We start from the raw sequence: 55176 nt of genomic DNA, 5'->3' as shown, positions 1-55176 counted from the left end.
GCGTTGAACGCGCGGTTCGCGAGCGCCTGTCGCTGGCCGAATCCGAGGGCCTGACCCCGCAGGAACTGATCAACGCCAAGCCGGTTGCGGCGGCGGTGAAGGAGTTCTTCGGCTCGTCGCAGCTCTCGCAGTTCATGGACCAGAACAACCCGCTGTCCGAAGTGACCCACAAGCGCCGTGTTTCGGCGCTCGGACCGGGTGGCCTTACCCGTGAGCGCGCCGGCTTCGAAGTGCGCGACGTGCACCCGACCCATTACGGCCGCGTCTGCACCATCGAAACGCCTGAAGGCCCGAACATCGGCCTGATCAACTCGCTGGCCGTGTACGCCCGCACCAACGCCTACGGCTTCCTCGAGACGCCGTACCGCAAGGTTGAGAACGGCAAGGTCACCGACAAGGTCGATTACCTCTCCGCGATCGAGGAGGGCGACCACGTCATCGCGCAGGCGAACTCGCCGCTGTCGAAGGAAGGCAAGTTCCTCGAAGACTTCGTCTCCTGCCGCTTCCGCGGTGAGTCGGAGCTGCGTCCGTCGGCCGAGATCAACTACATGGACGTTTCGCCCATGCAGACGGTATCGGTGGCAGCAGCGCTCGTGCCGTTCCTCGAGCACGATGACGCGAACCGCGCACTCATGGGCGCGAACATGCAGCGCCAGGCCGTTCCGACCCTGCGCAGCCAGAAGCCGCTCGTCGGCACGGGCATCGAGCGCGCCGTGGCGCGTGACTCGGGCGTTACCGTGGCCGCCAAGCGTGGTGGTGTCATCGACCAGGTCGATGCCGCCCGTATCGTCGTGCGCGTCAACGAAGCCGAAGTGGGCGACGATGATGCCGGCGTCGATATCTACACGCTGACCAAGTACACCCGCTCCAACCAGAACACCAACCTCAACCAGCGCCCGCTGGTGAACGTGGGTGACGTGGTGGCTGTGGGCGATACGCTGGCCGACGGTTCGTCGACCGACCTGGGCGAGCTCGCGCTCGGCCAGAACATGCTCGTCGCCTTCATGCCGTGGAACGGCTACAACTTCGAAGACTCGATCCTCATCTCCGAGCGCGTCGTGCAGGAAGATCGCTACACCTCGATCCACATCGAGGAGCTGACCTGCATCGCCCGTGACACGAAGCTGGGCGCCGAGGAAATCACCGCGGACATCCCGAACGTCGGCGAGCAGGCCCTGGCCCGCCTCGACGAAAGCGGCATCGTCTACATCGGTGCGGAAGTGAAGGCTGGCGACATCCTGGTGGGTAAGGTCACGCCGAAGGGCGAAAGCCAGCTCACCCCGGAAGAAAAGCTCCTGCGCGCCATCTTCGGCGAGAAGGCCTCGGACGTTAAGGACAGCTCGCTGCGCGTGCCCCCGGGCATGGACGGCAACGTCATCGACGTGCAGGTCTTCACCCGCGACGGCATCGAGAAGGACAAGCGCGCCAAGCAGATCGAAGAGACCGAACTGAAGCGTATCCGCAAGGATCTTGACGACCAGTTCCGCATCCTCGAAGGCGCGATCTACGCCCGTATGCGTTCGCAGCTCGTTGGCAAGACCGCGATGAGCGGCCCGGCCGGCCTGAAGCGTGGCGCCGTCATCGACGACGCGTACCTCGATGGCCTGAAGAAGGACGACTGGTTCAAGATCAACGTCAAGGAAGAGGAAGTCTCCGAGTTCCTCGAGCGCGCGGCCGAGCAGGTCAAGCGCCACAAGGAGAACTTCGACAAGCGCTTCAAGGAGAAGCAGGGCAAGATCACCCAGGGCGACGACCTCGCACCGGGCGTGCTCAAGATGGTCAAGGTTTACCTTGCCGTTAAGCGCCGCATCCAGCCGGGTGACAAGATGGCAGGCCGCCACGGCAACAAGGGTGTCGTGTCGATGATCGTGCCGGTTGAGGACATGCCGTTCTCCGCCGATGGTCGTCCGGTCGACATCTGCCTGAACCCGCTGGGCGTGCCTTCGCGTATGAACATCGGTCAGATTCTCGAGGTTCACCTGGGCTGGGCCGCCAAGGGCCTGGGCCACAAGATCTCGGCCATGATCGAGGCCAACGAGAAGCCGGCCAAGCTGCGTTCGTTCCTGGATGAGGTTTACAACCACGGCAATGCCGGTGCGGAAGGTGCGGTGCGCCACGTCGACCTCGAGTCGATGTCGGATGCCGAAATCATCCAGCTCGCCGACAACCTGCGCGATGGTGTTCCGATGGCGACGCCGGTGTTCGACGGTGCCGAGGAAACCGAAATCAAGCACATGCTGAAGCTTGCCGATCTGCCGGAATCCGGCCAGACGGTGCTGTTCGACGGCCGTACCGGCGAGGCGTTTGATCGCCCGGTTACCGTTGGCTACATGCACATGCTGAAGCTGAACCACCTCGTCGACGACAAGATGCACGCGCGTTCGACCGGTCCGTACTCGCTCGTTACCCAGCAGCCGCTGGGCGGCAAGGCGCAGTTCGGCGGCCAGCGCTTCGGCGAAATGGAAGTCTGGGCGCTGGAAGCTTACGGCGCGGCGTACACCCTGCAGGAAATGCTCACCGTCAAGTCGGACGACGTGCAGGGCCGCAACCAGATGTACAAGAACATCGTCGACGGCAACCACGAAATGGCTGCGGGCATGCCGGAATCCTTCAACGTGCTCGTGAAGGAAATCCGCTCGCTCGGTATCGACATCGAGCTCGAAGAGCTCCACAAGTGATCGTCGCGGCTATCGGAGATTACGCATGAAAGACCTGCTCAATCTGTTCAACCAGCAGCGACAGACGCTGGACTTCGACGCGATCAAGATCGCTCTGGCTTCGCCGGAGCTGATCCGCTCGTGGTCGTATGGCGAAGTAAAGAAGCCGGAAACGATCAACTACCGCACGTTCAAGCCTGAGCGTGATGGTCTGTTCTGCGCGGCTATCTTTGGCCCGATCAAGGACTACGAGTGTCTGTGCGGCAAGTACAAGCGCATGAAGCACCGTGGTGTCGTGTGCGAAAAGTGCGGCACCGAGGTCACCCTGGCCAAGGTCCGTCGTGAGCGCATGGGCCACATCGAGCTGGCCAGCCCCACCGCGCACATCTGGTTCCTGAAGTCGCTGCCGTCGCGCATCGGCCTCATGCTGGACATGACCCTGCGTGACATCGAACGCATCCTGTACTTCGAAGCGTTCGTCGTTATCGATCCGGGCCTGACCGCGCTCGAGCGCGGCCAGCTGCTCAGCGAAGACCAGTACCTGGAAGCGACCGAAGAGCACGGCGACGAGTTCGATGCCCGCATGGGTGCCGAGGCCGTCTACGAGCTGCTGAAGAGCCTCGACCTGCCGGGCGAAGTCATCCGCCTCAAGGAAGAGATCTCCTCGACCAATTCGGAAACCAAGCTGAAGCGCCTCACCAAGCGCGTCAAGCTGATCGAAGCGTTCCTGGAATCCGGCAACAAGCCGGAGTGGATGGTGCTGACCGTGCTTCCGGTGCTCCCGCCGGATCTGCGTCCGCTCGTCCCGCTGGATGGTGGCCGTTTTGCTACCTCCGATCTGAACGACCTGTACCGCCGCGTCATCAACCGTAACAACCGCCTGAAGCGCCTGCTCGAACTCGCTGCGCCGGACATCATCGTCCGCAACGAGAAGCGCATGCTGCAGGAATCGGTCGATGCGCTGCTCGATAACGGCCGCCGTGGCCGTGCCATCACTGGCACGAACAAGCGCGCGCTGAAGTCGCTGGCCGACATGATCAAGGGCAAGCAGGGCCGCTTCCGCCAGAACCTGCTCGGTAAGCGCGTCGACTACTCGGGCCGTTCGGTCATCGTGGTCGGCCCGACCCTGCGCCTGCACCAGTGCGGCCTGCCGAAGAAGATGGCGCTTGAGCTGTTCAAGCCCTTCATCTTCGCCAAGCTCCAGGCCCGCGGCGAAGCGACCACGATCAAGGCTGCCAAGAAGCTGGTCGAGCGCGAAGAGTCGCAGGTGTGGGACATCCTCGAAGAGGTGATCCGCGAACATCCGGTCATGCTGAACCGTGCGCCCACGCTGCACCGTCTCGGCATCCAGGCGTTCGAGCCGGTCCTCATCGAAGGCAAGGCGATCCAGCTGCATCCGCTCGTCTGTACGGCATTCAACGCCGACTTCGACGGTGACCAGATGGCCGTGCACGTGCCGCTCTCGATCGAGGCGCAGCTCGAAGCCCGCGCCCTGATGATGTCGTCGAACAACGTGCTGTCGCCGGCGAACGGCGAGCCGATCATCGTGCCGTCGCAGGACGTCGTGCTCGGCCTGTACTACATGACCCGCGAACTGGTTAACGCCAAGGGCGCTGGCATGGTGTTCGCGAACCTCGGTGAGGTGCGCCGCGCGTACGACAACCGTGCCGTCGAGCTCCACGCCAAGGTCAAGGTGCGCGTGCGCATCTTTGAACTGGCTGAAGATGGCACCCGTTCGGCAAGCACCCAGATCGTGGATACCACGGTCGGTCGTGCGCTGCTGGCCGAGATCATCCCGGAAGGCCTGCCGTTCGCCCTGGTGAACGTCGAGCTCACCAAGAAGAACATCTCGCGCCTGATCAACCAGAGCTACCGCCTGCTCGGCCTGAAGGAATCGGTCGTGTTCGCGGATAAGCTGATGTACACCGGCTTCCGTTTCGCGACGCGCGCCGGTATCTCGATCGGCATCGACGATATGAAGATCCCGGGCGAGAAGAAGGCGATCCTCGAGGAAGCCGAGAAGGAAGTCGTCGAGATCCAGGAGCAGTACCAGTCGGGTCTCGTGACCGCTGGTGAGCGCTACAACAAGGTCGTCGACATCTGGTCGCGTACGAACGAACTCGTCGCGAAGGCCATGATCGACGGTATCGGCACCGAGAAGGTGACCGATGCCGAAGGCAAGCAGGTCAACCAGAAGTCCATGAACTCCCTGTACATCATGGCCGACTCGGGTGCGCGTGGTAGCGCGGCCCAGATTCGCCAGCTGGCAGGTATGCGTGGCCTCATGGCTCGCCCGGATGGCTCGATCATCGAGACGCCGATTAAGGCGAACTTCCGCGAAGGCCTGAACGTGCTGCAGTACTTCAACTCCACCCACGGTGCCCGTAAGGGTCTCGCGGATACGGCGCTGAAGACCGCGAACTCGGGTTACCTCACCCGTCGTCTCGTGGACGTGGCGCAGGACGTGGTCATCACCGAGCACGATTGCGGCACGGAAGATGGCGTGATGATGTCGCCGATCGTTGAAGGCGGTGACGTGGTCGAGCCGTTGCGCGAGCGCGTGCTGGGCCGCGTGGTCGTCGAGGACGTCTACGCCCCGGGCGAAGGCGACGAGCCGATCGTCACCCGCGATACGCTGCTCGACGAAGGCCTGGTCGACAAGCTCGACAAGGCTGGCGTGCAGCTGATCAAGGTGCGTTCGCCGATCACCTGCCGTGCCAGCCACGGCGTGTGCGCCCTGTGCTACGGCCGCGACCTGGCCCGTGGTCACCTGGTCAACATGGGTGAGGCCGTGGGCGTTGTCGCCGCACAGTCCATCGGTGAGCCGGGTACCCAGCTGACGATGCGTACGTTCCATATCGGTGGTGCGGCTTCCCGTGCCGCCGCCGTGGATAACGTCACCGTCCGCACCACCGGTTCGCTGAAGTTCAACAACCTGAAGTCGGTCGAGCACTCGGCCGGTCACCTCGTGGCCGTGTCGCGTTCGGGCGAAGTCAGCGTGATCGACGTCAACGGCCGCGAGCGCGAGCGTTACAAGGTGCCTTACGGTGCGACCATCGCAGTGAAGGACGGTGACCCGGTGAAGGCCGGCCAGACCGTCGCGAACTGGGATCCGCATACCCACCCGATCGTCACGGAAGTGGCCGGTGTGGTCCGCTTCATCGACTTCATCGATGGCGTGACCGTGCAGTCGCAGACCGACGAACTGACAGGCCTCGAGTCGGCGGTGGTGACCGATCCGAAGCGTCGCGGTACGCAGGCCAAGGATCTGCGCCCGATCGTCCGCCTGGAAGACAGCAAGGGCCGTGAGCTCAAGCTGCCGGGTACGGATATCGCGGCTCAGTACTTCCTGCCGGCCGGCGCCATCGTGTCGATCCAGAACGGTGCCGAAGTGGGCGTGGGCGACGTGGTTGCCCGTATCCCGCAGGAAACCTCGAAGACCCGCGACATCACCGGTGGTCTGCCCCGCGTGGCCGATCTGTTCGAAGCTCGCAAGCCCAAGGAGCCGGCGATCCTGGCCGAGCGCTCGGGTATCGTGAGCTTCGGCAAGGACACCAAGGGCAAACAGCGTCTCATCATCAAGGATGCGGACGGCAACGAGCACGAAGAGCTGATCCCGAAGTGGCGTCAGGTCATCGTGTTCGAAGGCGAGCACGTGGAGAAGGGCGAAACCGTCGTGGACGGCGAGCCGAATCCGCACGACATCCTGCGCCTGCTGGGTGTCGAGCCGCTGGCCAGCTATCTGGTCAAGGAAATCCAGGACGTCTACCGCCTCCAGGGTGTGAAGATCAACGACAAGCACATCGAAGCGATCATTCGCCAGATGCTCCGCAAGGTCGAGATCACGGAAGCGGGCGACAGCACCTACCTGCGCGGTGAGCAGGTCGAGCGCGTCCGGATCAACGAGGAGAACGAGCGCGCTGAGAAGCGTGGCGAGCGCCCGACCGAGTTTGAATCGGTCCTGCTCGGCATCACCAAGGCCTCGCTCGCCACCGAGTCGTTCATCTCGGCGGCCTCGTTCCAGGAGACCACCCGCGTCCTCACCGAGGCGGCCGTTCGCGGCACCCGTGATACGTTGCGTGGCCTCAAGGAAAATGTTATTGTTGGGCGGCTAATCCCTGCGGGTACGGGTCTGGCTTACCACGCTTCGCGTCGTAGCCAGAGCGGCCTGACGGATGCGGACCTGCAGACCCTCCAGGGCTCGGGTGCCTCCGTCTCGTTCGAAGAGGCTCCCGCCGGGTCCAACGATAGCGCCGAGTGAGGCCCCGTACGGGCTTCGCCCGTACATACGAAATGAGGCGCATGGATGCGCCTCGTGTTCGGATTCAAGGACGATGGGTGCCGGCCGCATATAGCGGCGGCGCACGTCAAAAATCGCTTACATGGCGGGCCGATTCTTCGGTCTGCCTTTATGTTTCTCAGGAATAGCTTCGCATGACGACAGTCAACCAGTTGGTGCGCAAATCCCGCAGCCCCAAGGCGTACAAGAGCGCCTCGCCGGCTCTGCAGAGCAGCCCGCAGCGCCGCGGTGTTTGCACGCGCGTTTATACGACCACCCCGAAGAAGCCGAACTCGGCGCTGCGTAAGGTTGCCAAGGTGCGCCTCACCAACGGTTTCGAAGTCATCAGCTACATCGGTGGCGAAGGTCATAACCTCCAGGAGCACTCGGTGGTCCTGATCCGTGGCGGTCGCGTCAAGGATCTCCCCGGTGTGCGTTATCACACGGTTCGCGGCAGCCTCGACTGCGCGGGCGTGACCAAGCGTCGCAAGTCGCGCTCGAAGTACGGCGCCAAGCGCCCGAAAGGCTAAGTGAAGGACACAGAATATGTCGCGTAAAGGTTCCCATCCCGCCCGTGTGGTCCTCCCGGACCCGAAGCACGGAAGCCAGCTGATCGCCCGTTTCATCAACATGGTGATGAAATCCGGCAAGAAGTCGGTCGCTGAATCCATCGTCTATGGTGCCCTCCAGCACATTGGCGAGAAGCACGCCGAGCCGGTCCAGCTGGTCGAAAAGGCCCTGGGCAATATCGCCCCGGCGGTCGAAGTGAAGTCCCGCCGCGTCGGCGGTGCTACGTACCAGGTGCCGGTCGAAGTTCGTCCGGGCCGTCGTATGGCGCTTGCCATGCGCTGGGTCATCGATGCCGCCCGCAAGCGTGGCGAAACCTCGATGCCGCGCAAGCTGGCTGCCGAGCTGCTGGAGGCTTCCGAGTCCCGCGGCGGCGCCGTCAAGAAGCGCGAAGAAACGCACCGCATGGCAGAGGCCAACAAGGCCTTCTCGCATTACCGCTGGTAATCCCCCCAGCTTCAAAGATCTGAGGAAAGACCGTGGCACGCACCACTCCCATCGAGCGCTACCGCAACTTCGGCATCATGGCCCACATCGATGCCGGCAAGACCACCACGACGGAGCGCATCCTGTTCTACACCGGTGTCAGTCATAAGATTGGCGAGGTGCACGACGGCGCTGCGACGATGGACTGGATGGAGCAGGAGCAGGAACGCGGTATCACCATCACTTCCGCCGCCACCACGGCGTTCTGGAAGGGTATGGACCGCTCGCTGCCCGAGCACCGTTTCAACATCATCGACACCCCGGGACACGTTGACTTCACCATCGAAGTGGAGCGTTCGCTCCGCGTGCTCGACGGTGCGGTGTTCGTGCTCTGCGCGGTGGGTGGTGTGCAGCCGCAGTCGGAAACCGTGTGGCGCCAGGCTAACCGTTACAAGGTGCCGCGCCTTGCGTTCGTCAACAAGATGGACCGCACGGGTGCCAACTTCTACAAGGTTGTCGACCAGCTGAAGGCTCGCCTTGGTGCCCACCCGGTGCCGATGCAGGTGCCGATCGGCGCCGAAGACAACTTCGAAGGCGTGGTCGATCTGCTGAAGATGAAGGCCATCAAGTGGGACATGGAGTCCCAGGGCATGAAGTTCGAGTACGTCGAAATCCCGGCCGAGCTGGTCGAGAAGGCGACGGCTGATCGTAGCTTCATGGTCGAGGCCGCCGCTGAGGCGACCGAAGAAATGATGGAAAAGTACCTGGAAGAGGGCGACCTCTCCGAGGCTGAGATCATCGAAGGCCTGCGCCTGCGCACGCTGAAGAGCGAGATCATCCCGGTTCTCTGCGGTACCGCCTTCAAGAACAAGGGCGTCCAGGCCATGCTTGACGCCGTGGTCAACCTTCTCCCGTCGCCGCTCGACCGTCCGCCGGTCGAAGGCATCGACGAAGACGAGAAGCCGGCCACGCGTGAAGCGAAGGACGACGCACCGTTCTCGGCGCTCGCGTTCAAGATCATGACCGATCCGTTCGTCGGCGCGCTGACGTTCTTCCGTGTCTACTCGGGCACGCTGAACGCCGGTGACCAGGTGTACAACCCGGTCAAGTCGAAGAAGGAGCGCATCGGCCGCATCCTGCAGATGCACGCCAACGAGCGTCACGAACTGAAGGAAGTCCGCGCTGGCGATATCGCCGCTGCGGTGGGCCTGAAGGACGTTACGACCGGTGACACGCTCTGCGCGCAGGACAAGATCATCACCCTGGAGCGCATGTCGTTCCCGGAGCCGGTGATTTCGATGGCGGTTGAGCCGAAGACGAAGTCGGACCAGGAAAAGATGGGCCTCGCGCTCGGTCGCCTGGCTGCTGAGGATCCGTCGTTCCGCGTCCGTACGGATGAGGAATCGGGCCAGACGATCATCTCGGGCATGGGCGAGCTTCACCTGGACATCCTGGTGGACCGCATGCGCCGCGAGTTCAACGTCGAAGCCAACGTCGGCAAGCCGCAGGTGGCTTACCGCGAAACCATCCAGGCATCGGACGTCAAGTCGGACTACAAGCACGCCAAGCAGTCGGGTGGTAAGGGTCAGTACGGTCACGTCGTGATCGAGCTGTCGCCGATCTCCGATGCCGACCGCGCTGACGAGAAGATCGCCGCTGGTATCAAGGACGACTTCCTGTTCATCAACGACATCACGGGTGGCGTGATTCCGAAGGAATTCATCCCGTCGGTTGAAAAGGGCCTCCGCGAGACGATCACTGCCGGCCCGCTGGCTGGGTTCCCGGTCGTTAACGTCAAGGTCAAGCTGGTCTTCGGCTCGTACCATGACGTCGATTCGTCGGAAATGGCGTTCAAGCTCGCTTCGTCGATGGCGTTCAAGCAGGGCTTCGCCAAGGCGCAGCCGGTGCTGCTCGAGCCGATCATGAAGGTCGAGGTCGTGACGCCGGAAGATTACGTCGGTGACATCATGGGTGACCTCAGCCGCCGTCGTGGCATGCTGACCGGTCAGGACGATACGCCGTCGGGCAAGACCATCAACGCGATGGTTCCGCTTGGCGAGATGTTCGGCTACGCCACCACGATCCGCTCGTTGAGCCAGGGTCGCGCGATGTTCACGATGGAATTTGACCACTACGATCCGGCGCCGAAGAATGTCGCCGACGAGGTCATGAAGAAGTCCTGATAGGGGCTTCTTCTTCCACCCCATTCAACGATCTTTAGAGGTTCCAAGTCATGGCAAAGGGTAAGTTTGAGCGTAACAAGCCGCACGTCAACGTCGGCACCATCGGCCACGTCGACCACGGCAAGACCACGCTGACCGCCGCTCTCACCAAGATCGGCGCAGAGCGCTTCGGTGGCGAGTTCAAGGGCTACGACCAGATTGACGCGGCTCCGGAAGAGAAGGCTCGTGGTATCACGATCTCGACCGCCCACGTGGAATACGAATCGGCGACGCGTCACTACGCGCACGTCGATTGCCCGGGCCACGCTGACTACGTCAAGAACATGATCACCGGTGCCGCCCAGATGGACGGCGCGATCCTGGTGTGCTCGGCCGCTGACGGCCCGATGCCGCAGACCCGCGAGCACATCCTGCTCTCGCGTCAGGTCGGCGTGCCGTACATCCTGGTGTTCCTGAACAAGGCCGACATGGTCGACGACGCCGAGCTCATGGAGCTCGTCGAGATGGAAGTTCGCGAACTGCTGTCGAAGTACGACTTCCCGGGCGACGACACCCCGATCATCAAGGGTTCGGCTCGCCTGGCCCTCGACGGCGACCAGTCGGAAATCGGCGTGCCGGCGATCATCAACTTGGTTGATGCGCTCGACACCTGGATCCCGACCCCGGAGCGTGACGTCGACAAGACCTTCCTGATGCCGGTCGAAGACGTGTTCTCGATCTCGGGCCGCGGCACCGTCGTGACCGGTCGTATCGAGCGTGGCGTCATCAAGGTCGGCGAAGAAATCGAAGTCGTCGGTATCCGCGACACCCAGAAGACCACGGTCACGGGCGTCGAAATGTTCCGTAAGCTGCTCGACCAGGGCCAGGCTGGCGACAACGCCGGTCTCCTGCTCCGCGGCCTGAAGCGCGACGACGTGCAGCGCGGCCAGGTGCTGGCCAAGCCGGGCACGATCAAGCCGCACACCCAGTTCGAAGCTGAGGTGTACGTGCTGTCGAAGGACGAGGGTGGCCGTCATACCCCGTTCTTCAACAACTACCGTCCGCAGTTCTACTTCCGCACCACCGACGTGACCGGCGCGATCAAGCTGCCGGAAGGCGTCGAGATGGTGATGCCGGGCGACAACGTGAAGATGGCTGTCACGCTGATCCACCCGATCGCCATGGACGAAGGCCTGCGCTTCGCTATCCGCGAAGGCGGCCGCACCGTCGGCGCCGGCGTGGTTTCGAAGGTCACGGCCTAAGCGGTATTTCCCCCACGGGGGAGTGAAAAGGGCGGGGGCGAAAGCCTCCGCCTTTTTTTTGGCTATTTTTTAGCCAGCAGGGGTTCCCATTTCAAAACTACCTGGCTATACTCGTCGGGCTATATCCCCTGAGCGCCTCCTGGCGCCGGGACCACGCGAAATGAGGTGCATGGAATGCGCTTCGAGTTCGCAGGCAAGGAAGCCGGATGGGATGCCGCACCAGGCCGACGGAGCGCAAGCTCTGTTGACCTAATGTGTTGCGCGTTCTATACTTTTCTGTCTAGGCAGGCCGTTTTCGCGGCCTGCCTGACTATTTCGGGTCGTTCAGGGCGCTTTTCGGCGTTCCCGGGCGGCCCGTTGCAGCACCCGTAGTACGTAGTAATTGGGTTGTGCGGGGTGGCGAGAAGCTACTCCGAATCACAAGAACGTTCTTTCGATAACAGGACACGGTTTTATGGCGAACCAAAAGATTCGCATCCGGCTCAAGGCGTTCGATCATCGTCTGATCGACCGTTCGGCCAGCGAAATCGTCGAGACGGCCAAGCGCACTGGCGCTACGGTCCTCGGCCCGATCCCGCTGCCGACCAAGATTGAGCGCTACACCATTCTGGTGTCGCCGCACGTCGACAAAGATGCCCGCGACCAGTACGAGACCCGTACTCACAAGCGCGTTCTGGACATCGTCGACCCGAATGACAAGACCGTGGACGCGCTCATGAAGCTCGATCTTGCCGCCGGTGTCGACGTGCAGATCAAGCTGGGCTGAGCGGATAAAAGGATACGAAGATGAGTATCGGACTGGTTGGCCGCAAGTGCGGCATGAGCCGTCTCTTCACTGAAGATGGTCGTTCGATTCCGGTGACGCTGATTGAAGCGACCCCGAATCGTGTGACCCAGGTGAAGACGGTTGAAGTTGACGGCTACAACGCCGTCCAGGTCACGGCCGGCGCCAAGCGCGCTTCGCTGCTGACGAACCCGGAAAAGGGTCACTACGCCAAGGCCAAGGTTGAGCCGGGTCGTGGTCTGTGGGAATTCCGCCTGAACGCGGACGAAGCTGGCAAGTACGAAGTTGGCGCAGAGCTGACCGCGGAAGCGGTGTTCGCTGTGGGCCAGACCGTCGATGTCGCTGGCGTCTCGAAGGGCAAGGGCTTCCAGGGCACCATCAAGCGTCACCACTTCAAGATGGGCGACGCTACGCACGGTAACTCGCTGTCGCATCGTGCCCCGGGCTCGATCGGCCAGCGTCAGACGCCGGGCCGCGTGTTCCCTGGCAAGAAGATGGCGGGCCACATGGGCGCGGTTAACCGCACCGTGCAGGGCCTCGAAGTGGTCAAGGTCGACGCCGCACGTCACCTCATCGCGATCAAGGGCGCCGTCCCCGGCGCGACCGGTGGCGACGTCGTGATCCGTCCGACGACCAAGGGTTGAGGAGAGACGCCATGGAACTTAACGTTATTGGCGCCAAGTCGCTCACCGTTTCGGACGAAGTGTTCGGCGGCGAGTACAAGAAGGCCCTCGTGCACCAGGTCGTCACTGCCTACCAGGCTGGCGGTCGTGCAGGCACCAAAGCGCAGCTGTCGCGCGGTGAACTGTCGGGTACCACGAAGAAGTTCAAGAAGCAGAAGGGCGGCGGCGCCCGTCACGGTGATTACCGTGCACCGATCTTTGTCGGTGGTGGCCGTACGTTCGCGGCCAAGCCGCGCAGCTTCGAGCAGAAGGTCAACCGCAAGGCTTACCGCGTTGCGATCCGTTCGATCGTCGCCGAGCTGAACCGTCAGGATCGCCTGAAGGTCGTTACTGAGCTGTCGATCGAGAAGGCCAGCACCAAGGCCATGATCGCCAAGCTCGCCGAGCTCGAAGTCAAGGGTCGTGTCCTGCTGGTGTCGGAAGACGCCACCGAGGCGCTGTACCTGTCCGCCCGCAACATTCCGTACATCCACGTCGTCGACGTGCTGGCCCTGAACCCGGTCAGCCTGGTCGGTAGCGACTACGTCGTCATGACGGTGGACGCGGTCAAGAAGGTCGAGGAGTGGCTCGCATGACCACCGAACGCACGCTCAATACGCTTCGCGCGCCGCACATTTCTGAGAAAGCGGCCCGCCTCGCAGAGCACAACCAGTATGTGTTCATCGTTGCTCCGGAGGCCACCAAGGCCGACGTGGCAGCCGCGGTCGAGCAGCTCTTCGACGTCAAGGTCGTGGACGTGAACCTCGTGAACACCAAGGGCAAGGTGAAGTCGTTCCGCTTCCGCACTGGCAACCGCCAGGGCAAGCGTAAGGCTTACGTGCGCCTCGCCGATGGCCACACGATCGACGTGTCGGCCAAGGCCTGAGCCAGGAGTTGAATTGAGATGGCACTGATCACTCACAAGCCGACCTCCCCGGGCCGCCGCGACGCAGTCAGCGTGCGGACCGAAGGTCTGCACAAGGGCGCGCCGTACGCCGCCCTGACCGAATCGCAGTCGAAGACCGGCGGTCGCAACCATTTTGGTCGCATCACCACCCGTCATCGCGGCGGCGGTCACAAGCAGGCATACCGCATCATCGATTTCAAGCGTGACAAGGAAGGCATTGCCGCCGTTGTCGAGCGCCTGGAATACGATCCGAACCGCACCGCGCACATCGCGCTGCTGTGCTACGCCGATGGCGAGCGCCGCTACATCATCGCGCCGAAGGGCGTGGCGGTGGGCGACCGTCTCGTGTCGGGTTCCGACTCGCCGATCAAGCCGGGCAACTGCCTGCCGCTTCGTTCGATCCCGGTCGGTTCCACGATCCACTGCATCGAGATGAAGCCGGGCAAGGGCGCGCAGATTGCACGTTCGGCCGGCGCCTCGGTCCAGCTGGTCGCTCGCGAACAGGGTTACGCCACGCTGCGTCTTCGCTCCGGCGAAATGCGCCGCGTCCCGGTCGAATGCCGCGCCACCATCGGTGAAGTCGGCAATTCGGAGCACAGCCTCCGCAAGCTCGGCAAGGCCGGTGCGAAGCGTTGGAAGGGCATCCGTCCGACCGTCCGCGGCGTTGTCATGAACCCGGTCGACCATCCGCACGGCGGTGGTGAAGGCCGTACCTCCGGCGGCCGTCATCCGGTCAGCCCGTGGGGCACGCCGACCAAGGGTTACAAGACGCGCAATAACAAGCGCACCCAGCAGTTCATCGTGCGTCGTCGCAAGTAATTAGGAAACGATCATGCCGCGCTCTCTAAAGAAAGGTCCGTTCGTTGACCTGCACCTCGTAAAGAAGGTGGAAGCCGCCGTTTCCGCCAATAACAAGCGTCCGATCAAGACCTGGTCGCGTCGCTCGATGATCCTGCCGGAGATGGTCGGCCTGACCATCGCCATCCACAACGGCCGCCAGCACGTGCCGGTGCTTATCAACGAGAACATGGTCGGGCACAAGCTCGGCGAGTTCGCGGTGACCCGCACCTACAAGGGCCACGCCGGCGATAAGAAGGGCAAGTGATGAGCACTGAAGCCAAAGCGATCCTGCGTGGCGCCCGCATCTCGGCGCAGAAGGCACGCCTGGTGGCAGACCTGGTCCGCGGCATGCCCGTCGGCCGGGCCAGCGACACGCTTGCCTACACCAACAAGAAGGCCGCTCACCTTGTCCGCAAGGTGCTGCTCTCCGCCGTCGCCAACGCTGAGAATAATCTCGGCGCCGACGTGGACGAGCTGAAGGTCACGCGCATTTTCGTCGACGAAGGTCAGGCGATGAAGCGCATGTACGCCCGCGCCAAAGGCCGCGGTTCGCGCATCCTGAAGCGCACCAGCCACATCACTGTGGTTGTTGGTAACTGACTGGGGTAAGAGACGATGGGTCATAAAGTTCATCCCACCGGTATCCGCCTCGGCATTGCCAAGGACTGGAACTCGAAGTGGTACGCCAACAAGGGTGAGTACGCCCAGTACCTCGCTGCCGACCTCAAGGTCCGCGAGATGCTGCGCAAGAAGCTCGCCGCCGCGGGTATCTCGAAGATCCAGATCGAGCGCCCGGCCAAGACCGCCCGCGTGACGATCCACACCGCCCGTCCGGGCGTGGTGATCGGCAAGAAGGGTGAGGACATCGAGAAGCTTCGTAAGGAAGTCACCGACATGATGGGCGTCCCGACGCACATCAACGTCAGTGAAGTCCGCAAGCCGGAACTCGACGCACAGCTGGTTGCCGAGTCGATCGCGCAGCAGCTCGAGCGCCGCATCATGTTCCGTCGTGCCATGAAGCGCTCGGTCGGCAACGCCATGCGCCTCGGCGCCCTGGGCATCAAGATCAACGTCTCCGGCCGTCTGAACGGCGCCGAGATCGCGCGCTCCGAGTGGGCTCGTGAAGGTCGCGTGCCGCTCCACACCCTCCGCGCTGATATCGACTACGGCACCGCCGAAGCGAAGACCCAGTACGGCATCATCGGTGTGAAGGTGTGGGTCTACAAGGGCGAGATCTTCGACCTCGCGGCCGCCACGGCCGAGGCGTCGAAGGAAGATCAGCAGCCGCAGCAGTCGTCGCGTCGCGATGGTGGTGAAAACCGCCGCGAGCGTGGCGAGCGCTCTGCCAAGTAAGGAGCGTTGCCATGTTGCAACCAAAGCGTACCAAGTTCCGCAAGATGTTTAAGGGCCGCAACGATGGCCTGGCGTTTACCTCGAACGTTGTGAGCTTCGGCGAATACGGTCTCAAGGCGACGACGCACGGTCAGCTGACCGCGCGCCAGATCGAGGCGGCCCGTCGTTGCATCACCCGCTTCGTCAAGCGCGGTGGCAAGCTCTGGATCCGCGTGTTCCCGGACAAGCCGATCACCCGCAAGCCCATCGAAGTTCGAATGGGTGCCGGTAAGGGTGGCGTCGAGTTCTGGGTCGCCGAGATCCAGCCGGGCCGCATGCTTTATGAAATCGAAGGTGTCGACGAGGCAACCGCACGCGAGGCCATGCGCCTTGCCGCTGCCAAGCTCTCGGTCCAGACCCAGTTCGTGTCCAGGGCGGTGATGTAATGGCCATCAAAGAAATCAAAGATAAGTCGGCGGAAGAGCTGAATCAGCATCTGCTGGACCTGCGCAAAGAGCAGTTCAACCTGCGTATGCAAAAGGGCTCCGGCCAGCTCAACCAGCCGCACCAGCTGCGCCGCGTTCGGCGCGACATCGCCCGCACGAAGTTCGTGCTCGGCGAGAAGAAGTAAGGGACGGCTGATATGAGTGATAACACGAAAACGGCGCGTACCCTTGTCGGTCGCGTCACCAGCAACAAGATGGCCAACACGGTCACGGTTCTGATCGAGCGCCAGGTGCAGCACCCGCTGCTCGGCAAGATCATCCGTCGCTCCACGAAGCTCCACGCGCACGATGAAACCGGTGCGAACGAGGGCGACGTGGTCCGCATCGCGGAGTGCCGTCCGCTGTCGAAGACCAAGCATCACCGCGTGGTCGAAATCGTCACGCGCGCTGAAGTCTAAGGAGAGCTGCCATGATCCAAGTACAGAGCATGCTTTCCGCGGCTGATAACAGCGGTGCGAAGGAAATGATGTGCATCAAGGTGCTGGGCGGCTCGAAGCGCCGTTACGCCAGCGTCGGTGATGTCATCAAGGTGACCATCAAGGACGCCATTCCTCGCGGCAAGGTCAAGAAGGGTGAGGTCTACAACGCCGTGGTGGTTCGTACCGCCAAGGGTGTGCGTCGCCCCGATGGCTCGGTGATCCGTTTCGACGGTAACGCGGCCGTCATCCTCAACAACAAGCTCGAGCCGATCGGTACCCGTATCTTCGGGCCGGTTACCCGCGAGCTGCGCAGCGAGAAGTTCATGAAGATCGTCTCGCTCGCGCCCGAAGTGCTCTGAGCGGAGGCCAGAACATGAACCGTATCCGCAAAGGTGACCACGTCGTCGTGCTCACCGGCAAGAACAAGGGCCAGCGCGGCGACGTGCTGCGTGTCGACGGCGACCGTGTGGTCGTCTCGAACGTGAACCTCGTCAAGCGTCACACCAAGCCGAACCCCCAGGCCAACCAGCCTGGCGGTATCGTCGAGCGTGAGGCCTCGATCCACATTTCCAATGTCCAGCTCTTCAACTCCGCCGCAAACAAGGGCGAGCGCGTTGGCACCAAGACGCTCGAGGACGGGCGCAAGGTGCGCGTGTTCGTCTCTGGCGAAGTGGTCGACGCGTAAGGAACCGAAGTCATGACCCGTCTTGAAACGTTTTACAAAGAGTCGGTAATGCAGAAGCTCACTGAGCGCTTCGGTTACCAGAATGTCATGCAGGTCCCGCGCATCACGAAGATCACGCTCAACATGGGCGTCGGCGAAGCCGCCGGTAACAAGAAGATCCTCGAGAATGCCGTGGCCGACATGGCCAAGATCTCCGGCCAGAAGCCGGTCACCACGAAGGCTCGCGTCTCCGTCGCATCGTTCAAGATCCGCGACGGCTGGCCGATCGGTTGCAAGGTCACCCTGCGCCGTGCCCAGATGTGGGAGTTCCTTGATCGCCTGATCAACGTCTCGCTGCCGCGTACGCGCGACTTCCGTGGCGTGTCGGGCCGTGCATTTGATGGCCGTGGTAACTACAACTTCGGCATCAAGGAACAGATCATCTTCCCGGAAATCGACTTCGACCAGGTCGACGCGCTGCGCGGTATGGATATCTCCATCACCACCACTGCGAAGTCCGACGAAGAAGCCAAGGCACTGCTGGAAGCCTTCAGCTTCCCGTTCCGTAACTGATTACCAGGTAGAACATGGCCAAGACCTCGATGATCGAGCGCGACCTCAAGCGCTCCAAGCTCGCCAAGAAGTACGCCGCCAAGCGCGCCGAACTCAAGGCGATCGTCCTGAGCGCCACCGCCTCGTATGACGAGAAGATGGAAGCCCAGACCAAGCTGCAGAAGCTGCCGCGTGACGCTTCGCCGTCGCGTCAGCGCAACCGCTGCGCCCTGACCGGTCGCCCGCGTGGCGTCTACAGCAAGTTCGGCCTTGGCCGTAACAAGCTGCGCGAAGCCACCATGCGTGGCGACGTGCCGGGCCTGCGCAAGGCTAGCTGGTAATAACCTGGTCCGCCCGCAAGGGCGGGGCAGGGCCCGGGTTGGGCAGAAGTTGCCCAACCCGCTACAGCCTGATATAGTCGTTGGTCTGCGCAATGCAGACCGACGTTCTGTCGGCTTTACAATTTAAAGATCTCCGGTAATTCGGATATCGGTGCACTCTCAAGGGTTTTTTCTATGAGCATGACTGATCCCATCGCCGATCTGTTTACGCGCATCCGCAATAGCCAGGCCACTGGCAAGTCGGTTGTTCGTATGCCGTCGTCGAAGATGAAGCTGGCCCTCGCCCAGCTGCTGCAGAACGAAGGCTATGTCCTCGACGCCCGCGTCGCCGATGAAGGCGGCAAGCCGGTCCTCGAAATCAAGCTGAAGTACTTCGAAGGCCGTCCGGCCATCGAATCCATTTCCCGTGTCAGCCGTTCGGGTCTCCGCGTTTACCGCGGCAAGGACGAGCTGCCGAAGGTCCTCGGTGGCCTGGGTATTTCGATCATCTCCACCTCCGCCGGTCTCCTGACCGACGCGCAGGCCCGCGCCAAGGGTCTGGGTGGCGAAGTCATTGGCCAGGTGGCGTAAGGAGTCCCGACATGTCACGTGTAGCCAAGAAGCCCATCACCCTCCCGAAGGGCGTTGAAATCGCGATCGCCAACGGCACCGTCTCCGTCAAGGGCCCCAAGGGCACCCTGACCACCCACGAACTGCCGGGCGTTTCGTTCTCGCAGGAAAATGGCGTGGCCACGGTCGTCCTGGCCGATGGCGCTGACGACAAGTTCGGCGGCACCGCCCGCGCGATCGTCGCGAACATGGTCGCCGGCGTTGCCAACGGCTTCGAAAAGAAGCTCGAGCTGGTCGGCGTGGGTTACCGCGCGCAGATGCAGGGCAACTCGATCAACCTGTCGCTCGGTTTCTCGCACCCGGTTGTTTTCGAAGCGCCGGCAGGCATCACCATCGAAACCCCGACGCAGACGGAAGTCCTGATCAAGGGCGCCGACAAGCAGCTCGTGGGCCAGGTTGCCGCCAAGATCCGCGCTTTCCGTTCGCCGGAGCCCTACAAGGGCAAGGGCGTCCGTTACGCGGGCGAGAAGATCATCCTGAAGGAAGCCAAGAAGGCCTAATCGGCCTATCCGCTTCCTGGAGACGAGACGATGAACAAGAACGAATCCCGCCTGCGCCGCGCCAAGTCGACCCGTGCCCACATCCGTGAGCTCGCTGTCGCCCGCCTGAGCGTGCACCGCACCGGTCAGCACATTTACGCCCAGGTCTTCGCACCGAACGGCACCGTCGTGGCAGCTGCCTCGACCGTGCAGAAGTCGGTCGCCGAAGGCCTCAAGAGCAAGAAGAACGTCGAGGCCGCCACCACGGTGGGCCGCATCGTTGCCGAGCGCGCCCAGGCCGCCGGTATCGAAGCCGTCGCGTTCGATCGCTCGGGCTTCCGTTACCACGGTCGCATCAAGGCGCTTGCCGATGCGGCTCGTGAGGCCGGCCTGAAGTTCTAAGGCCTGGCATGGATGCCGGTCCCTTCGGGGGCCGGCATCTGCGATGCACCTACAACTCCAAGCGGCGACCAAGCCGTAAACAGAAGTCCCGGCTAACTATCATTCCGGGCTATCAGGAAAAGAGATGTCCTCGACAGATCGCGAAAATTCGGACGGCATGCTTGAAAAGCTTATCGCCGTCAACCGCGTGGCCAAGACCGTCAAGGGTGGCCGCCAGATGAGCTTCACCGCGCTGACGGTTGTCGGCGATGGCGAAGGCCGCGTCGGTTTTGGTTATGGCAAGGCCCGTGAAGTGCCGGTCGCCATTTCCAAGGCCATGGAGCGCGCCCGCCGCAACATGGTGAGCATTGAACTGAACAACGGTACGTTGTGGTACGCCATCAAGGCTAACCACGGCGCCGCCCGCGTCTACATGCAGCCTGCCTCGCAGGGTACCGGCGTCATCGCCGGCGGCGCCATGCGCGCTGTCCTCGAAGTGGTCGGCGTGAAGGACGTGCTGGCCAAGGCCGTCGGCTCGCGCAACCCGATCAACCTCGTCCGCGCGACGATCAAGGGTCTGCAGGCCGTCGCCTCGCCGAAGCGTATCGCCGCCAAGCGTGGCAAGACGATCGAAGAGGTGCTGGGTAATGGCTAAGAACAACGAAACCGCCGGCACCGTCCGCGTGCGCCTGGTCAAGGGCCTGCGCGGTGTGCAGGGTCGCCATCGTCTGAGCGTGAAGGCCCTGGGCCTGAACAAGCTCAACGATGTGCGCGAACTGAAGGATTCCCCGCAGGTCCGTGGCCTTATCAACACGGTCTACTACCTGGTTCGGGTCGAGGAGTAAGCAATCATGCGTCTTAACGACATCAAGCCCGGCAAGGGCGCCCGCAAGACCCGCACCCGCGTTGCTCGCGGTATCGGTTCCGGCCTCGGCAAGACCGCCGGCCGCGGCCACAAGGGTCAGCACGCCCGCGCTGGTAACACCCATCGCGTCGGTTTCGAAGGCGGCCAGATGCCGCTGCAGCGCCGCCTGCCGAAGGTTGGTTTCCGCTCGCTCAAGAAGGCGGACACCGAGCAGGTCATGCTGTACCAGCTGGCTTCGATCCAGGCCGACACCATCGATCCGATCGCTCTGCACGCCGCTGGCCTCGTGACCAGCCGCGCCAAGAAGATCAAGATCGTGCTGAAGGGCGAGATCAGCCGCGCCATCAAGCTGCAGGGTGTGCTCGTGACGGCCGGTGCCAAGGCCGCCATCGAAGCCGCCGGCGGCAGCGTGGAGTAATCCAGTGGCTGGAGCGCAGGGCAATACGCTCGGCTCGCTGGGCAAACTGACGGAACTGCGTCAGCGCATCTTTTTCCTGATTGGTGCGCTGATCGTCTTCCGCCTCGGTTCGTTCATTCCCGTTCCGGGCGTGAATCCTGAGGCGATGACGAGCCTGGTTGAGGGCGGCGGCGGCCTGCTGAACATGGTCAACATGTTCTCGGGTGGTTCGCTGTCCCGCTTCTCGGTATTCGCGCTGGGCGTGGTGCCCTACATTTCGGCGTCGATCGTGATCCAGATGATGGGTTCGGTCATTCCGTCGCTGATGGCACTGCGCAAGGAAGGCGAGTCGGGTCGCCGGAAGATGACCACGTATACCCGTTTCGGCACGGTGGGCCTTGCAGCCTTCCAGGCCTTCGGTATCGCGATCAACCTCCAGGGACAGACGGGTGCTCACGGTCCGGTGGTGTACATGCCGGGCGCGGGCTTCATCATGGCGTCGGTGGTTGGCCTTACGGCTGGCACCATGTTCCTGATGTGGCTGGGTGAGCAGATCACTGAGCGCGGCATCGGCAACGGCATTTCGATGCTGATCTTCGCCGGTATCGTGGCTGGCCTGCCCGCAGCGGTGGTGCACACGCTCTCGATGGCCGACAACGGCCAGCTGACGGTGCTGAAGCTGCTGATGGTCGTGGTGGTCATCCTGGGTGTCACGGCATTCGTGGTGTTCATGGAGCGTGCGCAGCGTCGCATCACCGTGAACTACGCGAAGCAGGGCAACCAGCGTCAGTTCCAGCGCCAGACCTCGCACCTGCCGCTCAAGATCAACATGGCGGGCGTCATTCCGCCGATCTTCGCGAGCAGCCTGCTGTTGTTCCCGGCGACCGCAGCCAACATGTTTGGCTGGACTCACCAGATGCGTTGGCTCCAGTGGCTCACCACTGCGCTGACCCCGGGTGAGCCGGTATACGACATCGTGTTCGCGGTCCTGGTCATCGGCTTCGCCTTCTTCTATACGGCGATCGTGTTCAACTCGCAGGAAACGGCCGATAACCTCAAGCGTTCGGGCGCACTGATTCCGGGCATCCGTCCGGGTCGGGCCACGGCGGACTACATCGATGGCGTCATGACTCGTCTTACGGGTGTTGGCGCGCTCTACATCGTCCTGGTCTGTCTGGTGCCGTCGTTCATGCAGAGCGCCTGGCAAGTCCCGTTCTATTTCGGCGGCACTTCGCTGCTGATCGTGGTGGTGGTGGTGATGGACTTTACGGCCCAGGTCCAGGCCCATCTTGTGAGCCACCAGTACGAGAGTCTGCTTAAAAAGTCTAATCTCCGCCGCGGCTGAGATTAGACTGGAAGTCCCCGAGTAGGGGAGGCCGCGGCGCCCAGGTGCCGCAGGACTTCCCGTTTAGGTTAAACAAGGTTAGAATTGCGCGTTTACCGCGCTCGAAGCACATTGGAGACAGTACATCATGGCGCGCATCGCGGGTGTCAATTTGCCGGTCCAGAAGCATGTCTGGGTTGGCCTGCAGAGCATTTACGGAATCGGCCGTTCGCGGGCGAAGAAGGTCTGTTCTGACGCTGGCGTGGTTCCGACCACCCAGATCAAGTCGTTGAGCGAAGGCGAGGTCGAAAAGATCCGCGCCGAAATCGCTAAGTACACGGTCGAGGGCGACCTCCGCCGTGAAATCGGCATGGCAGTCAAGCGTCTGATGGACCTGGGTTGCTACCGTGGCCTGCGCCACCGTCGCGGCCTGCCGGTGCGCGGCCAGCGCACGCGTACCAACGCCCGTACCCGTAAGGGTCCGCGTCGTCCGATCAAGAAGTAACGGATACCGATTATGGCTAAGCCGGTTAAGACCAAGAAGAAGATCAAGCGCGTTGTCACGGATGCCGTGGCCCACGTGCAGGCTTCCTTCAACAACACCATCGTCACGATCACCGATCGCCAGGGCAACGCCCTGTCGTGGGCGACCGCAGGCGGCGCGGGTTTCCGCGGCTCCCGCAAGTCGACCCCGTTCGCTGCCCAGGTTGCCGCCGAAAAGGCTGGCCGCGCTGCCGGCGACTACGGTGTGAAGACCGTGGAAGTTCGCATCAAGGGCCCCGGCCCGGGCCGCGAGTCGGCCGTGCGTTCTCTCAACGCGTTGGGCTACAAGGTGCTCAACATTATTGACGTCACGCCGATTCCGCATAACGGCTGCCGTCCCCCCAAGAAGCGTCGCGTCTAAGGAGCATACCCATGGCCCGTTATCGTGGAGCTACCTGCAAACTTGCGCGTCGTGAAGGTGCCGACCTCGGTCTGAAGAGCCCGGCCCGCGCGCTTGATTCCAAGTGCAAGCTCGAAAACAAGCCCGGTCAGCATGGCGCCAACAAGCGCGCCCGTCTGTCCGACTACGCTGTTCAGTTGCGTGAGAAGCAGAAGGTCAAGCGCATCTACGGCGTGCTTGAGCGTCAGTTCAGCAACTACTACACCAAGGCTTCGACCCAGAAGGGCAACACGGGTGAAAACCTGCTTCGCCTCCTGGAAAGCCGTCTCGACAACGTCGTATATCGCATGGGTTTCGCGGTCACCCGCGCCCAGGCCCGCCAGCTCGTCGCCCATAAGTCGGTGACGGTCAACGGCAAGAAGGTCAACGTTCCCTCGTACCACGTCCGTCCGGGCGACGAGGTTTCGCTGACTGAAAAGGCCCGCACCCAGCTGCGTGTGCAGGAAGCGGCGACGATCTACGACACGATGGATCTTCGTCCGTCGTGGGTCGAGGTCGACAGCAAGAAGTTCGCAGGCACGTTCAAGGCCGTTCCGGATCGTGGTGATCTGCCGGCCGATATCAACGAAGCCCTGATCGTCGAGCTTTACTCGAAGTAATTCACCGGAGCCTTGCATGGCAGTATCGTCAACTAGTGTGCTGCGGCCTCGTGGCCTCAGCGTCGAGCAGCTTGGCGCCAACCGCGCTAAGGTAGTGGTAGAGCCGCTCGAGCGTGGTTTTGGCCACACCCTGGGCAACGCGCTGCGCCGCGTGCTGCTCTCTTCGATTCCGGGCAGCGCCATCGTCGAAGTCGAAATCGACGGCGTGCTGCACGAGTACACCACCCTGGAAGGCCTTCAGGAAGATGTCATTGAGGTTCTCCTGAACCTCAAGGACGTTGCCATTCGCCAGCACAGCGGTGACGAAGTCACCCTGACGCTTTCGAAGAAGGGCAAGGGCGTGGTCACGGCGGGCGATATCGCCGTCGACCACACTGTTGAAATCGTCAATCCGGACCATGTGATCTGCCACCTCACCAAGGATGTGGCCCTGAACATGCGTCTTAAGGTTCGCAAGGGCGTCGGCTACCAGCCCGCCAGCGCGCGCCAGCATCCGGATGACGAAACGCGGCCCATCGGCCGTCTGCAGCTCGACGCGTCGTTCGCGCCGGTGTTGCGCGTGGCTTACGAAGTGGACGCCGCTCGTGTTGAGCAGCGCACCAACCTCGATAAGCTCGTGCTCGACATCGAGACGAACGGCACGATCGGCGCTGAAGACGCTGTCCGTAAGGCAGCGGAAATCATCAACGACCAGCTGTCGGTTTTCGGCGATTTCTCGCGCCGCGAGTCCGATTCGACCAAGGCGGAGAAGGGCGGTTTCGATCCGCTGCTGCTTCGTCCGATCGACGATCTCGAACTGACGGTCCGTTCGGCGAACTGCCTGAAGGCGGAGAGCATCTACTACATCGGCGATCTGGTTCAGAAGACCGAAGTGGAACTGCTCAAGACCCCGAACCTGGGCAAGAAGTCCCTGACCGAAATCAAGGATGTCCTTGGCGGTCGTGGTCTCGCGCTCGGCATGAAGCTCGAAAACTGGCCGCCGCCGGGTCTTTCCCACGGCATGCAGCTGGGCTGATATACCCCGGGGCGATCACTTGATCGCCCCGGTCTTTTGCACCAACCGGCGGATGCCACGCGCACTTCCACCGGGCTTCGATAGCGGTCCACAGAGGCCGTGCTCTTATAACGGGGCGTTTTGACAGCCTCGAATAGCGGGCAACCGCGGGAAGCCGGCCACCCTGGCCGCCTTTTCATAACAACAGACCTATAGAGAGTAAACGCCATGCGCCACCAGAAATCCGGTCGCAAGCTCAACCGTACGAGCAGCCACCGCGAAGCCATGTTCAAGAACATGGCCGCGTCGCTGATCAAGCACGAGCTGATCCGCACCACCCTTCCCAAGGCGAAGGAACTCCGTCGCGTCGCCGAGCCGCTCATCACGCTCGCCAAGACCGATGGCGTCGCCAACCGCCGCCTCGCTTTCTCGCGCCTGCGCGACAAGCAGGCTGTGGGCAAGCTGTTCGTCGAGCTTGGCCCGCGTTACCGCGAGCGTCCCGGCGGCTACCTGCGCATCCTCAAGTGCGGCTTCCGCCCGGGCGACAACGCTCCGATGGCGTACGTCGAACTGGTCGATCGCCCGCAGGTTGAAGCGGTCGACGCCGAGTAAGCGTCCTTCGTTTTAAGCAACACCCAAAGCCCCGGCTGAGCCATCAGCCGGGGCTTTTCTTTTGCGCCGGATCCACGCGTAGGGCCGCACGGGTGGGCGCCACGCCCCTGTAGGAGCGCGCTTGCGCGCGATCGGCGGCACCGCGACGCTAAGTCCTTGACGTGGTTACAAACGAAACTTCTTCGACCTGCTGACAAACCGGTGCACAAAGCGTTAACGTGGGCATCCCCGCACCGCACCATCCCCCAATGAACCCTCTTACCTGGTCGTACCGCTCGCGATATCTCGCTGGTTTCCTCGTCTGTGCCGGCCTCATGGGCTTCGCGCTGTACGCCCAATACCAGATGCATCTCGACCCGTGCCCGCTGTGCATCTTCCAGCGCATCGCCGTGTGCGTGATGGGCCTGTTCTTCCTGATCGGCGCCCTGCACGGCCCGCTGAAGAAGGGCGCGCGCACGGTCTACGCCGTGCTCATCACCCTCGGCGGCGCCTGGGGCATCGCCACGGCTGGCCGCCATCTCTGGCTCCAGAGTCTGCCTGCCGATCAAGTCCCCGCGTGCGGGCCCGGCCTGGGCTACCTGTTCGATGCATTCCCATTCCTGAAAATGCTGAAACTCGCATTCACCGGTTCGGGTGAGTGCGCCAAGATCGAGCCGATCCTCGGCCTGCCCATGCCGGCATGGACGCTCATCTGGTTCATCGTCCTCACCGTATGGGCCTGGCTGGCCCTGCGCAGCACCACCCGCTCCCCGTCTTCCCGCGCCGTCCAAAGCGCAACCACGTAGGTCCCGCTGTCATGCCGCACTCCCTCAAAGCCGTTCCTCCCCCGACCGCCAACTGGGCGCCGGGCACCTGGCGTTCGCGGACCGCGTTGCAGCAGCCCACGTATGAGAACCAGGCTGAGCTGAACGCGTCGCTCGCCCAGCTGGGCCAGCTGCCGCCGCTCGTCACGTCCTGGGAGATCAACACCCTCAAGCAGCGCATTGCCGAAGCCCAGGAGGGCGAACGCTTCCTGCTCCAGGGCGGCGACTGCGCCGAGAGCTTCGCCGACTGCAACAGTCCCATCATTTCGAACCGGCTCAAGGTGTTGCTGCAGATGAGCCTGGTGCTCGTCCATGGCCTGAAGAAGCCGGTGTTGCGCGTGGGCCGCTTTGCGGGCCAGTACGCCAAGCCGCGTTCGGCGGATACCGAGACACGCGACGGCGTCACGTTGCCGGCGTTCCGCGGCGATCTGGTCAACAGCCCCGAGTTCACCCCGGAAGCGCGCCGTGCGGATCCGCAGCGCCTGATCAAGGCGCACGCCCGTTCCGCGATGACGATGAACTTCGTCCGCGCGCTGATCGATGGTGGCTTCGCCGACCTGCACCACCCGGAATACTGGGACCTGGCGTGGGTGGAGCACTCGCCGCTCGCGGCGGAGTACAAGCGCATGGTCGCCAGCATCGGTGATTCGCTGCGTTTCATGGAGACGCTGGCCGGCCAGTCGATCTCGAGCTACTCGCGCGTGGATTTCTACACCTCGCACGAAGCGCTGCTGCTGCACTACGAAGAAGCGCTGACGCGCCAGGTACCGCGCCAGGACGGCTGGTTCAACCTGTCCACCCATTTCCCGTGGATCGGCATGCGCACCGCTGCGCTGGATGGCGCACACACGGAATACTTCCGTGGCATCCGCAATCCCATCGCGGTGAAAGTGGGCCCGACGGTGCAGCCGGACGACCTGCTGCGCCTGATCGATGTGCTCAACCCGAACGATGAACCGGGCCGCCTGACCCTGATCCACCGCATGGGCAACGACAAGATCGCAACCCAGCTCCAGCCGTTGCTGGAGGCGGTGAAGCGTGATGGCCGCCGGGTGTTGTGGGTGGCCGATCCGATGCACGGCAACACCGAGAGCACGAGCAACGGCTACAAGACGCGCCGCTTCGCGAATATCGCGGGCGAGCTCGACCAGGCGTTCGATATCCACGCAGCGGTAGGTACGCGCCTTGGCGGCGTGCATCTGGAGCTGACGGGTGAGAACGTGACCGAGTGCCTGGGTGGTGCGCGTGGCCTGGTGGAGCAGGATCTGGATCGCGCGTACAAGTCGATGGTGGATCCACGCCTGAACTACGAGCAGTCGCTGGAACTGGCCATGCTGATCGTGAGGAAATCGGGCGGCATGGTGTAACAAAGAAACCCCGCTTCGGCGGGGTTTCTTTTTGCCAGCGCGAGATCAGGCCAGCATCGTCCCGGTATCCAGCCACCGCTGGTGCCACGACAACGCCTCCGGCAGCAGGTGTGGCGTGTGCTTGCCGAAACTCACGCGCGAAGCCCGGTCAAAATAATCCTCAAGCTGCGCGCGGTACGACGGGTCGACACAGTGATCCAGGATCTGCCGTGCACGATGTCGCGGCGGCAGCCCGCGCAGATCCGCCAGGCCGTGCTCGGTCACGATGATCGATACATCGTGCTCGGTGTGATCCACGTGGCTCACCATCGGCACCAGTGCCGAGATGCTGCCGTTCTTCGCCGTGCTCGGGCTCAGGAAGATCGACAGGAAACTGTTGCGCGCGAAATCGCCCGAGCCGCCGATGCCATTCATGATCCGGCTGCCCATCACGTGGGTCGAATTCACGTTGCCGTACAGGTCCGCCTCGATCATGCCGTTCATCGCGATGCAGCCCAACCGGCGAACCAGCTCCGGGTGGTTCGAGATCTCCTGCGTGCGCATGATGATGCGCTCACGGTAGAAACCGATATTGCGCTTGAACTCCTCGTTTGCCGCCGGGCTCAGGGCGAAGCCCGTGCACGACGCGACGCGGAGCACGCCATCGCGCAGCATGTCGAGCATGCCGTCCTGGATCACTTCGGTGAACGCGGCCAGGTCGCGGAACCCGCTCTCGGAAAGCCCCGCCAGCACGGCGTTGGGAATATTGCCCACACCCGACTGGAGTGGCAAAAGGTTTGCCGGCAGGCGGCCCTTCTTCACTTCATGCTGCAGGAATTCGATGAGGTGCCCGGCGATGCGCTTGCTCGTGTCGTCAGCCGGCGAGAACGGGCTGTTGCGATCGGGGCCATGCGTGCGTACCACCGCGACGACCTTGTCCGGGTCCACGCGCAGCGAGGTTTCACCGATGCGATCGTCGGCGTTTACCAGCGGAATGGGCTTACGGTGCGGGGGCAGGGCGGTGCCGTAGTAGACATCGTGCATGCCATCAATCCCTTCCGGCTGCCAGTCGTTGACCTCGATGATCACTTTCTTCGCGAGGTCGAGCCAGGTCTTGTTGTTGCCCACCGACGTGGAGGGAATCAACGAGCCATCCTCGCGGATGCCGGCCACCTCAACGACGGCAGTATCGATATCGCCGTAGAAGCCAAACCACACATGCTGGGCCACGTGGCTCAGATGGATATCGATGTAATCCAGCGTGCCGGCGTTGATCCGCTGGCGTGCGTCCGGATCGGTCTGGAACGGCATGCGCAGCGCGATGCCATCGGCCTTGGCGAGGGCGCCATCGAGTTCCGGCGCGGTCGAGGCGCCGGTCATCAGGCGGATGCGGAACGCCTCGCCCGCCACGTGGGCATCTTCGATGCGCCGGGCCAGGGCCAGTGGTACAGCCTTGGGGTAGCCGGAGCCGGTGAAGCCGCTCATGGCCACGGTCTCGCCGGGCTGGATAAGGGCGGCGGCGGCCTCCGCGCTGACCACGCGGTCGCGCAGGAGGGAGGAGCGGATGCGATCGGAGGACATGGGCGAGCCGGTGCTGCGGGAGGGGACCGGCCATTTTCCCATCTGCGCTGCGGTACGGCCCATCCGACCATGGTGGTATGGCAACGTGCCGCAGGGCGTGTCCCGGGCTGAACGAACCGAGACACGGTGCCGGAATCGCGGTGGGCCTTTTGCTACGCTCGGGCGGGCCGCGACCTGGCGGCCATGGAAGGAGTCGCGATGCCCCGGCAACGCTTGCGTCACCCCGGTTTGTTCGGTCACCCCGCGCGGTTGGCCCTCGCCACCTTACTGGCCGCCTCGGCCCCGCTTACGCACGCTACCGAAGCGAAGGAGACACCCCGCATGAACGCGTCCGCCGCCCACGTCACCGCCGAGCAGGCCATGCACGGCATGCTGGAACTGATCCGTACGACGCCCTCGGTGGCGGAGCTCACGCCGGAAGCCATGGGCGAGCGCCTGGGCCTGCCGATCAAGCGCCTGAGCACGGATCATTTCGGCTACGCACAGCCACTGACCGGCGGCTGGGCCTTCAGCGTCGAGCGGCAGCAGGTCGGTACCGTGGGGCCGCGTGTCGACCTGATCTTCTCTCCGGTCGGTGAGGACCGTCCGGCCGCGACGCCGATCTGCACCCCTGATTTCGGCCACTTCACGCAGGAACTGGAGCGCATGGGCTTCACGCGCCAGAGCGCGCACGGCGAGCACGGCCGCTGGACTTACGATGCGTTCGACCGCCCGGGACAACACGTCGAGGTCTACCCGCTGGTCGCCGAAGGCGCGGATGCCGCGGGCGCCTGCGTGCACATGGTCCTCGTGCGCTAAGGGGGCCGGCCATGCCACTCAACGCGAAAGCCGAAGCAGTGCTCCAGGCGTTCGGGAAAGAGCCTGGAGTCACCCCCGATCAACTGAAGAACCTGACCGATACCATCCATGCCTCCCCGGCACTGGTGGATGAAGTGAACCGTGCCGTCGATGCAGGCCACCTGCAGCGCATCGTTGCCTTGAACAACCCGCACGCTGGCGGCGAGTACAACGCCGGTGCCCACGAGATGCGCTTGCCACTCACCAGTCTTTCCACGCCGGCAGGCGGCAAGTACGACGCGTCAGAAGCGACCTTCGTACTCGGCCACGAATTGCAGCACGGGTTCAACGCGGCCGATATCGCGAAGGCCAACACGCAGTTCACCCACGACCTGCAGGCTGTGGCGCAATCAAAAACCACGCCCCACGACTATACGAAGCCCGTGGGCGATGTGATCGCTGCGAGCCGCCGTGATGAGGCCGGTGCGGAGATCTCCGGATGGAACGCGACGGTCAGCGCCGCGCGTCTCGAAGCGCAGACGAACCACGCGCCCGCGCCCACGCTCGAAGACATCTACAAGCGCAACCCGGGGCGCATGGATGATTTCATCCACGTCGATCGCAGCCAGCTGCCCGCGACGTACAGCATGCGCTCCAACCTCACGGTGAATGCTGACCTGACGATGGCGTCCACGCCGGCCAATATCGAAGGCATGGGCAAGAATTATTTCGACCGGTCATCGACGCTCGGACACAACGGCAACTCGTCGTATGCGAACTACTACGGCGCCTGGGCCGCAGGCGTCGCGGTGCAGTACGAGCGCCACTACGGGAATGGGCAGGCGCCCATGGCGCTCGACCTGAAGTCGCTTCATCTGGATCCCGGCATCATGGCGCAGAACGGTATCGACCTTGGCGCGAACCACAACGCCATGCCTTATCTGGACACCAGCACGCAGCCGCCGACAGCGCGCCATTTCCGCGACTCGGCAACGTCGCATGTCTACCAGCCGGTCGTTCCCGGTTCGGCACCTGTCACGCTGGATAACAGCGATCACCCGGACCATGCGCTGTTCAAGCAGACGCAGGGTGCAGTGCATCGGCTCGATGCGCAGCATGGCAGGACGCCCGACCAGCAGAGCGAAAACCTGGCGGGCGCATTGACCGTCGCGGCCCGCGAGCAGGGCCTGAAATCAGTCGATCACGTGGTGCTCAACGCGGATGCGTCGAAAGCCTATGCCGTGGAAGGCCAGCTGGATTCGCCGCACAAGCGTATCGCCGAGGCGTCGACGCAGCAGGCGGTCAACACGCCGATCGAGCAAAGCAGTGTCGCGTGGCAGGCGGTCGCGGAACGCGCACAACAGGCCAGCCACCACCAGGTCGCGCAACAGCAGTCTGCATCACAGCAACATGCCACGCAGCCGCCACCGGCGCAGGCCCAGGCGATGTCGCATGCCATGCCGGGTCCCTGAGTGAACGGCGGGGCCTCCTGGCCCCGCGTCAATGGCCGTGGCGGCCTAGCGCCCACGCCACGTGCTCACGCACCACGGCCGAGTCGTTATTGGCTCGCGCAAGCAAGGCGTCCACCACCTCATCCGTGGTGGGCGCGTTTCCAAGGCCTACGGCAAGGTTGCGCAGCCAGCCTTCGTACCCCGTGCGGCGAATCGCCATCCCCTCGGTGCGAGAGAGGAATTCCTCCTCGCTCCATGCGAACAGTTCCACCAGCTTCGGTCCATCCAGGCGGTGACGCGGCGCGAAATCCGGTTCGGTCGCATCCTGGGCAAACTTGTTCCACGGGCAGATCAGCTGGCAATCGTCGCAACCGAAGACGCGGTTCCCCATGGGTGCGCGCAGTTCTTCGGGAATGCTGCCCTTGAGTTCGATGGTGAGGTACGAAATGCATTTACGGGCGTCGAGCCGGTACGGCGCCACGATGGCCTGGGTTGGGCAGATATCGATGCACTTGCGGCAACTGCCGCAGTGCGCCGTCGCGGGTTCGTCCACTGGCAGCGGCAGGTCGGTGTAGAGCTCGCCAAGGAAGAAGTACGAGCCGGCGCGCTTGTTGATGACGACGGTGTGCTTGCCGATCCAGCCTAGCCCCGCGTTGCGCGCAAGCGCCTTCTCCAGCACGGGGGCGGAATCCACGTACGCGCGGTAGGCGAACTCGCCGATGCGCTCGGTGATGCGCGACGCCAGCTTCTGCAGGCGGTTACGCATGACCTTATGGTAATCGCGGCCGAGCGCGTAACGGGCGATGTACGCCTTGTCCCCATCGTTGATGACATCCCAGGCATTGGCCGTGCCCGGCGGGATGTAATCCATGCGGACCGAGATGACGCGCAGGGTGCCCGGCTCCAGCTCGGCCGGGCGGCTACGGCGCGTACCATGGCGAGCCATGTAGTCCATCTCGCCGTGGTGGCCATCGGCCAGCCAGCGCTCGAGGTACGCCTCGTCATGGCCCAGCTCGGTGCCTGCGATACCAGCATCCGCGAAGCCGAGCTCGAGCGCCCAGCGTTTAATGTCGCTGGCCAGGGCGGCGTAGTCGATGTCGGTGGAAACGGGCATGCCTCCATTCTACTTGGCCCACCTATAATCCCTACGATGAGCGCCCCACACCGCGATACCGCCCTGTTCACCTCAGCGCAGTCGCGCGCCATCGACCGGCGTGCGATCGACGAGCTGGGCATTCCTGGCTTTGAGCTGATGTCGCGCGCCGCGGCGGCGGCGTTTGCCCAGTTACGCCGGCATTGGCCCGAGGCCAGGCGGCTGCGGATCGTGTGCGGCGCAGGCAATAACGGCGGCGATGGCTACCTCCTGGCCCGCGATGCGCTCGCGGCGGGCCTGCATGCCGATGTCATCGCCCTGGGCGAGCCGAAGGAGGGCGGTGATGCCGCTGAGGCCCGTCAGGCTTTCCTCGACGCGGGCGGGGTCCTGACCCTGCCCGAGGACGATGACGCCCTCGCCAGCCCCGACGTGATCGTGGATGCCATCTACGGCACCGGCCTGAACCGTGCGCCGGAGGGCGAGGCCAAGCGGGCCATCGAGGCAATCAACGCGGCCGGGGTGCCCGTCCTTGCGCTGGATATTCCCTCGGGCCTGTCGGCCGACACCGGGGCGTGCCCGGGCGTGGCGGTGCGTGCCACGGCCACGGCCACCTTCATCGTGCACAAGCGCGGCATGCACACCCACCTGGCCGAGATGGCCGGCCAGGTGGTGCTTCACCCGCTCGGCCTGCCCGAAGGCATCCTCGAGCCGCCCGATGCCGTGATCCTGACGCCACGTGGCCTGCCGCCGCGTCCCCGCGATTCGCACAAGGGCACGAACGGCCATGTGCTCGCCGTGGGCGGAGACCACGGTACGGGCGGGGCCGTGCGCATGGCGGCGGAGGCGGCGGCGCGGACCGGCGCTGGCCTGATCAGCGTGGCCACCCGCGAGCAGAACGTACTGGCCATGAACGCGGCGCGCCCAGAGCTTATGGCCCACGCTGTGGATGGGCCGCAGACCCTGCAGCCCATGCTGGACAAGGCGTCCGTCGTGGCACTGGGCCCAGGCCTGGGCCAGGCGGCGTGGGGGCACGCCCTGTGGACCACGGCGCTCGATGCCGGCAAGCCCACCGTGCTCGATGCCGATGGCCTCAACCTGTTGCACGCCGAGCCGCGGCTGCTCCCTGCGCGCATCGTGCTCACCCCCCATCCGGGCGAAGCGGCACGTCTCCTTGGCATCTCCACGGCCGAGATCCAGGCGGATCGTTTCGATGCCGTCCGTAAACTTGCCCGTCGCTTCGAGGCCGTGGTGGTGCTGAAAGGCAACGGCAGCCTCATCGGCTCGCCCGAGGGCGACGTTGCGGTGTGCCCCTGGGGTAACCCGGGCATGGCCAGCGGCGGTATGGGCGATACGCTGACCGGCATCATCGCGGGCCTGCTAGCGCAGGGCTGCGATCCTTTCGAAGCGGCCTGCCTCGGCGTGGGTCTGCACGCCCGTGCGGCCGACGCCGCCGCCAGGGCGGGAGAGCGTGGCCTGCTGGCCGGCGACCTGCTCGAACCGTTGCGCCGCCTCGTCAATGGCCTGGAGGCCTGATGGAACTCGTCCTGCCCGATGAAGCCGCCACCATCGCCCTGGGCCGTCGCCTCGCGGCCGCGTTGCCCGACGGCCTGGTGGCGTTCCTGCATGGTGACCTGGGCGCCGGCAAGACGACCTTCGCCCGCGCCTTCCTGCAAGCGCTAGGGGTCGGGGAGCGGGTGAAAAGCCCGACCTACAGCCTGGTTGAAGGGTACGAGCTCGGCGAGCGCCAGGCCTTTCACCTCGACCTGTACCGCATCGCCGATCCGGGCGAGCTGGAATGGCTGGGCCTCGATAGCCTCGCCGAACCCGGTGCCATCGTGCTGGTGGAGTGGCCCGAACGCGGCGCCGGCGCGCTGCCGCCCGTGGATCTGGAGCTCAGCTTCCGCCACGACGGCACCGGCCGCGCGGTGGCTTTTCTTCCTCGGACAGCCGTAGGCCGGCGGATCGTCGACTCGCTCCAGTAGGAGCGCGCTTGCGCGCGATGGGGTGTTCGGCAAGCCCGATCGCGTGCAAGCACCCTGCTACATAGGTAGAGAAATCTCATCGCTTGCAGCGCATTCCTGTACGGTCGTTGACGAAGTGTTCGCAGGTTATGGATTAGCAAGGGAAAAAATCTTGCAATCCGCGGGCGCATGGAGTTCAATCCGGGCCATATGAGGGGAATCACTAACAAACTAGGGCTCCTTGCGTGCGTGACCGCCGTCGCGACGCTGGCGCCTGCCGCCTCGAATGCGGCTGACGTGAAGGCTGCACGCGTTTGGGCTGGCCCCGAATACACGCGCGTGGTCTTCGATCTTTCCGGGCCGGCTACCTACAAGATGTCCCAGGGTGATACCCCGGGCAGCGTGGTGCTGGATATCGCCGGCAGCGCCGTGGCGCCGGATTTCTCGGCGCCGGGCGGGCAGGGCCTGTTCAAGTCCATGAGCACGGGGAAGCAGGGCGCCACCGCCCGCATGATCGCCATGGTCGATCCGAAGGCCAAGCCCAAGAGCTTCCTGCTCAAGCCGGCTGGCGATTACGGCTACCGCCTGGTGCTGGATCTGTATCCCGGCGGCCAGACCGACCCCGGTGACAATGCGCCGGGTGACGACGATGCCCCGGCTGTCGCGAAGGCCGTGGCCGATGCCCCGGCCGAAGCCCCCGTGGCCACGGCGCCGTCGAAGGGCCGCAGCGGCAAGACCATCCCGGCCGGCGTACCGCCCATGGCCGGCGGTGGCCGCAAGGTCGTGGTCGCGATCGATGCCGGCCATGGCGGCGAAGACCCCGGCGCCAAGGGCGCCACGGGCTTGCGCGAGAAGGACGTCACCCTGATGGTGGCGCGCGAGCTGGCCGACCAGATCAACCGCCAGCCGGGTATGCAGGCCGTGCTTACCCGCAACGGCGATTACTTCATCCCGCTGAAGCGCCGCTACCAGATCGCCCGCGAGCACAACGCGGACATGTTCGTGTCGATCCATGCGGATGCGTTCAAGAACAGTGATGCCAAGGGCTCGTCTGTGTGGGTGCTTTCCCCGCGCGGTAAAACGTCGGAAGCCGCACGCTGGCTGGCCGATCGCGAAAACCGCGCCGACCTGGTCGGCGGTGTGTCCCTGGATGACAAGGACGATTCGCTGGCGGCCGTGCTGCTCGACCTGCAGCAGGGCTACGCCATGCAGGCGTCGGAGCAAATCGCTGGCAACGTGCTGAAGGCGTTGGGCCGCCTTGGCCCGACCCATCGCGGCTACGTGGAACGCGCCAACTTCGTGGTGCTGCGTTCGCCCGATGTGCCGTCGATCCTGGTGGAAACCGCGTTCATCACCAATCCGTCGGAAGAAACCCGCCTGCGCAACGAAGGCCACCGCCAGGAGCTGGCCAACGCCGTGCTCGGCGGCGTGCGCAACTATTTTGAATCGATGCCCCCGCCGGGCACCTGGTTCGCCGCCCAGGCGGCGCGCCGCAACGGTACCTATGTGGCGTCCACGCCCGCGCCGGTCGAATCGGCCGATAGCGGCGACGACAGCAGCGATGCCAAGCCGTCGCCGAAGTCGGTAGCGAAGGCGCCGCCGGCGCCGGCGAAGGCCTCGAAGGTCGTAGCGAAGGCCGATACGCCGGCAAAGAAGGGCGCCAGCGGCCGTGCGGACGACAACATCCGTGATCTGCACCGCGTGGGCCGCGGCGAGACCCTGACCGGCATCGCCCAGCAGTACGGTGTTTCGGTAGGCGCGCTCAAGCTCGCCAACAAGATGAACGACAATACGGTGCGCGTCGGCTCCGTCATGGTGATCCCGTCCGGCTAAGCGGCCGGGGTCCCCGTTGGGCTATCCTTCTGGCTTGTAAGTGATCGCCAGGCCACGCCCATGCCCATCCGTCCCCTTCCGCCCGAGCTGATCAACCAGATCGCGGCGGGTGAAGTCATCGAGCGTCCTGCCTCGGTGGTGAAGGAACTCGTGGAGAACAGCATCGATGCCGGCGCCCGCCGCATCGAGGTGGATATCGAGCAGGGTGGCGTCCGGCTCATCCGCGTGCGCGACGACGGCGGCGGTATCCCGCGCGAGGAACTGCCCCTGGCCGTCGCCTCCCACGCCACCAGCAAGATCGCCAGTTTCGACGACCTTGAGCGCGTCGCCAGCATGGGCTTCCGCGGCGAGGCGCTCGCCTCCGTGTCGTCAGTCGCCCGCTTCTCGCTTACCTCGCGGCACGCCGGCCAGGATGCCGCGTGGCGCATCGAAGTGGATGGTGGCAGGTACACCGATGCGCGCCCCGCGCAACATCCGCCTGGCACCACCATCGAAGTGCGTGACCTGTTCTACAACGTACCCGCCCGGCGCAAGTTCCTCCGCGCCGAGCGGACAGAATTCGCGCACATCGATGACCTGCTCAAGTCACTCGCGCTCGCACGCGAAGGCGTCGACATCCGCCTCACGCACAACGGCAAGCCGGTACGCCTGCTGAAGCCCGCGCGCGATGAGCACGCCGCCCTGGCGCGTGTGGCCGAAGTGCTCGGGCCCGAGTTCCCTGGCCAGGCCCTGCGCGTGGAACACGAAGCCGCGGGCATGCGTCTTTCCGGATGGGTCGGCCTGCCGACTGCGTCACGCTCGCAGGCCGATCAGCAGTACTTCTACGTCAACGGCCGCCTGGTGCGCGATCGTATCGTCGCCCATGCGGTACGCCAGGCGTATGCCGATGTGCTCTTCCATGGCCGGCACCCGGTGTTCGTGCTGTTCCTTGATGTCGATCCGGCGGGTGTGGATGTGAACGTGCATCCCGCGAAGAGCGAAGTGCGTTTTCGCGAGCAGCGCCTCATCCACGACTTCCTGTTCCGCACCCTGCACGAGGCGCTATCGCAGACGCGCGCCGGTGCCGCCGCGCAGGATGCACTGACGCCGGTCGCGGCTACCGCCACCGGTGCTTACGAGATGCGCGCGTCGCAGCCCATGCCGTCGATGCCCGCATGGCCGCAACAGGCCAGCCAATCACGGCTGAACCTGGGTGTGCGCGAAGAGCCGCTGGCCGACTACGCCACGTTGATGGGTGCGGCGAACCACGGCGCGCCGACCACGTTTGCACCGCGGCCTGCCGCATCATGGTCGCCCACGCTGGCGCAGGACCCGGAGCAGGGCGATGACGTGCCGCCGCTGGGCTACGCCATTGCGCAGCTGAAGAACATCTACGTGCTCGCGGAAAATGCGCACGGCTTGGTGCTGGTCGATATGCACGCCGCCCACGAGCGCATTACCTACGAGAAACTGAAGAACGGTCGCGTCACCGCCAACCTGCGTTCGCAGATGCTGCTGGTGCCCTTGTCGATCGCGGTCAGCGCCAAGGAAGCGGCTGCCGCCGAAGAGCACGCCGAAGCGCTCGCCGAGTGGGGCCTGGAGCTGTCCCGCAGTGGTCCCTCGGGCGTGGTCGTGCGCCGCATCCCTTCGCTGCTGGAAGGCGCGGACGTGGCCCAGCTAACTCGCGATGTGCTCAGCGAACTTGCCCAGCACGGCAGTTCGCGCCGCCTGGAGGAGCTCGAGAACGAGCTCCTCTCCACGATGGCCTGCCACGGCTCGGTCCGTGCCGGCCGCCGTCTGGGCGTGCCGGAAATGAACGCGCTGCTGCGCGAGATGGAAGCCACCGAGCGCAGCGGCCAATGCAACCACGGCCGTCCGACCTGGGTGCAGCTCTCGCTCGCCGAACTCGACAAACTCTTCCTCCGCGGCAGATAAGCCGCCGCCCCTGTAGGAGCGGGGGGGGGGGGGGGGGGGGGGGGGCGCGCCGGGGGGGGGGGGGGGGGGGAAGGAGGGGGGGGTTTTTTTTGGGTTGGGTCGCGCCCGCCCCCCCGGGGGCGGGGCCGGGGGGGCGCCGGCGGCGCCGCCCGCCGGCCCCGCGCCGGCCGCACTCCTTCCTGTTCTGGCGGGGCCGGCCCCCCCCCCCCCCCCCCCCCCCCCCGGCCCGCCCCCCCCCCCCCCCCCCCCCCCCGCTCCTACAGGGGCTAAGAATCCCAGAGGTTCCTTATGATTCGCATGTTCGCCCTCGCCTCCGCCGTGGCCATGGCCACCGGCAGCGCTATCGCCGCCGACGAAACCGCTTCGGTGACGAAAGCTCGCGCGGAACGCCTCGCCGCCCTCACGGCCCCCGATGGCTGGCTAAGCCTGATCGGCCTGGAATGGCTGCAACCCGGCGCCAATCGTATCGGCAGTGCCGCCGATAACGACATCGTGCTGAAGGCCGGCCCGGCGCACCTTGGCACCATCACGCTGGATGACAACGGCAGCGCGACGATTGAACTGGCGAAGAACAGCGGTGCCCTGGTGGATGGCCGTGACGTGGAACGGGCCACGCTGGTGGACGATTCCCCGGGCCACAAACCGACCGAAGTGCGCTTCGGTTCCGCGCAGTTCTTCGTCATCGCCCGCGACGGTCGCAAGGCGTTGCGCGTGAAGGACGAGAACGCGGAGACCCGCACGCACTTCCTTGGCCTGGATTACTTCGCGATCGATCCGTCGTGGCGCGTGGTCGCCGACTGGGTACCGTTCGATCCGCCGCACGAGCTGGAAATCGGCTCTGTGCTGGGCACGATCGACAAAGAGAAGGTGCCGGGCAAGGCGGTGTTCACGCGCGATGGCCAGACCTTCGAACTCTACCCGATCCAGGAGGAACCGAATTCGCTGTTCTTCGTCTTCGCCGACCGCACGAGCGGCAAGGAAACCTACGGCGCGGCGCGTTTCCTCGATACACCGCTGGCGAAGGACGGCAAACTCGTGCTCGATTTCAACGAAGCCCGCAACCCGCCGTGTGCGTTCACGCCGTATGCGACGTGCCCGCTGGCACCGCCGGAGAACCGGTTGGACGTGCGCATTACCGCCGGTGAGAAGAATTACCGCGGGCATCCGTGAAGCGCATCGCGCGCAAGCGAGCTCCTACAAGAGCTCGCTGCCTGGCAACGGCGCCGCTTACTGGCCTTTGAACGACGCCTTGCGGCGCTCCAGGAACGCCGACGTTCCCTCGCGCATATCCTGGGTTGAGAACGCAATGGCAAAACCCTGCGTTTCAAACGCAAGGCCCTGATCGATCGCGCACTCGCCGCCTTCGATCACCGCCTCGAGGATCCCCTTCAGCGCGAGCGGCGCGGCAGCGGCCAGCTGGTCGGCCATCGCGTCTACCGCGGTATCCAGTTCCTCCGCCGGCACCACGCGGGTGACGATGCCCAGGCGCTCCGCGCGGGCCGCATCGATCTGCTGGCCCAACAGGCACAGCTCCAGCGCCACGCCACGGCCAGTGAGACGGGTGAGGCGCTGGGTCCCGCCGAAGCCGGGAATCAGCCCCAGGCCGATCTCAGGCTGGCCGAACTTCGCCTTCTCGCTGGCCACGCGCAGGTGGCAGGCCATGGCCAGCTCCATGCCGCCGCCGAGGGCGAAGCCCTGGATTTTCGCGATCACCGGCTTGCCCAGGCGCTCGACCGACGACATCAGCTCCTGGCCCGCGCGCGAGGCGGCCTGGGCCTTCACCGGCGACCATGCGGTCATCTCGGAGATATCCGCACCCGCCACGAAGGCCTTCTCGCCCGCACCGGCCAGCACCACGACGCGCACGGCATCGTCCTGCTGGGCCTGGCGGAAGGCCAGGGTCAGCTCGCCGATCGTCTCGCGATTGAGCGCGTTGAGTTTTTCGGGGCGGTTGATGGTGATGGTGCGGACGGCGCCGCGGTCGGCGGTGGCAAGGGTGCGGAAGGCCATGGTGATTCCGGCGTGAGGGGAAAACGCGGATGGTAACAGGGGAACTCTTGCCCCCCGAATGGCGTCTTACCCCTTACGGGCACCGGGCGGCGCCAATGGACTATCCTCCACGCGTGCCCGGGGATCCGGGTCCACGGAGAACGGGATGTCACCCTCGCGTCTGTTCGTTATTGCCATCGGGCTGTGCTGCGGCACGGCCTTCGCCCAATCAGCGCCCCCGGCGCCGGCTTCGGGTGCGCCGGCTATCGACAAGACGAAGCTGTCGTACGCCATCGGTTACCAGATCGGCACGCAGTTCGCGAACAGCGCGCAGCCCGATGTCGATATCGGCATCCTGGTGAAGGCCCTGCAGGATGGCTACGCCAAGCGCGCGCCGGGTGTCCCCATCGATGTCATGCAGCAGCAACTGGTGAACTTCGACGCCAAGGTGCAGCGCGATTCCATGGTGGAGTTCCGCCGCGTGGCGCTTGCCAACGCGCAGCGCAGCGCGGCTTTCCTGGCACAAAACAAGGTGAAGGCGGGTGTGGTCACGCTGCCCTCCGGCATTCAGTACAACGTGCTGGCGAAAGGGCGCGGCCCGCAGGCCCAGGTCACCAGCACGGTGGTGGTGAATTACCGTGGTGCCCTGATCGATGGCACGGAATTCGACAGCTCCTACGCGCACGGCAAGCCGGTCACGTTTACGGTCAACCGGGTGATCCCGGGCTGGCAGGATGTGATCCCGCGTATGCATGTGGGCGATAAATGGAAGGTGGTGATCCCGCCGCAGCTGGCTTACGGCGAGCGCGGCGAACTGCCGCGCATCGGGCCCAACGAGGCCCTGGTGTTCGAGATCGAACTGGTCGACATCCGCCAGTAAGCCGCCCGCGCTAGAATGGCCACAGCTATGGCCATCCTTCCCCCGCCACCCACCAGCCTGCCCCTGACGCCCTGTACCGGTGTATGCCGGCTGGATGCACGCGGCCTGTGCGAGGGCTGCCTGCGCACCGGCGGCGAGATTGCCGCGTGGCGCACCCTGAGCGATGAGCAGAAGCTGTGGATCATGGATGAAGTCCTCCCGCACCGGCAGGCTGGCTGATGGACGACCTGCTGGCGCGATTGCACGGTGCACTGCTTCCGTTGGAGGCGCCCCCGGGTCCGCACGGCTGGAACCACGACGACATGGTGCGCTTGATTGGCGACGTGCCCCGCCGGCGTGCGGCGGTGCTGATTGGCATCCGGGATGATCGCGAGCAGAACGTGCTCTTTACGCTGCGCACCGACACGCTCCAGCAGCACGCCGGGCAGGTCGCATTCCCGGGCGGGCGCGTCGAGGCCGATGATGCCGATGTGGTCGCGACGGCCCTGCGCGAAAGCTGGGAAGAAATTGGGCTGGATGAGCGCTTCGTCACGCCGCTCGGTTACCTCGAAGCCATGGAAACGATCAGCGGTTTCAGCGTGACCCCAGTGGTCGCGCGGGTGGCAGCCGATGCGCCCCTGAAGCCAGACCCCGGCGAAGTCGCCGAAGTCTTTGAAGTGCCGTTCGCATTCTTCACCGATCCGGCGAACCTGCGCCGCTACCGTATGGATTTCCGCGGGCACAACCGCGAGATGGTCGAGTTCCTGCATGCGGGCTATCGCATCTGGGGCGCCACCGCGGCCATGTTGTTCAACCTGCTTAAGCGAATGGGTCACCAGCCATGCTGATTTCGCGCACCCTGATCGATGCGGCCACGGCCGCGAACCTTCCGGCGGATGAAGTGCTCTTCGTCGATTGCCGGTTCGACCTGGTCGATGCATCGAAGGGCGATCGCGACTACGCGGAATCACACATCCCCGGTGCGGTGCGAGCCGATCTGGACCGCGAACTGGCGGATATGCCGACGCCCATGCCGGTCGATGAGCGTGGCCGGCATCCGTTGCCTCACCGCGATGCTTTCGAAGCCTTCCTCTCGCGGATTGGCTGGCGCCCCGATGTTCAGGTCGTTGCCTACGACGGGGCCGGCGGCGCGCTCGCGGCGGCACGGTTCTGGTGGCTGGCGCGCCTGGCTGGGCTGGATAACGTGGCGGTACTCGACGGTGGCTGGCCTGCGTGGCTCGCGGCGAGGCTGCCGGTGGATAGTGCCGTGCCGACGCGCGCGCCGACTAGCGTGGAAGCCTGCTTCGACTCGTCCGGGATGGTCTCGGTGGACGAGTTGACGACAGGGCTAACCAGCGGTCGTATCGTACTGCTCGACGCTCGCGCGACGCCGCGCTACCGCGGCGAGGTAGAGCCGCTGGACCCCGTCGCCGGGCATGTACCCGGCGCGCGGAACCGTCCGTTCGCCGACAACCTCGATGCCCACGGGTTCTTCCGCCGGCCTGAGGAACTGCGCAAGGCGTTCGAGGCGATCATCGGCCCGCACCACGCCGAAGAAGTGGTGCACATGTGCGGGTCAGGCGTGACCGCATGCCACAACCTGCTGGCGATGGAATACGCCGGGCTGTGCGGGTCACGCTTGTTCGCGCCGTCATGGTCGGGATGGGTGGCCGATCGGTCACACCCGGTCGCGACGGGCGATCATTGATCCTGCCTCAGAGCGATACGGTCCGGCGTTCGCGCGCTGAAATCTGCGCCGCTTCAATCACCCGGATGACATCGCGTGCTTCCTGCGCAAGCACGGGCAGTTCGTGCTCGCCGCGAATGGCCGCTGCCACGCCGTCGTAATACGCGGTGTAACGTCCGGGCAGGGTATCGATCGTGGTGCTCGTACCGTCGGCGTCGGTAAAGCGGCCGAACAGGGCCGGATCATCCTCGCCCCAGCCCGGGCCGCCCGGGCGCTTACCTTCGCGCAGCGCGGCTTCCTGGCCATCGATACCGTATTTCACGAAGCTGCCGCCATCGCCATGAACCAGGTAACGCGGGCCCGGATCGCGGACCAGCACCGAGGCGTGCAGCACCGCGCGGCGGTGGCCGTAATCCAGCACGAGGTGGAAGTAATCATCCACTTTGGCTGCGGCGCGCTGGCGGGTGACATCGGCGGTCACCGCGCGCGGCAGGCCGAACAGCACCAGGGCCTGGTCGATCAGGTGCGCACCCAGGTCATACAGCAGGCCTGAGCCCGGCACTTCGGTCTCCCGCCAGCCCTGCTTGATCTCGGGCCGGAAGCGGTCGAAATGCGCTTCGAAGTACACGACCTCGCCGAGGCGGCCGTCCTCGACCAGGCGGCGCACGGTCAGGAAATCGTTATCCCAGCGGCGGTTCTGGAACACCGAGACCAGGCGGCGCTTTTCCGCGGCCAGGGCGATCAGCGCTTCAGCTTCCGCCGCGTTGAGCGTAAACGGCTTGTCCACCACGACGTGCTTACCCGCATCGAGCGCCGCGCGGGCGAGCGAGGCATGGGTATCGTTGGGTGAGGCGATAACGACCAGTTCGATGGCGGGGTCGCTGAGCAGATCTTGAGGATTTTCGTACGCTCGCGCCTCGGGGAAGTCGCGGGAAATCTCCTCGACGCGGCGGCTGCCGATGGCGGCCAGGCGCAGGCCTTCCGCTGCCGCGATGAGCGGCGCATGGAAGAAAGCGCCTGCCGTGCCGTAGCCAATCAGGCCTGTGGGGATGGGGTGCATGGGCGTTCCAGGCGTGGACAGGCCCCAAGGGTAACGCGGCACACCTCAGCGTTTCGTTTAGGATCCTGCCCTTGTTTGAACGCCACCCGGTAAGTCCATGAGTGCCTTCGAAATCGATGCCGTCCCGCGCGCCCGGCTACCCCGCCAGGTTCCCTACATCATCGGCAACGAGGGTTGCGAACGCTTCAGCTTCTACGGCATGCGCAACATCCTCACGCCGTTCCTTGTCACGTCGCTGCTGCTTTACCTGCCCGAAGAAGCACGCGCGGGTGCCGCCAAGGATGTCTTCCACGCCTTCGTGATCGGCGTGTATTTCTTCCCGCTGCTGGGCGGCTGGCTGGCCGACCGGTTCCTGGGCAAATACCGCACCGTGCTCTGGCTGAGCCTGGTGTACTGCGTGGGCCACCTCTGCCTGGCGTTGTTTGAACACAGCGTGGCGGGCTTCTATACGGGGCTTGGCCTGATCGCGCTGGGTGCGGGCGGTATCAAGCCTTGCGTCGCCGCGTTCGTCGGCGACCAGTTCGACGAGAGCAACCGGCAGCTCGCGAAGGTGGTGTTCGATGCCTTCTACTGGATCATCAACGTCGGCTCGTTCCTGGCCTCGCTGCTCATGCCGTTCTTCCTGCGTGAGTACGGTGCCAAGGTCGCGTTCGGCCTGCCAGGCGTATTGATGTTCATCGCCACCGTCGTCTTCTGGATGGGCCGCAAGCATTACGTGATGCTGCCGCCGACCCGACACGATCCCCATGGCTTTGGTCAGGTCGTGAAGAGTGCCTTGCTGGCGCAGGCGCCGGGGCAGGGCCGCCCGGGACTCGTGGTTGCGGTCGCCTCGCTCGTACTCGCGCTGGGATCCCTGGCCCTCATGCCCACGCTGGGCATCGTCGCCACCCTGTGCGTCGCGCTGGTGCTGTTGCTGGCAGGGATGGTGGTGGGGACCCGGCTGCAACTGGAGCGCGTGCGCGGCGTGCATCCCGCCGAGGCGATCGATGGCGTGGCCGTGGTGCTGCGCGTGTTGGTGGTCTTTGCGCTGGTTACCCCGTTCTGGTCGCTGTTCGATCAGAAAGCCTCGACGTGGGTGCTACAGGCCAACACCATGCAGGCGCCCGCATGGCTGCACCCTGCGCAAATGCAGGCGGTGAATCCCGCGTTGGTACTGCTGCTCATCCCGTTCAATAACCTGGTGCTGTACCCACTGCTGCGCCGTGCAGGCATCGAACCGACCGCGCTGCGCCGGATGACCGCGGGCATCGTGTTCTCGGCCATCGCCTGGGTGGTGGTCGGTGCGCTCCAGCTTGCGCTGGATGGCGGCAGCCCCGTGCATATCGCGTGGCAGATCCTGCCCTACGTGTTCCTGACGATGGGGGAGGTGCTGGTCTCCGCCACGGGCCTGGAATTTGCCTATAGCCAGGCGCCGCCTTCCATGAAGGGCACGCTGATGAGTTTCTGGACGCTGAGCGTCACCGTCGGCAACCTGTGGGTGTTGCTGGCCAATGCCGGCGTGCGCAACGAGGCGGTGCTGGCGGGTATTGCCCACACCGGCATGGGCGCCACGGCCTTCCAGATGTTCTTCTTCGCGGCGTTCGCCGGCGTTGCGGCCCTGGCCTTCGGACTTTACGCGCGCCGCTACCCGGTCGTGGATTACTACCGCTCGACATAACCTGCATGGGGCCGGCGTTATACAGTGCCGTCCGTCCCCTTGCCCGGAGCCTCCCCATGGTCAAATCCCAGCATGCCGCGCCGTTGCCCGCTGGCGCAGCGAGTGAGTGGCCCGGCAAGGTCATCCTGGTTACCGGTGGTGCGCAGGGTGTCGGCAAGGGCATTGCCCAGGCCGTGCTGGAAGCCGGCGGCCGCGTCGTCATCGGCGACCTGGATGCGGAGGCGGGCGAGGCCTGCCTTAAGGAATGGGACGCGCGTGATCGCGCTGCGTTCTTCACGCTGGATGTATCGAAGGAAGCCAGTGTGAAGCGCTTCGTCGCTGGCGCGTTGCGCCGCTTCGGCCGCATCGATGGCCTGGTGAACAACGCCGGCATCGCCGATCCACACAATGTGCCCATCGAATCGATGGACTGGGCTGACTGGAAGCGCCGCATCGAGACCAACCTTGGCGGCGTGTTCCTTTGCTGCAAGCACGCGCTGCCTTCGTTAAAGGCCGCGAACGGAGCGATCGTCAACATCGCGTCCACCCGAGCGCATCAATCCGAACCGCATAGCGAGGCCTACGCGGCAAGCAAGGGCGGCATGCTCGCCTTCACCCACGCGCTGGCCATCAGCGCCGGGCCCGTGCGGGTGAATGCCATCAACCCCGGCTGGATCGTGGTGGATGACTGGAAGAAGCCGTCGCAGCGGAAGAAGCCGAGGCTATCCGCGGCCGATCACGCACAGCATCCGGTCGGCCGCGCGGGCGTGCCACCGGATATCGGTGCGCTGGCGGTGTTTCTGCTGTCCTCGCAAGCGGGCTTCATCACTGGCGAAAACTTCACCGTAGACGGCGGCATCTCCAGAAAAATGCAGTACCTGTAGGAGCGCGCTTGCGCGCGATGGGGGTTGCCGCGAGCACCCATCGCGCGCGAGCGCGCTCCTACAGGTAGCGATCCAGGGGAACGGTGGTCATGGGGCCGGGCTTGAACGCCAGGGCGCCTTCATCGAAATCCCACTGCTCGACAAGGCACGCCGCGCGATCGGCCGCCGGGTCGTGGCGTATGACGTACACCGAGTTGCTGATGCCCTCGCGAATGCGTGTCGATGTCGCCGTGCCGGCCTGCACCGACCACAGCTCGCTGGCGAGCTTGCGCGTTTCATTGTTCAAGGGCCGCACATAAGGCAGGTGGATGTGCCCACCGAGCACCAGGTCGGCACCGGCTGCGGCCCACGCCTTGATGGCGGCCTCATGGTTGATCAGAAGGTTGGCGATATCCTTCTCGCGGATCACGTGCACCGGCTGGTGGGTAACGACGATGCGAAGCTGTGCGTCATCGGCCTGGCGCAGCCGCGCGCAGACACGTTCAATCTGGGCGGTGGACACTTCGCCATTCTTGTGCCGACGAGCCCTTACCGTGTTGACGCCGATCACCAGGGCATCGTGGCTGGCGTGCACGGGCTCCAGTTCCTTGCCAAACACCCGCCGGTACCCGCCGAACGGATTGAACACCCGCGCGAATACGTTTAGCAGCGGCACATCGTGGTTGCCCGGAATCGCGAGGGTGGGGCGCGCATAGCTATCGACGAAGCGGCGCGCGGCATCGAATTGCGCGCGCCGCGCTCGCTGGGTCACGTCGCCGGAAAGGATCACCAGGTCCGGTGCCATGGTAGTGATCAGCGTCTTCAGCGCCTCGACCACATCGGGCCGCTCTGTACCGAAATGGGGATCTGAAATCTGTATAAACAGGCTCAACCGGGGTCCTCCCCTGGTTCGCGCGCGCCATCGGTAATCAATACGAGGGGGCGCGGGGCGGAGCGGAACACAACGGGGGGATCCAGCCAGACGATCTCGCCGTCCACGGCCACCTTGAACCGTTCGCGGCGGTGCTTTGGCGTAACGGTGATCTCGCGGAAAGGGAAACTCACGGCGTTGTCAGCATCGCCTAGCTTACCCAGTGCGCCGCGCAGGATCAGCCCCAGCATCGTCAGCCGGCCGATGGGTTTCAACATCAGCCCTGCGAGCGTCCCATCATTCCGGAAGACGTCGGCAGCCTCGGGCAGGCCGATCTTCTCCAGCTGCAACGCGTTATTGCCGACGAACAGCGTTGGCGTGCGCAGGTGCCGGGTTCGCGTGCCATCGCTGACTTCGATGCGTAGCGGACGGTATCCGCGCATCATCGTCGCAAGGCCCGACCACAGTGCCACGAGCCGGTGCCGGCCGAATCGTTGCTTCCATGCTTCGCGGTCTTCGAGCACCTGCGGATAAAGGCCGAGGCTGCCGTTCACCAGGAACAGGCGGTCGTTCACCATGCCCACCTGCACGTTGCGTGGCGTACCACGCAGCAAACCTTCCGTGGCCTCACGCGGATCGGCGGGTATGTTGTGGGTGCGGCCAAAGAAATTGAACGTGCCCTGGGGCAGCACGCCCATCGGCAACTGTTCGCGCCAGGCGGCGCCCGCCACGCAGTTGATCGTGCCATCGCCACCGGAGGCGACCAGGGCGCCGCCTTGCTGCCTGGCATGAGTCGTCGCTTTTGCGACCACCGCCTGGATGGGGTGGTCATCGTCGATCAGGAAGAACTGGTGCGGGCGGCCTGCGCCCTCCAACGTCTCGCGGATCACCCCGCGCGCGACGTCGCTATCGCCACGGCCGGAGCCGGCATTCATCACGATCGAAAGGGGCAGGTCGTTGGGCATGGCGCCAACCACAGCATTGGCCGCGTGTTGATCGCATGAAATTACTGGGTGGCGGCGCGACCTTCGCGGAGCCGGAAGTATTCAGCGCTGCCGACACACAGCGTGAGCCATGCCAGGCCGGTGGCGTACCCCGCCATCACGTCGCTGAAGTAATGCACCTGGAGCAGGATCCGGCTGATGCCGACCAGCGTGATGATGGCCGCTGCCACGACCACGATAGGGCGGTGCATGCGCGGGGGGCAGATCACCAGCAACACATAAGCGAGCATGCCGTAGAACACCATGGAGCCCGACGCGTGGCCACTGGGAAAACTGTAGCTGTGTTCCACCACGAAACCATGATCGTGCAGGGGGCGCGCGCGTTGGAACCAGGCCTTCAGCGCACCGTTGATGAGCACGGTACCGGCGAGGGTAAACAACCACGTGATAGCCAGGCGCCAGTGACGGCGAATGGCGAGCGCAGCGGCAACGAGTGCCGCGACGATAGCCAGCACGGTGGAGTTGCCCAGTTGCGTCAGCCACGCGATCGCGCGTAACGCGGGAATGGGCAGGTTGGCGCGCAGGTCGCTCGCCAGCGAGGCATCGAACACCGTCAGCCCCGCCTGTTCACGCACCTCCACGGCGATCACCGATGCAATGACCAGCATGGCCACGAACACCGCCATGGCCGTGGTGGGCCGGAGGAAGCTGCGCGCGGCGGGATCCAGCCCCTCGCGGCGGCGAACCGCGCGACGCCAGCCGACGTCCGCGCCGAGCAACGCTGCGGCAAGCAGTACGCCCCAGATCGAGATGGCGTGGCGGCTGATCCAGTCGGCATCCATGGGGTTGGGGTCCTTGAAGCGGCGGCGGGTGGCCCATGGTGCCACGGCATGCCACGCCCGCCAGCAAGGGCGGGCATGCCATCCGGCATTTCCTCCCTGCCGGCCCGCATGGCAGGATCGAACCCGTCGCCGCGCCGCGGCTGAATGAGGGGAACCTTGATGAAGCACACGCCCGTCCGCGCAGCCTTCGCGCTTGCGCTCCTCGCGTGCGGCGCCGCCGCCCATGCCGATAGTGCGCCGCTTGCGCACCGCATCGTCCGCGTCAGCCTGGATGGCGCCACCGACAAGGGTACCTCCGGCCGCCTGCTCATCTTCGCCGCACCCGCCGACAAGGCGAAAGCCGCCGCGAAGGATGGCAAGGTCGAATCCGTGGATACCAACCCGTTCCAGCCCAAGGCGGTTTCCGTAGCGGCGCGCGAGGTGAGCTGGATCGCGCCGGGCCAGTCCGTGGACGTCGATGCGGATGGCGAAGCGTTCCCGTCGGGATTCTCAAGCCTTCCGCCGGGCGAGTACCTGTTCCAGGCCGTGCTCGATGTGGGCCACGACTACAACTACAGCGGCCGCCACGGGGGCGACCTGATCAGCGACGTCACGCCCGTGAAGATCACAGCGGGCGGGAGTATCCCGACGCTGAAACTGACGAAGACGGTACCCGATCGTGATGTGTGGCAGCTCCCCCCAACGGCGCCCCAGGCGGTGCGTGATGCGCTGCCGGAAGCGCGCAAGCACGCGCACGCCGAAACGCTGGAGAGCAAGGCGCTCACCGCGTTCGCTGGCCGCCCGCAGTCGATCCGCGCCTGGGTGGTAACACCCCCCGGCTATGAACAAGGCAACGCGACGTATCCCGTGGTGTATGTCACGCATGGCTTCGGCGGCGGCTTCGATCGGTTCGCCGGCACCATCGCCACGCTGTGGGATGCCATGTCGAAGAACCAGATGCCGCCCATGATCTGGGTACTGCTTGATGAGTCTGGCCCCACCGGTACGCACGAGTTTGCCGATTCAGTGAACAACGGCCCCTGGGGCCTGGCGCTCACCACCGAGTACATTCCCTGGCTGGAGACCCGCTACCGCATGGATGGTAAGACCAGCGGCCGCTTCCTGAATGGCCATTCGTCGGGTGGCTGGGCCACCCTGTGGTTGCAGACGCGCTACCCCAAGATCTTCGGCGGCACCTGGTCGACCTCGCCGGACCCGAGCGATTTCCACGACTTCACTGGCATCGATCTCTACGCGCCGAACGCCAATGCCTACAAGCATGCGGATGGCACGGATATCCCGCTGGTACGTGACAAGGGCGAAGTGATCTCCACCTTCGAAACCTTTGCCCGGCTGGAGCGCGTGCTCGGCGCCTACGGCGGCCAGCTGGCCTCGTTCGAATGGGTGTTCTCGCCGCGTGGCGCGGATGGCCGCCCCCTGCCCATGTTCAACCGCGACACCGGCGCCGTGGATCCCCATGTCGTCGCTTACTGGCGCGATCACTTCGATATCGCCCAGCGCCTGCGCACGCAGTGGCCGACGCTCAAGCCGGATCTCGATGGCAAGATCCACCTGATCGTGGGCACCGCTGACACGTTCTATCTCGATGGCTCTGCGAAATTGCTCAAGGACACCCTGGATAAACTCGAGGCCAAGAGCGACATCGAGTTCCTGCCCGGCAAGACGCATTTCGACCTGTACACCGAGGGCGACGACCGCCAGGCGTTGTTGAAGAAAATCTCGTGGGAGATGTACGAGCAGGCACGGCCGGGGCAGGGCAAGCCCCAGGGGCGCTTGCCGAAGCATTGATACCCGCGTTCGACCAACGTAGCAGCGCACCCCCACGCCCACTCGTTTACCCTCAGGCCACCACCCGGAGGCACGCACATGGGTTACGAGGAAAGCTGGCGCCGCTCGGTCGATGAACCCGAAGCCTTCTGGGGCGAGCAGGCCCGTCTGATCGACTGGCAAACGCCGCCCCAGCGCATCCTCGATGCATCCAACCCGCCGTTCCGCCGCTGGTTCGTCGGTGGCACCACCAACCTGTGCCATAACGCCGTCGATCGCCATCTGGCCGCTCGCGGCGATCAGCTCGCCATCGTCGCGGTCTCCACGGAAACCGGACACACCCGCGAAATCACCTATCGCGAGCTGCATACGGAGGTGAACGCCTTTGCCGCCGTGCTCATGGAACTCGGCGTGGGCAAGGGCGATCGTGTCGTCATCTACCTGCCGAACATCGCCGAGGCCGTGTTCGCCATGCTGGCCTGTGCCCGTATCGGCGCCATCCATTCCGTGGTGTTCGGCGGCTTCGCCGCACATAACCTCGCGCTGCGCATTGATGATGCCGAGCCGAAGCTGCTGATTTGCGCCGATGCTGGCATGCGTGCCGGGAAGGTCATCCCCTACAAGCCGTTGGTCGATGCCGCATTGCGCGAAGCCCGTACACCACCGCCACGCGTTCTCGTGGTGAATCGCGGGCTGGACCCTGCGATGGCGTGGGTTGATGGCCGCGACGTGGACTACGCCCTGCGGCGTACCGCGCGGATGGGTGAAATCGTTCCGGTCACCTGGCTGGAATCCAACGAGCCCAGCTACCTGCTTTACACATCGGGTACCACCGGCAAACCCAAAGGCGTGCAGCGCGATGTCGGTGGCTACGCCGTGGCGCTCGCGTTATCGATGACCAGTATCTTCGACCTGCAACCGGGGCAGACCATCCTGTGCACGTCCGACGTGGGTTGGGCGGTAGGCCACTCGTACAACGTGTACGGGCCGCTGCTCGGTGGCTGCACGGCGATCCTCTACGAGGGCACGCCCATCCTTCCCGATCCCGGTATCTGGTGGAAGTTGTGCGAGCAATACGGCGTGCGCACGATGTTTTCATCGCCCACCGGCATTCGCATGCTGAAGAAGCAGGATGCGGCATGGCTGAAGCAATACGACCTTTCTGCATTGAAATGGATCTTCCTGGCCGGTGAGCCGCTCGACCAGCCGACGTATGAGTGGCTGGTGGGTGGCACGGGCAAAGCGGTGATCGATAACTACTGGCAGACCGAGACAGGCTGGCCGGCGCTATCGCTGATGCCCGGCCTGGACCTGAAGCCGGTGAAGCCAGGTTCACCTGGCTTTCCCACCTTCGGCTTTCGCATGCGCGTGATCGATGACGCTACCGGTGAAGACAAGCCGGCGGGTGAGAAGGGCGTGCTGGTGATCGAGCCGCCGTTGCCGCCCGGCTGCCTCACGACGATCTGGCATGACGATGAGCGGTACGTACGCAGTTACTTCGGTCACTTCAAGGAGCTGCTGTACAGCTCACTCGACTGGGCCGTGCGTGATGCCGATGGTTACACCTTCATCCTTGGCCGCACGGATGATGTGATCAACGTCGCCGGCCACCGGCTGGGTACGCGCGAGATCGAGGAATCCGTGGCGACCCTGGGCGCCGTGGCGGAGGTCGCGGTGGTCGGCGTGGCCGATGACTTGAAGGGGCAGCTGCCCGCGGTCTTCGCGACGCTGAAGCAGGGTGTCACCGATCATCCGGAGGATGTGGCGAAGGCCATGGAGCGCCGCGTGGTGGAGCTCCTGGGCGCGCTGGCGCGGCCCGGTTGCGTGTACGTCGTGGGGGCGCTGCCGAAGACCCGTTCGGGCAAATTGCTGCGGCGGTCGTTGCAGGCGTTGCTGCAGGGCACGGACCCGGGGGACCTTTCGACCCTGGATGACCCGAATGCGTTGGAGGAGATTCGCCGGGCTATCGCGCGGGGGCCGGATTGTGGGCGGCGGTTGGGCTAGGCCCGCCATCGCACCGCAACAATCCTTTACCGATCGCCCGCGCTAAAATGGCGGTCTTTACGCGGAGACTTTCCATGCCCTTGCCCCCTTCGGCCGGCGCCCGCTTCCGGGCCGCCCTCGCGGCTGAAAAGCCCTTGCAGGTCATCGGCGCCATCAACGCCAACCATGCCCTGCTGGCCAAGCGCGCCGGCTTCCGCGCCATCTACCTTTCCGGCGGCGGCGTGGCGGCGGGCTCCCTGGGCCTCCCCGACCTGGGCATCAACACCCTCGATGATGTGCTCACCGATGTGCGCCGGATCACCGATGTATGCGACCTGCCGCTCATGGTTGATATCGATACCGGGTTCGGCCCCAGCGCGTTCAACATCGCCCGCACGGTCAAGAGCCTGATCAAGTTCGGCGCGGCCGCCTGCCATATCGAAGACCAGGTGGGCGCCAAGCGCTGCGGTCATCGCCCGGGCAAGGAAATCGTCACGGCGGGCGAGATGGTCGATCGCGTCAAGGCGGCGGCCGATGCGAAGACCGATCCGGATTTCTTCCTGATCGCCCGCACCGATGCCATCGCCGTGGATGGCGTTGACGCCGCCATCGAGCGCGCCATTGCCTGCGCCGAAGCGGGCGCCGATGCGATCTTCGCCGAGGCCGCCTACGACCTGCCCACCTACAAGCGCTTCACCGATGCGCTCAACGTGCCGGTGCTCGCCAACATCACGGAATTCGGCCAGACCCCGCTGTTCAGCACCGAGGAACTCGGCAGCGTCGGCGTGGGCATCGTGCTGTACCCGCTTTCCGCGTTCCGCGCCATGAACAAGGCCGCCGAGAACGTGTACACCGCCATCCGCCGCGACGGTCACCAGCGCAACGTCATCGATACGATGCAGACGCGCGAAGAACTGTACGACCGCATCGGCTACCACGAATACGAGCGTCGTCTCGACGCATTGTTCTCGCAGAAGGGTTAAGGAGAGTCACGCATGAGCGACACCGCAACCACCACGACCGGTCCGAAGCCGAAGAAATCCGTCGCGCTATCCGGCGTTGCTGCTGGCAACACCGCACTGTGCACGGTCGGCCGCAGCGGCAACGATCTGCATTACCGCGGTTATGACATCCACGACCTGGCCGCGAAGGGCTCCTTCGAGGAAGTGGCCTACCTGCTCGTCCACGGCGTGCTGCCGAACTGGATGGAGCTGAACGCCTACCGCGCCAAGCTCAAGCGCTTGCGCGGCCTGCCGGCACCGGTGAAGAGCGCGCTGGAACTGCTGCCCGCCGCCACCCACCCGATGGACGTGATGCGCACGGGCGCCTCGGTGCTCGGCACGGTGCTGCCGGAGAAGGATGACCACAACGTCACCGGCGCCCGCGATATCGCCGATCGCCTGATGGCGAGCTTCGGTTCGATGCTGCTGTATTGGTACCACTTCAGCCACAACGGCAAGCGCATCGAGACGGAAACCGAAGACGAGTCCATCGCCGCGCATTTCCTGCACTTGCTGCATGGCAAGAAGCCGAGCGACCTGCATTCGCATTCGCTGGATCGCTCGCTGGTGCTGTACGCCGAGCACGAGTTCAACGCCAGCACGTTCACGGCGCGTGTTATCGCCGGCACCGGCTCGGATATCTATTCGTGCATCACCGGCGCGATCGGTGCGCTGCGTGGCCCGAAGCACGGCGGCGCGAACGAAGTGGCGATGGAAATCATCGCACGCTACCGCGATGCGGCGGAGGCGGAAGCGGATATCCGCGCACGCGTCGAGCGTAAGGAGATCATCATCGGCTTCGGCCACCCGGTGTATACCGTGTCGGATCCGCGCAACGAGATCATCAAGGAGATCGCGCGCAAGCTGTGCACGGATGGCGGCAATCCGCGCCTGTTCGAGGTGTCGGAGAAGATCGAGAAGCTGATGTGGGAGCAGAAGAAGATGTTCCCGAACCTGGATTGGTATTCGGCATCGGCATACCACATGATGGGCGTGCCGACGGCGATGTTTACGCCGCTGTTTGTGATGGCGCGTACGTCGGGGTGGAGTGCGCATGTGATCGAGCAGCGCCAGGATGGCAAGATCATCCGCCCGAGCGCGAATTACACGGGCCCGGAAGACCAGACCTACGTACCGATCGAGAAGCGCTGATCGATAATGATGAAGACGGCCCCCCGCGGGGCCGTTTTTTTATGGCTCGCCTTCGGCTTCGCGTTGGGGGGCTCGGCTTACGCCATCGCGGCTTACACTTGAGCCTTGAGGCAGCGAGCCTTCGGCGCCCACCCTCGCTGCTCAGACAGGTCTCCAGCGTTCGAAAAGGATGCCGCTCCGCGGCCATGTACCTATTAGGC

59 protein-coding genes (1 of these 59 only partly in view) are annotated in these 55176 nt (G+C 64.5%); 52 read left to right on the top strand and 7 right to left on the bottom strand.

What is annotated here, in order from left to right:
* The 35 genes from rpoB to ABIE56_RS12280 form a co-directional block, all read left to right on the top strand.
* On the top strand, positions 1 to 2678 hold the 3' portion of the coding sequence (gene rpoB, locus ABIE56_RS12450; protein WP_429244112.1) for a DNA-directed RNA polymerase subunit beta. 1495 nt of this gene lie to the left of the window's left edge; only the last 2678 of its 4173 coding nucleotides appear in the window; its start codon lies beyond the left edge, outside the window; its stop codon occupies positions 2676 to 2678.
* A 25-nt stretch (positions 2679 to 2703) separates the two neighbouring features.
* A complete protein-coding gene (gene rpoC, locus ABIE56_RS12445; RefSeq protein WP_429244111.1) occupies positions 2704 to 6918 on the top strand; it encodes a DNA-directed RNA polymerase subunit beta' in 4215 nt (1404 codons plus the stop codon).
* Positions 6919 to 7091: 173 nt separating this feature from the next.
* Entirely contained in the window at positions 7092 to 7466 is a 375-nt protein-coding gene (gene rpsL, locus ABIE56_RS12440) for a 30S ribosomal protein S12 (RefSeq protein ID WP_045829438.1), read from the top strand.
* Between the two features lie 16 nt (positions 7467 to 7482).
* Complete coding sequence (rpsG, locus tag ABIE56_RS12435) at positions 7483 to 7950, top strand: 30S ribosomal protein S7 (RefSeq protein WP_036115503.1); 468 nt, start codon at positions 7483 to 7485, stop codon at positions 7948 to 7950.
* A 32-nt stretch (positions 7951 to 7982) separates the two neighbouring features.
* Entirely contained in the window at positions 7983 to 10112 is a 2130-nt protein-coding gene (fusA, locus tag ABIE56_RS12430) for an elongation factor G (protein ID WP_429244110.1), read from the top strand.
* A gap of 50 nt (positions 10113 to 10162) precedes the next feature.
* Positions 10163 to 11353, top strand: coding sequence for an elongation factor Tu (gene tuf / locus ABIE56_RS12425; protein ID WP_429244109.1), 1191 nt, complete (start codon positions 10163 to 10165; stop codon positions 11351 to 11353).
* A 454-nt stretch (positions 11354 to 11807) separates the two neighbouring features.
* Complete coding sequence (gene rpsJ, locus ABIE56_RS12420; RefSeq protein ID WP_014402136.1) at positions 11808 to 12119, top strand: 30S ribosomal protein S10; 312 nt, start codon at positions 11808 to 11810, stop codon at positions 12117 to 12119.
* Between the two features lie 20 nt (positions 12120 to 12139).
* Positions 12140 to 12781, top strand: a complete 642-nt coding sequence (gene rplC / locus ABIE56_RS12415) for a 50S ribosomal protein L3 (RefSeq protein WP_429244108.1) — start codon at positions 12140 to 12142, stop codon at positions 12779 to 12781.
* 11 nt (positions 12782 to 12792) lie between these two features.
* Positions 12793 to 13395: a 50S ribosomal protein L4 gene (rplD, locus tag ABIE56_RS12410; protein WP_216155023.1), complete on the top strand. Its 603-nt coding sequence runs from the start codon at positions 12793 to 12795 to the stop codon at positions 13393 to 13395.
* Positions 13392 to 13685 carry a 50S ribosomal protein L23 gene (rplW, locus tag ABIE56_RS12405; protein WP_247433825.1) on the top strand — a complete coding sequence of 98 codons (294 nt, stop codon included), beginning with the start codon at positions 13392 to 13394 and terminating at the stop codon, positions 13683 to 13685. Before rplD ends, rplW begins: the two co-directional genes overlap by 4 nt.
* An 18-nt stretch (positions 13686 to 13703) precedes the next feature.
* On the top strand, positions 13704 to 14525 hold the full coding sequence (gene rplB, locus ABIE56_RS12400) for a 50S ribosomal protein L2 (protein ID WP_247433827.1): 822 nt from the start codon (positions 13704 to 13706) through the stop codon (positions 14523 to 14525).
* Positions 14526 to 14538: 13 nt separating this feature from the next.
* Positions 14539 to 14811 carry a 30S ribosomal protein S19 gene (gene rpsS / locus ABIE56_RS12395; RefSeq protein WP_029213892.1) on the top strand — a complete coding sequence of 91 codons (273 nt, stop codon included), beginning with the start codon at positions 14539 to 14541 and terminating at the stop codon, positions 14809 to 14811.
* Positions 14811 to 15146, top strand: coding sequence for a 50S ribosomal protein L22 (gene rplV / locus ABIE56_RS12390; RefSeq protein ID WP_045831128.1), 336 nt, complete (start codon positions 14811 to 14813; stop codon positions 15144 to 15146). Before rpsS ends, rplV begins: the two co-directional genes overlap by 1 nt.
* A 15-nt stretch (positions 15147 to 15161) precedes the next feature.
* The gene (gene rpsC, locus ABIE56_RS12385; protein WP_216155020.1) at positions 15162 to 15899 is read left to right on the top strand and encodes a 30S ribosomal protein S3; all 738 of its coding nucleotides are present in this window, start codon (positions 15162 to 15164) and stop codon (positions 15897 to 15899) included.
* 11 nt (positions 15900 to 15910) lie between these two features.
* Positions 15911 to 16324, top strand: coding sequence for a 50S ribosomal protein L16 (gene rplP, locus ABIE56_RS12380; protein WP_247333719.1), 414 nt, complete (start codon positions 15911 to 15913; stop codon positions 16322 to 16324).
* Complete coding sequence (gene rpmC / locus ABIE56_RS12375; protein WP_139980298.1) at positions 16324 to 16509, top strand: 50S ribosomal protein L29; 186 nt, start codon at positions 16324 to 16326, stop codon at positions 16507 to 16509. The genes rplP and rpmC overlap by 1 nt, the downstream gene beginning before the upstream one ends.
* Before the next feature lie 12 nt (positions 16510 to 16521).
* Complete coding sequence (gene rpsQ, locus ABIE56_RS12370; RefSeq protein WP_429244107.1) at positions 16522 to 16782, top strand: 30S ribosomal protein S17; 261 nt, start codon at positions 16522 to 16524, stop codon at positions 16780 to 16782.
* 11 nt (positions 16783 to 16793) lie between these two features.
* Positions 16794 to 17162, top strand: a complete 369-nt coding sequence (gene rplN / locus ABIE56_RS12365; protein WP_029213886.1) for a 50S ribosomal protein L14 — start codon at positions 16794 to 16796, stop codon at positions 17160 to 17162.
* Positions 17163 to 17176: 14 nt separating this feature from the next.
* The gene (rplX, locus tag ABIE56_RS12360) at positions 17177 to 17488 is read left to right on the top strand and encodes a 50S ribosomal protein L24 (RefSeq protein WP_429244106.1); all 312 of its coding nucleotides are present in this window, start codon (positions 17177 to 17179) and stop codon (positions 17486 to 17488) included.
* Between the two features lie 12 nt (positions 17489 to 17500).
* Positions 17501 to 18040: a 50S ribosomal protein L5 gene (gene rplE, locus ABIE56_RS12355; RefSeq protein WP_247433838.1), complete on the top strand. Its 540-nt coding sequence runs from the start codon at positions 17501 to 17503 to the stop codon at positions 18038 to 18040.
* A 14-nt stretch (positions 18041 to 18054) separates the two neighbouring features.
* Positions 18055 to 18360, top strand: a complete 306-nt coding sequence (gene rpsN / locus ABIE56_RS12350; RefSeq protein ID WP_247433841.1) for a 30S ribosomal protein S14 — start codon at positions 18055 to 18057, stop codon at positions 18358 to 18360.
* A 174-nt stretch (positions 18361 to 18534) separates the two neighbouring features.
* Positions 18535 to 18930 (top strand): 30S ribosomal protein S8, encoded by a 396-nt coding sequence (rpsH, locus tag ABIE56_RS12345; protein WP_429244105.1) that lies wholly within the window; start codon positions 18535 to 18537, stop codon positions 18928 to 18930.
* A gap of 11 nt (positions 18931 to 18941) precedes the next feature.
* The gene (rplF, locus tag ABIE56_RS12340) at positions 18942 to 19469 is read left to right on the top strand and encodes a 50S ribosomal protein L6 (RefSeq protein ID WP_429244104.1); all 528 of its coding nucleotides are present in this window, start codon (positions 18942 to 18944) and stop codon (positions 19467 to 19469) included.
* A gap of 30 nt (positions 19470 to 19499) precedes the next feature.
* A complete protein-coding gene (gene rplR / locus ABIE56_RS12335) occupies positions 19500 to 19850 on the top strand; it encodes a 50S ribosomal protein L18 (protein WP_429244103.1) in 351 nt (116 codons plus the stop codon).
* Positions 19851 to 19974: 124 nt separating this feature from the next.
* A complete protein-coding gene (gene rpsE, locus ABIE56_RS12330) occupies positions 19975 to 20484 on the top strand; it encodes a 30S ribosomal protein S5 (protein WP_029213879.1) in 510 nt (169 codons plus the stop codon).
* Complete coding sequence (gene rpmD, locus ABIE56_RS12325) at positions 20477 to 20674, top strand: 50S ribosomal protein L30 (RefSeq protein ID WP_045831139.1); 198 nt, start codon at positions 20477 to 20479, stop codon at positions 20672 to 20674. The genes rpsE and rpmD overlap by 8 nt, the downstream gene beginning before the upstream one ends.
* 6 nt (positions 20675 to 20680) lie before the next feature.
* Entirely contained in the window at positions 20681 to 21112 is a 432-nt protein-coding gene (gene rplO / locus ABIE56_RS12320) for a 50S ribosomal protein L15 (RefSeq protein WP_429244102.1), read from the top strand.
* A 4-nt stretch (positions 21113 to 21116) separates the two neighbouring features.
* Positions 21117 to 22436, top strand: a complete 1320-nt coding sequence (gene secY / locus ABIE56_RS12315) for a preprotein translocase subunit SecY (protein ID WP_429244101.1) — start codon at positions 21117 to 21119, stop codon at positions 22434 to 22436.
* 127 nt (positions 22437 to 22563) lie between these two features.
* Entirely contained in the window at positions 22564 to 22920 is a 357-nt protein-coding gene (rpsM, locus tag ABIE56_RS12310; protein WP_429244100.1) for a 30S ribosomal protein S13, read from the top strand.
* Between the two features lie 12 nt (positions 22921 to 22932).
* Entirely contained in the window at positions 22933 to 23319 is a 387-nt protein-coding gene (gene rpsK / locus ABIE56_RS12305) for a 30S ribosomal protein S11 (protein WP_007513384.1), read from the top strand.
* An 11-nt stretch (positions 23320 to 23330) separates the two neighbouring features.
* Complete coding sequence (gene rpsD / locus ABIE56_RS12300; protein WP_029213873.1) at positions 23331 to 23957, top strand: 30S ribosomal protein S4; 627 nt, start codon at positions 23331 to 23333, stop codon at positions 23955 to 23957.
* Positions 23958 to 23973: 16 nt separating this feature from the next.
* Positions 23974 to 24972: a DNA-directed RNA polymerase subunit alpha gene (locus ABIE56_RS12295; RefSeq protein ID WP_045831144.1), complete on the top strand. Its 999-nt coding sequence runs from the start codon at positions 23974 to 23976 to the stop codon at positions 24970 to 24972.
* A gap of 207 nt (positions 24973 to 25179) precedes the next feature.
* A complete protein-coding gene (gene rplQ, locus ABIE56_RS12290; protein WP_429244099.1) occupies positions 25180 to 25563 on the top strand; it encodes a 50S ribosomal protein L17 in 384 nt (127 codons plus the stop codon).
* 248 nt (positions 25564 to 25811) lie between these two features.
* A complete protein-coding gene (locus ABIE56_RS12285) occupies positions 25812 to 26348 on the top strand; it encodes a disulfide bond formation protein B (RefSeq protein WP_429244098.1) in 537 nt (178 codons plus the stop codon).
* Positions 26349 to 26359: 11 nt separating this feature from the next.
* On the top strand, positions 26360 to 27733 hold the full coding sequence (locus ABIE56_RS12280) for a class II 3-deoxy-7-phosphoheptulonate synthase (RefSeq protein WP_429244097.1): 1374 nt from the start codon (positions 26360 to 26362) through the stop codon (positions 27731 to 27733).
* A gap of 45 nt (positions 27734 to 27778) precedes the next feature.
* Here ABIE56_RS12280 and ABIE56_RS12275 read toward each other — a convergent pair whose 3' ends face one another.
* Positions 27779 to 29293 carry an acetyl-CoA hydrolase/transferase family protein gene (locus ABIE56_RS12275; RefSeq protein ID WP_429244096.1) on the bottom strand — a complete coding sequence of 505 codons (1515 nt, stop codon included), beginning with the start codon at positions 29291 to 29293 and terminating at the stop codon, positions 27779 to 27781.
* Between the two features lie 321 nt (positions 29294 to 29614).
* Between ABIE56_RS12275 and ABIE56_RS12270 the strand changes: the two genes are divergently transcribed.
* Together ABIE56_RS12270 and ABIE56_RS12265 are read left to right on the top strand one after the other, a co-directional pair.
* Positions 29615 to 30091 carry a hypothetical protein gene (locus ABIE56_RS12270; RefSeq protein WP_429244095.1) on the top strand — a complete coding sequence of 159 codons (477 nt, stop codon included), beginning with the start codon at positions 29615 to 29617 and terminating at the stop codon, positions 30089 to 30091.
* Positions 30092 to 30102: 11 nt separating this feature from the next.
* On the top strand, positions 30103 to 31542 hold the full coding sequence (locus ABIE56_RS12265; RefSeq protein WP_429244094.1) for an XVIPCD domain-containing protein: 1440 nt from the start codon (positions 30103 to 30105) through the stop codon (positions 31540 to 31542).
* A 28-nt stretch (positions 31543 to 31570) separates the two neighbouring features.
* Here ABIE56_RS12265 and queG read toward each other — a convergent pair whose 3' ends face one another.
* Complete coding sequence (gene queG / locus ABIE56_RS12260) at positions 31571 to 32635, bottom strand: tRNA epoxyqueuosine(34) reductase QueG (RefSeq protein ID WP_429244093.1); 1065 nt, start codon at positions 32633 to 32635, stop codon at positions 31571 to 31573.
* A 36-nt stretch (positions 32636 to 32671) separates the two neighbouring features.
* On the opposite strand from queG, the gene ABIE56_RS12255 reads away from it, so the two are divergent.
* The 5 genes from ABIE56_RS12255 (at position 32672) to ABIE56_RS12235 (ending at position 39492) form a co-directional block, all read left to right on the top strand.
* Positions 32672 to 34147, top strand: coding sequence for an NAD(P)H-hydrate dehydratase (locus ABIE56_RS12255; protein ID WP_429244092.1), 1476 nt, complete (start codon positions 32672 to 32674; stop codon positions 34145 to 34147).
* Positions 34147 to 34596 carry a tRNA (adenosine(37)-N6)-threonylcarbamoyltransferase complex ATPase subunit type 1 TsaE gene (gene tsaE / locus ABIE56_RS12250; protein ID WP_429244091.1) on the top strand — a complete coding sequence of 150 codons (450 nt, stop codon included), beginning with the start codon at positions 34147 to 34149 and terminating at the stop codon, positions 34594 to 34596. Before ABIE56_RS12255 ends, tsaE begins: the two co-directional genes overlap by 1 nt.
* 189 nt (positions 34597 to 34785) lie before the next feature.
* The gene (locus tag ABIE56_RS12245; RefSeq protein ID WP_429244090.1) at positions 34786 to 36408 is read left to right on the top strand and encodes an N-acetylmuramoyl-L-alanine amidase; all 1623 of its coding nucleotides are present in this window, start codon (positions 34786 to 34788) and stop codon (positions 36406 to 36408) included.
* 60 nt (positions 36409 to 36468) lie between these two features.
* Complete coding sequence (mutL, locus tag ABIE56_RS12240; RefSeq protein ID WP_429244089.1) at positions 36469 to 38322, top strand: DNA mismatch repair endonuclease MutL; 1854 nt, start codon at positions 36469 to 36471, stop codon at positions 38320 to 38322.
* 288 nt (positions 38323 to 38610) lie between these two features.
* Positions 38611 to 39492 (top strand): DUF1684 domain-containing protein, encoded by an 882-nt coding sequence (locus ABIE56_RS12235; protein WP_429244088.1) that lies wholly within the window; start codon positions 38611 to 38613, stop codon positions 39490 to 39492.
* Positions 39493 to 39549: 57 nt separating this feature from the next.
* Here the strand turns inward: ABIE56_RS12235 and ABIE56_RS12230 are convergent, their stop codons facing one another.
* A complete protein-coding gene (locus tag ABIE56_RS12230; RefSeq protein WP_429244087.1) occupies positions 39550 to 40332 on the bottom strand; it encodes an enoyl-CoA hydratase/isomerase family protein in 783 nt (260 codons plus the stop codon).
* A 145-nt stretch (positions 40333 to 40477) separates the two neighbouring features.
* On the opposite strand from ABIE56_RS12230, the gene ABIE56_RS12225 reads away from it, so the two are divergent.
* Genes ABIE56_RS12225 through ABIE56_RS12210 form a run of 4 tightly spaced genes read left to right on the top strand, consistent with a single transcriptional unit; the run spans position 40478 to position 42878 of the window.
* The gene (locus ABIE56_RS12225) at positions 40478 to 41191 is read left to right on the top strand and encodes an FKBP-type peptidyl-prolyl cis-trans isomerase (RefSeq protein ID WP_429244086.1); all 714 of its coding nucleotides are present in this window, start codon (positions 40478 to 40480) and stop codon (positions 41189 to 41191) included.
* Between the two features lie 27 nt (positions 41192 to 41218).
* Positions 41219 to 41410: a DUF1289 domain-containing protein gene (locus ABIE56_RS12220; RefSeq protein WP_429244085.1), complete on the top strand. Its 192-nt coding sequence runs from the start codon at positions 41219 to 41221 to the stop codon at positions 41408 to 41410.
* Positions 41410 to 42018 (top strand): NUDIX hydrolase, encoded by a 609-nt coding sequence (locus ABIE56_RS12215; protein ID WP_429244084.1) that lies wholly within the window; start codon positions 41410 to 41412, stop codon positions 42016 to 42018. The genes ABIE56_RS12220 and ABIE56_RS12215 overlap by 1 nt, the downstream gene beginning before the upstream one ends.
* Entirely contained in the window at positions 42012 to 42878 is an 867-nt protein-coding gene (locus tag ABIE56_RS12210; protein WP_429244083.1) for a sulfurtransferase, read from the top strand. Before ABIE56_RS12215 ends, ABIE56_RS12210 begins: the two co-directional genes overlap by 7 nt.
* Positions 42879 to 42885: 7 nt before the next feature.
* On the opposite strand, the gene ABIE56_RS12205 is transcribed toward ABIE56_RS12210, so the two are convergent.
* Positions 42886 to 43917 (bottom strand): oxidoreductase, encoded by a 1032-nt coding sequence (locus ABIE56_RS12205; protein ID WP_429244082.1) that lies wholly within the window; start codon positions 43915 to 43917, stop codon positions 42886 to 42888.
* A 97-nt stretch (positions 43918 to 44014) separates the two neighbouring features.
* On the opposite strand from ABIE56_RS12205, the gene ABIE56_RS12200 reads away from it, so the two are divergent.
* Together ABIE56_RS12200 and ABIE56_RS12195 are read left to right on the top strand one after the other, a co-directional pair.
* Complete coding sequence (locus tag ABIE56_RS12200; protein WP_429244081.1) at positions 44015 to 45574, top strand: oligopeptide:H+ symporter; 1560 nt, start codon at positions 44015 to 44017, stop codon at positions 45572 to 45574.
* Positions 45575 to 45630: 56 nt separating this feature from the next.
* Positions 45631 to 46437, top strand: coding sequence for an SDR family oxidoreductase (locus tag ABIE56_RS12195; RefSeq protein WP_429244080.1), 807 nt, complete (start codon positions 45631 to 45633; stop codon positions 46435 to 46437).
* 58 nt (positions 46438 to 46495) lie between these two features.
* On the opposite strand, the gene ABIE56_RS12190 is transcribed toward ABIE56_RS12195, so the two are convergent.
* Genes ABIE56_RS12190 through ABIE56_RS12180 form a run of 3 tightly spaced genes read right to left on the bottom strand, consistent with a single transcriptional unit; the run spans position 46496 to position 49118 of the window.
* The gene (locus tag ABIE56_RS12190) at positions 46496 to 47308 is read right to left on the bottom strand and encodes a metallophosphoesterase family protein (RefSeq protein WP_429244079.1); all 813 of its coding nucleotides are present in this window, start codon (positions 47306 to 47308) and stop codon (positions 46496 to 46498) included.
* Positions 47305 to 48252 (bottom strand): diacylglycerol/lipid kinase family protein, encoded by a 948-nt coding sequence (locus ABIE56_RS12185; RefSeq protein WP_429244078.1) that lies wholly within the window; start codon positions 48250 to 48252, stop codon positions 47305 to 47307. The genes ABIE56_RS12190 and ABIE56_RS12185 overlap by 4 nt, the downstream gene beginning before the upstream one ends.
* Positions 48253 to 48293: 41 nt before the next feature.
* Complete coding sequence (locus ABIE56_RS12180; RefSeq protein ID WP_429244077.1) at positions 48294 to 49118, bottom strand: phosphatase PAP2 family protein; 825 nt, start codon at positions 49116 to 49118, stop codon at positions 48294 to 48296.
* Positions 49119 to 49232: 114 nt separating this feature from the next.
* On the opposite strand from ABIE56_RS12180, the gene ABIE56_RS12175 reads away from it, so the two are divergent.
* The 4 genes from ABIE56_RS12175 to prpC all read left to right on the top strand — a co-directional run bounded on the left by ABIE56_RS12175 (position 49233) and on the right by prpC (position 54976).
* Positions 49233 to 50861, top strand: coding sequence for an alpha/beta hydrolase (locus tag ABIE56_RS12175; protein WP_429244076.1), 1629 nt, complete (start codon positions 49233 to 49235; stop codon positions 50859 to 50861).
* A 78-nt stretch (positions 50862 to 50939) separates the two neighbouring features.
* The gene (prpE, locus tag ABIE56_RS12170; RefSeq protein WP_429244075.1) at positions 50940 to 52844 is read left to right on the top strand and encodes a propionate--CoA ligase; all 1905 of its coding nucleotides are present in this window, start codon (positions 50940 to 50942) and stop codon (positions 52842 to 52844) included.
* A gap of 74 nt (positions 52845 to 52918) precedes the next feature.
* Complete coding sequence (gene prpB, locus ABIE56_RS12165; RefSeq protein ID WP_429244074.1) at positions 52919 to 53806, top strand: methylisocitrate lyase; 888 nt, start codon at positions 52919 to 52921, stop codon at positions 53804 to 53806.
* Positions 53807 to 53818: 12 nt separating this feature from the next.
* Positions 53819 to 54976, top strand: a complete 1158-nt coding sequence (gene prpC, locus ABIE56_RS12160; RefSeq protein ID WP_429244073.1) for a bifunctional 2-methylcitrate synthase/citrate synthase — start codon at positions 53819 to 53821, stop codon at positions 54974 to 54976.
* Positions 54977 to 55176 lie beyond the last annotated feature (200 nt).

Origin of the sequence: Luteibacter sp. 621, from assembly GCF_050435445.1 — a bacterium.
Classification (GTDB): Bacteria; Pseudomonadota; Gammaproteobacteria; order Xanthomonadales; family Rhodanobacteraceae; genus Luteibacter.
This window is presented reverse-complemented; position numbering and strand designations above follow the sequence as displayed.

What these genes read in the sequence shown, in the direction of transcription:
- ABIE56_RS12195 (WP_429244080.1), top strand. Translation starts at nt 45,631, where the DNA reads ATGGTCAAATCCCAGCATGCCGCGCCGTTGCCCGCTGGCGCAGCGAGT.
- rplO (WP_429244102.1), top strand. Translation starts at nt 20,681, where the DNA reads ATGCGTCTTAACGACATCAAGCCCGGCAAGGGCGCCCGCAAGACCCGC.
- ABIE56_RS12205 (WP_429244082.1), bottom strand. Translation starts at nt 43,917, where the DNA reads ATGCACCCCATCCCCACAGGCCTGATTGGCTACGGCACGGCAGGCGCT.
- rpsC (WP_216155020.1), top strand. Translation starts at nt 15,162, where the DNA reads ATGGGTCATAAAGTTCATCCCACCGGTATCCGCCTCGGCATTGCCAAG.
- rpsM (WP_429244100.1), top strand. Translation starts at nt 22,564, where the DNA reads ATGGCGCGCATCGCGGGTGTCAATTTGCCGGTCCAGAAGCATGTCTGG.
- rpsJ (WP_014402136.1), top strand. Translation starts at nt 11,808, where the DNA reads ATGGCGAACCAAAAGATTCGCATCCGGCTCAAGGCGTTCGATCATCGT.
- prpE (WP_429244075.1), top strand. Translation starts at nt 50,940, where the DNA reads ATGGGTTACGAGGAAAGCTGGCGCCGCTCGGTCGATGAACCCGAAGCC.
- ABIE56_RS12200 (WP_429244081.1), top strand. Translation starts at nt 44,015, where the DNA reads ATGAGTGCCTTCGAAATCGATGCCGTCCCGCGCGCCCGGCTACCCCGC.
- mutL (WP_429244089.1), top strand. Translation starts at nt 36,469, where the DNA reads ATGCCCATCCGTCCCCTTCCGCCCGAGCTGATCAACCAGATCGCGGCG.
- ABIE56_RS12175 (WP_429244076.1), top strand. Translation starts at nt 49,233, where the DNA reads ATGAAGCACACGCCCGTCCGCGCAGCCTTCGCGCTTGCGCTCCTCGCG.
- ABIE56_RS12275 (WP_429244096.1), bottom strand. Translation starts at nt 29,293, where the DNA reads ATGTCCTCCGATCGCATCCGCTCCTCCCTCCTGCGCGACCGCGTGGTC.
- rpsE (WP_029213879.1), top strand. Translation starts at nt 19,975, where the DNA reads ATGTCCTCGACAGATCGCGAAAATTCGGACGGCATGCTTGAAAAGCTT.
- rplB (WP_247433827.1), top strand. Translation starts at nt 13,704, where the DNA reads ATGGCACTGATCACTCACAAGCCGACCTCCCCGGGCCGCCGCGACGCA.
- rpsK (WP_007513384.1), top strand. Translation starts at nt 22,933, where the DNA reads ATGGCTAAGCCGGTTAAGACCAAGAAGAAGATCAAGCGCGTTGTCACG.
- ABIE56_RS12225 (WP_429244086.1), top strand. Translation starts at nt 40,478, where the DNA reads ATGTCACCCTCGCGTCTGTTCGTTATTGCCATCGGGCTGTGCTGCGGC.
- rplR (WP_429244103.1), top strand. Translation starts at nt 19,500, where the DNA reads ATGAACAAGAACGAATCCCGCCTGCGCCGCGCCAAGTCGACCCGTGCC.
- rplP (WP_247333719.1), top strand. Translation starts at nt 15,911, where the DNA reads ATGTTGCAACCAAAGCGTACCAAGTTCCGCAAGATGTTTAAGGGCCGC.
- rplW (WP_247433825.1), top strand. Translation starts at nt 13,392, where the DNA reads ATGACCACCGAACGCACGCTCAATACGCTTCGCGCGCCGCACATTTCT.
- tuf (WP_429244109.1), top strand. Translation starts at nt 10,163, where the DNA reads ATGGCAAAGGGTAAGTTTGAGCGTAACAAGCCGCACGTCAACGTCGGC.
- rpsL (WP_045829438.1), top strand. Translation starts at nt 7,092, where the DNA reads ATGACGACAGTCAACCAGTTGGTGCGCAAATCCCGCAGCCCCAAGGCG.
- rpsH (WP_429244105.1), top strand. Translation starts at nt 18,535, where the DNA reads ATGAGCATGACTGATCCCATCGCCGATCTGTTTACGCGCATCCGCAAT.
- rplN (WP_029213886.1), top strand. Translation starts at nt 16,794, where the DNA reads ATGATCCAAGTACAGAGCATGCTTTCCGCGGCTGATAACAGCGGTGCG.
- rplV (WP_045831128.1), top strand. Translation starts at nt 14,811, where the DNA reads ATGAGCACTGAAGCCAAAGCGATCCTGCGTGGCGCCCGCATCTCGGCG.
- ABIE56_RS12220 (WP_429244085.1), top strand. Translation starts at nt 41,219, where the DNA reads ATGGCCATCCTTCCCCCGCCACCCACCAGCCTGCCCCTGACGCCCTGT.
- rplF (WP_429244104.1), top strand. Translation starts at nt 18,942, where the DNA reads ATGTCACGTGTAGCCAAGAAGCCCATCACCCTCCCGAAGGGCGTTGAA.
- ABIE56_RS12210 (WP_429244083.1), top strand. Translation starts at nt 42,012, where the DNA reads ATGCTGATTTCGCGCACCCTGATCGATGCGGCCACGGCCGCGAACCTT.
- rplC (WP_429244108.1), top strand. Translation starts at nt 12,140, where the DNA reads ATGAGTATCGGACTGGTTGGCCGCAAGTGCGGCATGAGCCGTCTCTTC.
- ABIE56_RS12230 (WP_429244087.1), bottom strand. Translation starts at nt 40,332, where the DNA reads ATGGCCTTCCGCACCCTTGCCACCGCCGACCGCGGCGCCGTCCGCACC.
- rpmD (WP_045831139.1), top strand. Translation starts at nt 20,477, where the DNA reads ATGGCTAAGAACAACGAAACCGCCGGCACCGTCCGCGTGCGCCTGGTC.
- queG (WP_429244093.1), bottom strand. Translation starts at nt 32,635, where the DNA reads ATGCCCGTTTCCACCGACATCGACTACGCCGCCCTGGCCAGCGACATT.
- ABIE56_RS12265 (WP_429244094.1), top strand. Translation starts at nt 30,103, where the DNA reads ATGCCACTCAACGCGAAAGCCGAAGCAGTGCTCCAGGCGTTCGGGAAA.
- ABIE56_RS12285 (WP_429244098.1), top strand. Translation starts at nt 25,812, where the DNA reads ATGAACCCTCTTACCTGGTCGTACCGCTCGCGATATCTCGCTGGTTTC.
- rplD (WP_216155023.1), top strand. Translation starts at nt 12,793, where the DNA reads ATGGAACTTAACGTTATTGGCGCCAAGTCGCTCACCGTTTCGGACGAA.
- ABIE56_RS12185 (WP_429244078.1), bottom strand. Translation starts at nt 48,252, where the DNA reads ATGCCCAACGACCTGCCCCTTTCGATCGTGATGAATGCCGGCTCCGGC.
- ABIE56_RS12255 (WP_429244092.1), top strand. Translation starts at nt 32,672, where the DNA reads ATGAGCGCCCCACACCGCGATACCGCCCTGTTCACCTCAGCGCAGTCG.
- rplQ (WP_429244099.1), top strand. Translation starts at nt 25,180, where the DNA reads ATGCGCCACCAGAAATCCGGTCGCAAGCTCAACCGTACGAGCAGCCAC.
- prpB (WP_429244074.1), top strand. Translation starts at nt 52,919, where the DNA reads ATGCCCTTGCCCCCTTCGGCCGGCGCCCGCTTCCGGGCCGCCCTCGCG.
- rplE (WP_247433838.1), top strand. Translation starts at nt 17,501, where the DNA reads ATGACCCGTCTTGAAACGTTTTACAAAGAGTCGGTAATGCAGAAGCTC.
- ABIE56_RS12270 (WP_429244095.1), top strand. Translation starts at nt 29,615, where the DNA reads ATGAACGCGTCCGCCGCCCACGTCACCGCCGAGCAGGCCATGCACGGC.
- ABIE56_RS12215 (WP_429244084.1), top strand. Translation starts at nt 41,410, where the DNA reads ATGGACGACCTGCTGGCGCGATTGCACGGTGCACTGCTTCCGTTGGAG.
- ABIE56_RS12245 (WP_429244090.1), top strand. Translation starts at nt 34,786, where the DNA reads ATGAGGGGAATCACTAACAAACTAGGGCTCCTTGCGTGCGTGACCGCC.
- rpsD (WP_029213873.1), top strand. Translation starts at nt 23,331, where the DNA reads ATGGCCCGTTATCGTGGAGCTACCTGCAAACTTGCGCGTCGTGAAGGT.
- rpsG (WP_036115503.1), top strand. Translation starts at nt 7,483, where the DNA reads ATGTCGCGTAAAGGTTCCCATCCCGCCCGTGTGGTCCTCCCGGACCCG.
- rpsQ (WP_429244107.1), top strand. Translation starts at nt 16,522, where the DNA reads ATGAGTGATAACACGAAAACGGCGCGTACCCTTGTCGGTCGCGTCACC.
- ABIE56_RS12295 (WP_045831144.1), top strand. Translation starts at nt 23,974, where the DNA reads ATGGCAGTATCGTCAACTAGTGTGCTGCGGCCTCGTGGCCTCAGCGTC.
- ABIE56_RS12235 (WP_429244088.1), top strand. Translation starts at nt 38,611, where the DNA reads ATGATTCGCATGTTCGCCCTCGCCTCCGCCGTGGCCATGGCCACCGGC.
- ABIE56_RS12280 (WP_429244097.1), top strand. Translation starts at nt 26,360, where the DNA reads ATGCCGCACTCCCTCAAAGCCGTTCCTCCCCCGACCGCCAACTGGGCG.
- tsaE (WP_429244091.1), top strand. Translation starts at nt 34,147, where the DNA reads ATGGAACTCGTCCTGCCCGATGAAGCCGCCACCATCGCCCTGGGCCGT.
- rpsN (WP_247433841.1), top strand. Translation starts at nt 18,055, where the DNA reads ATGGCCAAGACCTCGATGATCGAGCGCGACCTCAAGCGCTCCAAGCTC.
- rpmC (WP_139980298.1), top strand. Translation starts at nt 16,324, where the DNA reads ATGGCCATCAAAGAAATCAAAGATAAGTCGGCGGAAGAGCTGAATCAG.
- prpC (WP_429244073.1), top strand. Translation starts at nt 53,819, where the DNA reads ATGAGCGACACCGCAACCACCACGACCGGTCCGAAGCCGAAGAAATCC.
- rpsS (WP_029213892.1), top strand. Translation starts at nt 14,539, where the DNA reads ATGCCGCGCTCTCTAAAGAAAGGTCCGTTCGTTGACCTGCACCTCGTA.
- rpoC (WP_429244111.1), top strand. Translation starts at nt 2,704, where the DNA reads ATGAAAGACCTGCTCAATCTGTTCAACCAGCAGCGACAGACGCTGGAC.
- rplX (WP_429244106.1), top strand. Translation starts at nt 17,177, where the DNA reads ATGAACCGTATCCGCAAAGGTGACCACGTCGTCGTGCTCACCGGCAAG.